The sequence below is a fragment of the Xenorhabdus stockiae genome, from assembly GCF_002632825.1.
GTDB lineage: Bacteria > Pseudomonadota > Gammaproteobacteria > Enterobacterales > Enterobacteriaceae > Xenorhabdus > Xenorhabdus stockiae.
The window spans coordinates 57,672-115,342 of sequence record NZ_NJAJ01000002.1 but is presented as its reverse complement, the minus strand read 5'-3'; the positions used below and the strand labels follow the sequence as shown (position 1 = coordinate 115,342).

General features: G+C 43.0%; 34 protein-coding genes and 1 pseudogene (2 of these 35 cut by a window edge). 16 read left to right on the top strand and 19 right to left on the bottom strand.

What is annotated here, in order from left to right; translation table 11 throughout:
• From Xsto_RS00985 to Xsto_RS00950, 7 genes are all read left to right on the top strand, one after another.
• A protein-coding gene (locus Xsto_RS00985; RefSeq protein WP_099123829.1) for a C-type lectin-like domain-containing protein crosses the window boundary here: on the top strand, positions 1-2,667 show its 3' portion. Its footprint begins 1,788 nt before the window's first position; 2,667 of the gene's 4,455 nt are visible here — the last part of the coding sequence; its start codon lies off the left edge, out of view; its stop codon occupies positions 2,665-2,667.
• Positions 2,660-3,919: a hypothetical protein gene (locus Xsto_RS00980; RefSeq protein WP_099123828.1), complete on the top strand. Its 1,260-nt coding sequence runs from the start codon at positions 2,660-2,662 to the stop codon at positions 3,917-3,919. Before Xsto_RS00985 ends, Xsto_RS00980 begins: the two co-directional genes overlap by 8 nt.
• A gap of 15 nt (positions 3,920-3,934) precedes the next feature.
• Positions 3,935-4,606: a collagen-like protein gene (locus tag Xsto_RS00975; RefSeq protein WP_099123827.1), complete on the top strand. Its 672-nt coding sequence runs from the start codon at positions 3,935-3,937 to the stop codon at positions 4,604-4,606.
• 4 nt (positions 4,607-4,610) lie between these two features.
• A complete protein-coding gene (locus tag Xsto_RS00970) occupies positions 4,611-7,085 on the top strand; it encodes a pentapeptide repeat-containing protein (RefSeq protein ID WP_099123826.1) in 2,475 nt (824 codons plus the stop codon).
• Between the two features lie 64 nt (positions 7,086-7,149).
• A complete protein-coding gene (locus Xsto_RS00965; protein ID WP_169926570.1) occupies positions 7,150-12,276 on the top strand; it encodes a type I polyketide synthase in 5,127 nt (1,708 codons plus the stop codon).
• A 671-nt stretch (positions 12,277-12,947) separates the two neighbouring features.
• The gene (locus tag Xsto_RS00960; protein WP_422646196.1) at positions 12,948-13,865 is read left to right on the top strand and encodes a tyrosine-type recombinase/integrase; all 918 of its coding nucleotides are present in this window, start codon (positions 12,948-12,950) and stop codon (positions 13,863-13,865) included.
• A 124-nt stretch (positions 13,866-13,989) separates the two neighbouring features.
• On the top strand, positions 13,990-15,198 hold the full coding sequence (locus Xsto_RS00950; protein WP_099123822.1) for an IS256 family transposase: 1,209 nt from the start codon (positions 13,990-13,992) through the stop codon (positions 15,196-15,198).
• Between the two features lie 63 nt (positions 15,199-15,261).
• Here the strand turns inward: Xsto_RS00950 and uspE are convergent, their stop codons facing one another.
• Positions 15,262-16,206, bottom strand: a complete 945-nt coding sequence (gene uspE, locus Xsto_RS00945; RefSeq protein ID WP_099111632.1) for a universal stress protein UspE — start codon at positions 16,204-16,206, stop codon at positions 15,262-15,264.
• A gap of 124 nt (positions 16,207-16,330) precedes the next feature.
• Positions 16,331-17,086, bottom strand: a complete 756-nt coding sequence (locus Xsto_RS00940; RefSeq protein WP_099111633.1) for a fumarate/nitrate reduction transcriptional regulator Fnr — start codon at positions 17,084-17,086, stop codon at positions 16,331-16,333.
• Positions 17,087-17,452: 366 nt separating this feature from the next.
• Here Xsto_RS00940 and Xsto_RS00930 point away from each other — a divergent pair, with 366 nt between their 5' ends.
• The 4 genes from Xsto_RS00930 (at position 17,453) to Xsto_RS00915 (ending at position 23,457) form a co-directional block, all read left to right on the top strand.
• A complete protein-coding gene (locus Xsto_RS00930) occupies positions 17,453-18,349 on the top strand; it encodes a dimethyl sulfoxide reductase anchor subunit family protein (protein WP_099123820.1) in 897 nt (298 codons plus the stop codon).
• Positions 18,350-18,656: 307 nt separating this feature from the next.
• Complete coding sequence (locus Xsto_RS00925; RefSeq protein WP_099123819.1) at positions 18,657-20,621, top strand: pyridoxal phosphate-dependent decarboxylase family protein; 1,965 nt, start codon at positions 18,657-18,659, stop codon at positions 20,619-20,621.
• A gap of 990 nt (positions 20,622-21,611) precedes the next feature.
• Positions 21,612-22,469, top strand: a complete 858-nt coding sequence (locus tag Xsto_RS00920; RefSeq protein ID WP_099111637.1) for a TauD/TfdA dioxygenase family protein — start codon at positions 21,612-21,614, stop codon at positions 22,467-22,469.
• Positions 22,459-23,457: a hypothetical protein gene (locus Xsto_RS00915; protein ID WP_099123818.1), complete on the top strand. Its 999-nt coding sequence runs from the start codon at positions 22,459-22,461 to the stop codon at positions 23,455-23,457. Before Xsto_RS00920 ends, Xsto_RS00915 begins: the two co-directional genes overlap by 11 nt.
• A gap of 102 nt (positions 23,458-23,559) precedes the next feature.
• On the opposite strand, the gene Xsto_RS00910 is transcribed toward Xsto_RS00915, so the two are convergent.
• The 7 genes from Xsto_RS00910 to Xsto_RS00880 all read right to left on the bottom strand — a co-directional run bounded on the left by Xsto_RS00910 (position 23,560) and on the right by Xsto_RS00880 (position 40,630).
• Positions 23,560-24,339, bottom strand: coding sequence for a class I SAM-dependent methyltransferase (locus tag Xsto_RS00910; RefSeq protein ID WP_169926569.1), 780 nt, complete (start codon positions 24,337-24,339; stop codon positions 23,560-23,562).
• Positions 24,340-24,389: 50 nt separating this feature from the next.
• Positions 24,390-25,595 (bottom strand): MFS transporter, encoded by a 1,206-nt coding sequence (locus tag Xsto_RS00905; protein ID WP_099123817.1) that lies wholly within the window; start codon positions 25,593-25,595, stop codon positions 24,390-24,392.
• A 192-nt stretch (positions 25,596-25,787) separates the two neighbouring features.
• Complete coding sequence (locus tag Xsto_RS00900; RefSeq protein ID WP_099123816.1) at positions 25,788-27,269, bottom strand: trypsin-like serine peptidase; 1,482 nt, start codon at positions 27,267-27,269, stop codon at positions 25,788-25,790.
• Positions 27,270-27,462: 193 nt separating this feature from the next.
• Positions 27,463-30,477 (bottom strand): autotransporter serine protease, encoded by a 3,015-nt coding sequence (locus Xsto_RS00895; RefSeq protein ID WP_099123815.1) that lies wholly within the window; start codon positions 30,475-30,477, stop codon positions 27,463-27,465.
• Between the two features lie 722 nt (positions 30,478-31,199).
• Positions 31,200-34,280 carry an autotransporter serine protease gene (locus tag Xsto_RS00890; protein WP_099123814.1) on the bottom strand — a complete coding sequence of 1,027 codons (3,081 nt, stop codon included), beginning with the start codon at positions 34,278-34,280 and terminating at the stop codon, positions 31,200-31,202.
• Positions 34,281-34,365: 85 nt separating this feature from the next.
• Complete coding sequence (locus Xsto_RS00885) at positions 34,366-37,443, bottom strand: autotransporter domain-containing protein (protein ID WP_099123866.1); 3,078 nt, start codon at positions 37,441-37,443, stop codon at positions 34,366-34,368.
• 88 nt (positions 37,444-37,531) lie between these two features.
• The gene (locus tag Xsto_RS00880) at positions 37,532-40,630 is read right to left on the bottom strand and encodes an autotransporter serine protease (RefSeq protein ID WP_099123813.1); all 3,099 of its coding nucleotides are present in this window, start codon (positions 40,628-40,630) and stop codon (positions 37,532-37,534) included.
• Positions 40,631-41,509: 879 nt separating this feature from the next.
• Between Xsto_RS00880 and Xsto_RS00875 the strand changes: the two genes are divergently transcribed.
• A complete protein-coding gene (locus tag Xsto_RS00875; protein ID WP_099123812.1) occupies positions 41,510-41,935 on the top strand; it encodes an N-acetyltransferase in 426 nt (141 codons plus the stop codon).
• A 58-nt stretch (positions 41,936-41,993) separates the two neighbouring features.
• Positions 41,994-42,609: pseudogene (locus Xsto_RS00870) on the top strand (pyridoxamine 5'-phosphate oxidase family protein).
• A gap of 54 nt (positions 42,610-42,663) precedes the next feature.
• On the opposite strand, the gene Xsto_RS00865 reads toward Xsto_RS00870, so the two are convergent.
• Together Xsto_RS00865 and Xsto_RS00860 are read right to left on the bottom strand one after the other, a co-directional pair.
• The gene (locus tag Xsto_RS00865; RefSeq protein WP_244590312.1) at positions 42,664-43,092 is read right to left on the bottom strand and encodes a DUF3574 domain-containing protein; all 429 of its coding nucleotides are present in this window, start codon (positions 43,090-43,092) and stop codon (positions 42,664-42,666) included.
• A gap of 151 nt (positions 43,093-43,243) precedes the next feature.
• Positions 43,244-44,038, bottom strand: coding sequence for a helix-turn-helix transcriptional regulator (locus Xsto_RS00860; protein WP_099123811.1), 795 nt, complete (start codon positions 44,036-44,038; stop codon positions 43,244-43,246).
• A gap of 107 nt (positions 44,039-44,145) precedes the next feature.
• On the opposite strand from Xsto_RS00860, the gene Xsto_RS00855 reads away from it, so the two are divergent.
• Complete coding sequence (locus Xsto_RS00855; protein ID WP_099123810.1) at positions 44,146-45,546, top strand: MFS transporter; 1,401 nt, start codon at positions 44,146-44,148, stop codon at positions 45,544-45,546.
• 128 nt (positions 45,547-45,674) lie between these two features.
• On the opposite strand, the gene Xsto_RS00850 is transcribed toward Xsto_RS00855, so the two are convergent.
• The 4 genes from Xsto_RS00850 to Xsto_RS00835 form a co-directional block, all read right to left on the bottom strand.
• The gene (locus Xsto_RS00850) at positions 45,675-47,327 is read right to left on the bottom strand and encodes a bifunctional aspartate transaminase/aspartate 4-decarboxylase (RefSeq protein ID WP_099123809.1); all 1,653 of its coding nucleotides are present in this window, start codon (positions 47,325-47,327) and stop codon (positions 45,675-45,677) included.
• A 33-nt stretch (positions 47,328-47,360) separates the two neighbouring features.
• Positions 47,361-49,052 (bottom strand): aspartate-alanine antiporter, encoded by a 1,692-nt coding sequence (aspT, locus tag Xsto_RS00845; RefSeq protein ID WP_099123808.1) that lies wholly within the window; start codon positions 49,050-49,052, stop codon positions 47,361-47,363.
• A gap of 299 nt (positions 49,053-49,351) precedes the next feature.
• A complete protein-coding gene (locus tag Xsto_RS00840) occupies positions 49,352-49,948 on the bottom strand; it encodes an NADPH-dependent FMN reductase (RefSeq protein ID WP_099111700.1) in 597 nt (198 codons plus the stop codon).
• Between the two features lie 21 nt (positions 49,949-49,969).
• Positions 49,970-50,857: an EamA family transporter gene (locus tag Xsto_RS00835; RefSeq protein ID WP_099123807.1), complete on the bottom strand. Its 888-nt coding sequence runs from the start codon at positions 50,855-50,857 to the stop codon at positions 49,970-49,972.
• A gap of 222 nt (positions 50,858-51,079) precedes the next feature.
• Here Xsto_RS00835 and Xsto_RS00830 point away from each other — a divergent pair, with 222 nt between their 5' ends.
• Positions 51,080-51,571: a MarR family winged helix-turn-helix transcriptional regulator gene (locus Xsto_RS00830; RefSeq protein WP_099123806.1), complete on the top strand. Its 492-nt coding sequence runs from the start codon at positions 51,080-51,082 to the stop codon at positions 51,569-51,571.
• Between the two features lie 159 nt (positions 51,572-51,730).
• Here Xsto_RS00830 and Xsto_RS00825 read toward each other — a convergent pair whose 3' ends face one another.
• The 4 genes from Xsto_RS00825 to Xsto_RS00810 all read right to left on the bottom strand — a co-directional run bounded on the left by Xsto_RS00825 (position 51,731) and on the right by Xsto_RS00810 (position 56,330).
• Positions 51,731-53,842: a TonB-dependent receptor domain-containing protein gene (locus tag Xsto_RS00825; RefSeq protein ID WP_099123805.1), complete on the bottom strand. Its 2,112-nt coding sequence runs from the start codon at positions 53,840-53,842 to the stop codon at positions 51,731-51,733.
• A gap of 248 nt (positions 53,843-54,090) precedes the next feature.
• Positions 54,091-54,504, bottom strand: a complete 414-nt coding sequence (locus Xsto_RS00820; RefSeq protein ID WP_228860611.1) for a DUF2946 domain-containing protein — start codon at positions 54,502-54,504, stop codon at positions 54,091-54,093.
• 82 nt (positions 54,505-54,586) lie between these two features.
• Entirely contained in the window at positions 54,587-55,243 is a 657-nt protein-coding gene (locus Xsto_RS00815) for an ankyrin repeat domain-containing protein (protein WP_099111704.1), read from the bottom strand.
• 223 nt (positions 55,244-55,466) lie between these two features.
• The gene (locus Xsto_RS00810; protein ID WP_280176237.1) at positions 55,467-56,330 is read right to left on the bottom strand and encodes a LysR family transcriptional regulator; all 864 of its coding nucleotides are present in this window, start codon (positions 56,328-56,330) and stop codon (positions 55,467-55,469) included.
• A gap of 155 nt (positions 56,331-56,485) precedes the next feature.
• Here Xsto_RS00810 and aptA point away from each other — a divergent pair, with 155 nt between their 5' ends.
• On the top strand, positions 56,486-57,671 hold the 5' portion of the coding sequence (gene aptA / locus Xsto_RS00805) for an omega-aminotransferase AptA (protein ID WP_099123804.1). It continues 176 nt past the right edge of the window; the window shows 1,186 of its 1,362 coding nt (coding positions 1-1,186); it begins with the start codon at positions 56,486-56,488; its stop codon lies off the right edge, out of view.

The window sequence follows — 57,671 nt, the reverse complement described above, 5'->3', positions numbered from 1 at the left end:
CCCGCCACATTGGAAGTGGATATCAAGCGTCAGATGACACTTGTTTTTACTCTGCATCCTGATCCTGCTCATGGTGAAGTGGGCCGTCCGGAAACCGCAATCTGGCCGCCGGTGGCAGTACAGTGTCAGGTGACCGTTGAATATACCAACGGCACCTACTATACCCAGACTATTCCATTACCCGCGACAGGTTCCAATACACCACTATCTTTTAATTTCAATTCGATTGGCTGGGGTGGAACACTCAAAATCAAGGCTAATGTCTATTCAGCCACTGGCTGGTTAGCGGGGAGCTATACCAGTGAGCTGCTGAATGCGCAGCCAGATGACCCTAATGAAGGCATCATGCGCGTCAGGGGTAATATAAAAGAGATGTTGGTGCCGCTGACTCAGGTGACTCAATACGAATATTGGCAACAGCTGTCTTACGATAGCGGTAAAAAAGAGTACCAGTGGATTGAAGGCAGCGTGCCGTTGGAAACCCAGTCTTCAACCAATTGTAGCAATGTAGGCAATAACATCTGCAAGCTGGTCAATATGACAATCCTGAATTCAGATTATCAGGTTGGTTATTGTTATCAGGCTTCTGGTCAGGATATTCCACTGGAAGATCCATTAAGCCCACCCAATAGCGGCCAGATGTACGTGTTGCAAAACATTTCCACTTTGAGCAACGAGTCGTTGAATGAGCGTCTGAAATTATCTGCGTTAGGTTTCAAAGTACAACCACTGATCAGTTATAACAGTTTTGGCGAAGGACCGGACAAAAAAACCATCACGCCTTATAACTTTATTATTGATTCACGGTTTGGTGAATATCACTTACGTCGGGTGGACCTGCGTGATGGCAGCCATAATTTTGGTTTGACGGATAATCCGCTTTCGTGGGGGACTTTCACCATTCCACATCTTGATGCGATGGTGGTTCACCCGAGCGGCTATGTCATTGCTGTCAGTTGGCAATATAGCAAGATGCAGATCTTGGCATTGGGTGATCAGGGCTATCCGGATGATCAGGCTCCAGCGGCACAGATTGTCTCTGGAGAAGGGAATCGGCAAGGGCTAACCCATGGGCCAATTGCCCTAACCGTAGCACCAGATGGCCGCATACTATTATTGGAGACAATCAATACCCGTATTCAGGCGTTTGATACTAAAGGGAACCCATTCCCGAGTTTTGCGGGTGCAACACTGTTTCAACTTGCTACCGCTGATTATCAGGCAACACTGGATGCTCAGGAGTTTTCCCCGGCATTACAACAAGCATTTCGTGAGCAGGGGTTGACATTCCTGTTCAGTAACAGTTATCCAAACTTTATACGTTCGCTGAATGCTGGAGTACTGGACGAGCAGATTATTGCCACCTTTGCGCAAGATGGGATCTATCTAAGTTATAACCAGACCGCAGACGGTAATATTGACCCAGTTGGCAGCACAACAGTTGACGTGATACAGCAAGGGCAGAGCTGGTTCGTAAATGATCCGCAGAAACCCGCGACTTACACGTTGACCGCTCAGGGACAAACGGTATCTGTATATAACGATTTGAGTAATGTACGGGTTATCGCTATCGGTCAAGGTGTCAAATGGCAAATTGATGATCTTAGCAGCGCTCGATCCTGGCTGTTAACTCTTAATGCAACGAATCCTGCTCAGATTACGCTAGCGGATTATCTGTCCTATATGCCACTGAATAAGCCAGCCGGGATTAGGTATCTGGATATTGCGGTTGAGGCGAAGGGATATATTTATGTCTTGTCATACCGTAACGAAGGGCGGGATCCAACGGATTATATCCTTGATATCTATAATCCTGACGGTACTTTCCTGGTAACTGTCCCTGATTCGACATTAGTGCCTGATCCAGCTAAACGCCAGCATATTGTTGCTGGACATCTGGCGATAGATTCGTTCCGTACTCTGGTGGCGATGAATTACGGCAAATTCTTGGGTGAAAATCAACGTACCCAACCACAGATCAGCCAGTGGACGCCAACTACACCCATATTCGATCTGGGTATCGAACAATTACCGATATTCCAGCAACACGATATGGATAAAATCCGCGCAGTTTTTGCTGACAACAAACACCCTCTTAGTAACAAGGCAACGATCGAAACTATCAATGAAAATGGTTATTTCATCATTAATGATGTTAGTACCTGTTACCCAGTTATTTGCACCGTGGATGGCGATAATCAGCAGATTATTTCTGCTTACAGTTTTCCGGAGACAATTATGCCATTAAAAAATTATAGCTCAGGATTTAAAGCGGTTTTGCAATTATTAGGTATCCCAGAGAGCGATGTAACGGAGAAAGTCGTTGTTGCATCTTCGTCGCAAGGCTCTTTACGGCCTGACGACCCACAGTCACTGGCTCCTTCTTATACGGCAGAAGTGTCGTCAGCATCTGAGCTATTGACCCTTTCTGGTATCCCCTCTGTTGAAGCGCCGATATCCTTTCCGGCAACTGTTGATGTTTTTGCGATTGCTGAACTGGAGATTGCTGATGACGGGGTTCTGAACATAAGCAATCCAACTTCAAGACCGATAGTGGTGGTGGTTGACACTTTGGCGCTTAAGCAAGGTGGACAACTGATATGTGACGCCTCTGTGATTCTAAACGTACAAATTTATACCAAAACTCAGGAGAATTCCCATGAATAAAATGAAAACGGTTAACGAAACTTTGGCTGAATTGCGTGAGCATTATCATTTGACCGGTACCGGGCGACAGCCAAAGCAATTGAACACTTCGGACTTTGACGGGCCGGTGATATTTTCTAACGACCCGATAATTGCCACTGTGCCACCCGCGTTTTTTACCGTACAAACCATACAAGAATTGAAGGAACTTGGGGGTGTGCCTGACAGTGAGTATGGACCAGGCGGAATGGAACCCCACCATCCGCTACCTGAACCCTATTCTGCTGAACGGTTGGCAAATGTCACCGGTAATCATGCTGATATATGTAAAGCTTTCCGCGCTTATATCTATGGTTATTCTCCTTTGGTCAAAGATTATGAAGATATTCTGAACGCTAAACGTTTCCCGATGAAAATCGCGTTATACAGTGGTGAAGATATCGTTATTACTGCCAGTAATCCATTGATTATTAAAAGTAAAGAGAGTCACGGAGAACCTGTTGGCATAAATTTTAATAAGATAACAATTCAACCTGGCGGTCGTATTATTTCTTTCACCAATTGCAGGATTCAGGCGAACGAAATAATCATAGTTGATACCTGGCATAAAAATAATAATAACTCGAACTTTGTAGATATTGGAGGGAACGGAGGCAATGGCGGGAGCGGAAACAATGGCTCCAATGGGAAAGACGGCAGTAATGGTAACCCCGGTAAAGATAATAAATACTCCTGTGCAATGGAGGCTACGTCAGGTACTGCGGGTAGCAGTGGTACTGATGGCGCCAGTGGAAGTGACGGCGAGAAAGGAGAGGATGCAGGGGATGTCAATATTACAACCGGTATCATCAAAGGCTTTGTAAAGTTGTGGACACAAGGCGGTAACGGTGGTAGCGGTGGTGATGGTGGTAACGGTGGTAACGGCGGTAACGGTGGTAACGGCGGTGGCTCTACCCGCGAATGCAGGGCTGGATACGGCGGTAGTGGCGGTAATGGTGGCAATGGTGGTGCCGGCGGCAATGCTGGTGCCGGCGGTAATGGTGGTAACATCTATTTTACTTACGTCAAAGAAGAGGACGCAGACTTTAAAGCCTATGTACTTGGCGGCGAAGGTGGTAATGGTGGCAATGGTGGTATCGGTGGTGTCGGCGGCGTCGGCGGTAGTGGTTATTCCAGTGGTAACACAGGTAAAAATGGTACACCGGGGAGCGCAGGAACTGCCGGAAAAGCAGGTGCCGTAGGCACAATTTATGTCAACGGCAAAAAACAATAACCGCAAGGGGGAGTCATGGTCGTAGATATTCAAATTTTGGGTACTAATGGCGTGAATGGTACCGATGGAGCCAATGGCGCTGATGGTCAACGGGGGGTTGATGGTCTGAATGGCTCTCGAGGCAAGCCACCCACTGCCGGTGGCAATGGTAGTGATGGTCAACCCGGTCTGAATGGCCTGGATGGTCAAGCAGGTTCTGGCTGGTGGTTTGCCCTGCGTTGTCATCGTTTTGACGTGCAGAGCGAGGTGCGTATTAGTAATAGTGGTGGTAAAGGTGGTAATGGTGGTAAAGCGGGTGATGGCGGTAATGGTGGTGATGGCGGTAATGGTGGTGATGGCGGTAATGGTGGCCGTGGTAGTTCATTATCGTCAGGGAAGCCGGGTGGTATCGGCGGTAACGGTGGCAATGGTGGAAATGGCGGCAATGGTGGGGCTGGCTGCGATGGCGGTAATGTTTGGGTCAGCTACATCCAGACTAGCTTACCGAAACCAATATCTGCCACCTCTGATGGCGGGGATGGCGGCGTCGGACAGCCAGGTGGCGCAGGGGGGATTGCTGGGCGCGGGGGGGTAAATGGTGATGGTTCACATGCACCCAATGGGGGAGTTGGCACTGGCGGTATTAGCGCCAAGGGTGGTCAGGCCGGTAGAGCTGGAAAGACTTATATAGTTAAATCAATAGGATAATGACATGAATGAATCCAGATCTTTTGCCGGTAAATGGCAATTTGCAGCGGCTTCTGGCCAACTGATTACTGTTCAGGAGGATGGTACGCTTAGGCTGTCAGCCAAGCAATCAGGGGCGATAAATCAAATGATTAATGCTTATGGCATAACTAGCTTTTGGTTACAGGCTGGCAATGGTCAATACCTGGCCGCGAGCGGAAATACTCCTCAAGCTAATCAACCGCGCACTGGTACGGTTGCTGAGATCCAGTTGGAAGAGGTTGGAGGATCTGGATTTCGCCTGCGTCGTATCAGTAGCAGTGGTGACAGTTATTTGGTGGCACAACAATCTGGGCTGATTTGGCAGGCAGTCACTGGCAGTCCGCCTCTGTCAGCCCAATTTACTCGTACTACCGTGACAAAGGACCTGGAATTCCTCAAAGAATGGGGAGCAATGGGAGCCGATCTGCGTTTTGCTTATCTCGCTAAAGAGAATTTGAATGAAATGGTGATGATGGCCGTCGATTTGTCCAATGCTGACCTGCATGGTTCGACATTGCTTGATGCTGATTTAACTAATATCAAAGTTGATGATTGTAATTTTAATGGTTGTGACTTAAGCAAGACTGATCTAACGCATATTCATGGTAAAAATGCGCTTTTTGAAAAGTGTATCGTCGGTAGTGATACCAATATGCCTGACGCTGAGCTACCGAACGCCATTTTCCGTGGCTGTAAGAGCAGTGGTGGTAAGCCGATATTGAATCGTCTAAAAGCGCCCGGTGCGGATTTCTCTGGAGCGTTGCTACCTTCTGTAATAATGGAGAATGCTGATTTATCTCAGGCGAATCTGGTTAATGTTGATCTCAGCGGAGCTAGTCTGGCTTCCTGCAATTTTACCGCGGCGATCATGACGTTGGTGAATTTGCAGAATACCACTTTGCAGACCTCGAATTTTAGTCAAGCCACGTTAGTGGGGACGGATTTTACCGGGGCGAATATCAATCATGTTAATTTCAGTGGCGCAAATCTGACCAACGCACGGTTATCGTTAACCACCGGTTATAGCCAGCTTAACCTCAGCGACAGTACCTTATTAGCGACGGTGCTGACAAAGATGAACTTGGTTGATGCCACGATTACCGCTAAAACAGATTTTACTCAGGCGCAGATGGATGGCGTTAATCTGAGCCGCCAGAAGCTGGATCAAGTCATATTCCTGATGGCGTCGATGAAAAAGGCAAATCTGGATTTTACGTCACTGAATGGCGCAGTTCTGGTCGGTGCTAATCTGGCCGGTGCTACTGTTCTGGGGAATGTCTCTTTAGTTGGCGCGAATTTATCTAATGCGAGTCTGGAGAATGTTAATTTAACTGGTGCTCAATTTGGTGCTTTATCCACAGTGACACATTTGGATAAAGCCGATGCTCAGACACTGGATAATCAGCAACTGCCTGAACGGTTACGTCAAATGTTGTATCAGGGAAAGATATTGGTTAATGGTCAGGCAGAGGTGTTGGTTCGTCAGCCGGGCCAGAACTGGCTGGTGGAACATGATGGTAAACCGTTATTTATTCACTATCAGGATGGGCAATTAAACGTTGCGCAAGATAATGGCGGTAATGCGGCAATTCTTGCCAACACATTTATGCCTAATGCTATCCTGACTGGCGCTAATCTGTACGCAGTTGATATGTCTGGCGCTCATTGGTACGGCAGTAACGCCAGAGCCGATAACGCCAATTTGGAACAGGTCAATTTGTCGAATGCTAACTTAGCGACAATGAATTTCACTCAGGCTCGATTGTTTGGTGCGAATTTGTCCTATGCTAGTCTGGTGAATACTGATTTCAGCAAGGCAATGTTAGAACCCACCGAAGGTCTGAAGCCGGCATCTCTGGCCTTTGCTTCAATTCAAGGCACTATCTTTACGGAAGCTAAATTGACCGGCGCTAATCTGACCAATGGCGCGGTGGCTTTACCGTTTGAGGAAACAGGCAATAAGTTAACAGGTGTACCTTTATTCAGTGCGGCGCTTGAGCTGATGAGTTCATTAAATAGTGGCACCGTCTCAAAAGAGTTGCGTCAGGTATTCACTGATAACGGCTACAGCCTGTTATCTAATGCCAAAATCATTGAAAAGCAAAGTGATCAATATTGGATTATCTCCAACCAGCCGCCAGACACCGATCTGAATTATCGAGGATATTGTAATTTTATGGTGATTCGGGTGAGTGAAGTCGGTAATAACCATCTGCAAGTTTGTGGTGGATCGCCATTACGTATCATCCGTACTGCGGCTGACAATACATTGCAACCGGTTAATGTCGCTTTTGGGGTGACAATTGATATCACTCAGGCAATGGATGGAGCCACCACCTGCCCAAGTGGTTTGCGTTATCAGTTACTCAATACGGGCATCAGCTATCAGTCATTGATGACACCGGGGTTACCACCTCATCCGCCAAAATGTATTCCCAGTCCGACGACTTGGTGTTGATAAGTAAACACGATGATCTGGCAAACAACTAATCGGAGCAAAGAATACCATTATGGATATTAATATGATGAGAAGCGATAATATGCCGATTGCCATTATCGGTATGAGTTGCCGTTTCCCGGGAGGTGTTAGCTCTCCAGAAGAATACTGGCAGCTGTTGTGTAGTTCAAGTGACGCAATTACTCCAGTCCCCCCTGAACGCTGGTCAACTCAGGCTTATAGTTCCCGAGATCGCAATTTTCCGGGGAAAATGGTGGCGCGAGAAGGCGGATTTATCACTGATGTTACCGGTTTCGATGCGGCGGTGTTTGATATCAGTAATACAGAAGCGCCTTTTATCGATCCACAGCATCGTTTGATGTTGCAGGTGACATGGGAAACGCTGGAACGGGCGAGAATAGCGCCAAAATCGTTGGCGGGTCAGGCGGTTGGTGTCTATATCGGTGCTTTCACTCATGATTATATGCACCTGCAATTTACTGATTTGCGTCAGGCTACCGGTTATACCTCAACCGGTGCAATGGGAACCATGTTGTCAAACCGGATATCCCATGCGTTTGATTTTCAAGGACCATCCTTGACTATTGATAGCGCCTGTTCATCGTCCCTGTTAGCGGTCCATTTGGCTTGTGAAAGTTTGCGGCGCGGAGAATCACAACTGGCGCTAGCGGGTGGCAGCCAGTTAATGTTGATGCCTGATTTTTCGATAGTAGAAAGCCGTACTGGTTTTCTATCATTAACCAACCGCTGTCATAGCTTTTCAGCTAACGCTGATGGTTATGTGCGTAGTGAAGGAGTCGGTGCTGTTTTGCTGAAACCTTTGAATGCAGCTTTACAGGATGGCGATCCCGTTTTGGCGGTGATCCACGGTTCAGCTGCCAATCAAGATGGTCGCACTCCCACGATTACTCAGCCGAGTAGCACCGCACAACAACGAGTGATTCGGATGGCCTGTGCTCAGGCGGGGATTTCCCCGGAAGAGATTGATTATATTGAGGCTCATGGTACTGGGACTGGGGTGGGTGATCCGATAGAAGCAGAAGCACTGGGGCTGGTCTGTCGGCCCGAACCAACAGACCGCCCATTGTTGATTGGTGCGTGTAAATCCGTAATTGGTCATACGGAAGCTGCGGCGGGCATTGCTGGATTAATTAAAGCGGTATTGTGTTTACAACGAGGACAGGTACCGGGCAATTTACATGCCGAGCCGCCTAACCGCCACATTCGTTTTACTGAGTTGGGATTGCAAGTTCCACAGCAGTTAACTCCATTGCCTGAAAGAAAAGTAATAGCAGGGGTGAATTCCTTTGGTTTTGGCGGAACGAATGTCCATGTGGTGTTAAGTAATAATGCAGAATCTTCCGTACAACTTCGAACGACGCAAGGGCAAGCTTTCATGCTGCCATTGTCTGCGCAGTCTGAGTTTTCTCTGAAGCAACAAGCTCAGAGCATTTCTGATTTGCTGCAACAGCAGCCAGATATCGCCCTTGATGATTTGTGCTATAGCTTGGCGACGACTCGCCACTGTTTTCCGTTACGTAAGGGGATCGCATTCAGTAACCGAGAACAGTTGCGACAGCGGTTGACTAATCTGAATGTGTCGTCGGAGCATAACAATAAAAAAGTTGATCGTCTGGCTTGGATATTTGCGGGTATTGGCAGTGAAGATTGGCAAGACTCTATCGCTTGGTTTCAGCGATTTCCCGAATTTACTGAACAATTCGAGCGTTGTGAGGCAATTTGGACGGGATTTTCTGCACCTTCCTTATATGCGGCATTGAGCTCTGCCGATGAACTGATAGAGCCGCCAATGCAGTTTGCTGTACAAATCTCAATGGCTGCGCAGTTGCAGAAGTGGGGGTTCAAACCAGCGGCGTTACTTGGTCATAGTTCCGGTGAAATGGCGGCTTGTTATCTGGCGGGAATTTATGATCTGACGCAGGCACTGACACTGTTACATCAGCGTTATCATTATCTGGAACGTGTGTTGAATAAAGGCGGCGGATTATTAATCGTGGCGGCAACAGTTGAGCAGATATTGCCTCATTTGTCTGCCCCCGGTGCCGAGCCTGCCGTGGTGATAGCAGGGCGTAATAGTATCAATCGTTGCTTACTGTCTGGGCCTATAAGTGAATTAACCGCTGTTGCTGAGCGCTTAAAGCAGCAGCGTATTGCCAGTAGTTGGCTCAATTATAGAATTGCTTCTCATTCCCATTATATAGAGTCAATCAGGGCTGGGTTGACTGCGGATGCGGCAACCGTTCCCGCGGCAGAACCTTTGTTGCCAGTGTTTTCATCAGTCACCGGGGAGTTGATTAATGGAAAGTTGAGTCCCGAGCATTGGGCTGACAATGTCGTCTCGTCACTCCGTTTTGACGATGCGGTAGAAAACATGCTCAAAGCGGGTTTCCACCATTTTCTGGAAGTTTCACCTAAATCACTACTGAGTGCAGGATTAAAGGATTGGAGCCAGCCTTATCGAGGACAGGTGTTTGCTTGTCGCTCAGGGCAGAACTGGCCACAACTGTTAGGGCAGCTGTTTGAAGCTGGGATTGAACCGGACTGGCGGACTCTGATGCCTACCGCTTGCCCAATTGATCTACCCACTTACTCCTGGCATCAGCAATCTTATTGGCATGAACCAGAGATTAGCCGTCGCCGCCGATTACGTATATTGAGCGGTATATTATTGGGCGAAGCTCAGCCGGGCAGCGAGAGTTGGCAAGCTGAGTTGGCTGTAGAACAAGTGCCTTGGTTACTCGATCATGTTGTCATGGGAAATGCAATGTTTCCGGCTGCGGGCTATATTGAAATCATGTTGGCTGCGGCTCGTATCTGTTTTCCTGACGTTGGATTAGCGCTTGATAATATTGTGTTGCAATCGGCTTTACTGCTAGAGCCAGGCATAGAATTCAGGTTAAAGACACAGCTAGATCGCCAGCGAATGGAAGTGCAAGTACACATTACCCGTAATCTGGATGAGAGTGTACATTACCAACTTGCAGCCAGTGCACAGGTGAACATTGTTGTACCAGGTGCTACTGCTTGTGCTATTCCTCCATTAGCGGTAAGTGATCGCTATCCTTGCATGTGGAACCAAGAGATGTTGTATCAGGCATTTCAACATCTACATTTCAGTTATAGTGGTATTTTTTGTACTCTGCGCCATGCGTTTGTTGGTAAAGAAGAAACAATCTGTGAGATTGAATTACCACCTGCACCGGAGGGAATGAATTTTCACCCAGCGGCTTTGGATGGCATCTTCCAATCATTGTTGGCGATTCAGTCTGCTGATGTTCACGCGCCAATTCCTGCCAACGAGTTCCGTATCCCGGTCAGTATTCAGCATTTGCGTATCAATGGTAAATTGTCAGGTCGGGTTCATGCCCATGCCCGAAATACTAAGCAGACGCAACAACAATGGATTGGTGATATTGACGTCTATACTGATAGCGGTATGTTGCTTTGTCAGATCAGCGGGTTTTGCGTTCAGCTTGTTGGTAATAGAAAAAACAGCTTGTCTGCCAAACTGCACAATCTGGTTGTCGGCCAACCACAGTGGCGTAAACTGCCCGCTCAGCCATCAACAGAGTCTGTGACGCAATGGGCTATCCTTGGGGGTGAAAACGCTCTGGCAGAAGAGTTAGTTGATGCGTTGCAACGCCGTGGTGGATGTGCCTCGTTGTATTCTGGTCTGCCTGACAGTTATCAGAAAATTCAAGAATTAGTTGATACTCTTCCTGTTGAAACCGAAAGGCTCCTGATCCTCTGGCCGTTGCAGGCTCCGCGGATGGCTTATCATTCGTTGATACATTTGTGTGCAGCGCTGGCCGAACGGTCGATAAAACCACGTTTGTGGATAGTGACTCAATGTGCTCATCAAATTACCGAGCAGGATCAGCCCGATCCATTTGCCGCTGCATTATGGGGAATGATGCGAGTTATTGGTCAACAAGAAGCAACCGCATTATGGGGTGGATTACTGGATATTGACAGTATCACGGCTCCAGCCAAATGGTGGGACGCGCTATTGATAGGTGATGGCGAGGATCAATTAGCTCTGCGCCATGACCAGCGTTATGTGCTACGCCTTGTGCCATTACCTGAAATACCCGCGCTACCATCAGTGCGTTTTCGTCCAGATGGCTGCTATCTGCTGACTGGTGCTTTTGGTGATATTGGGCGTCAATTGATTCCCTGGATGGTACAACATGGTGCTCAACATTTGTTATTGATTGGGCGTCGCCTTGCCCTTGATGCGGCTGATCAAAAGTTATTGGAAATGCTACATCAACAAGGGATAGAGGCTAATTATCTGCCGGTTGATCTCGGTGATGTGGAAAGGACCCGCATTTGTTTGGCTGAGTATCGACAACAAGCCAGCCAGCCGCTGCGTGGGGTGATTCATTGCGCTGCGCATGTTGAAGATCAGGGATATCGTGAACTCAGCCCCGAGGCGTTTGATAGAGTATTTGCCACTAAAGCATTAGCTGCCTGGACATTGCATCAAGCGTTGGCTGATGCACCTTTAGAGCATTTTGTTATGTTTTCCTCGTTGGGGGCATTATTGGCTTTACCGGGTATGGCATCTTACGCAGCGGCTAACGCTATGTTGGATAGTCTGGCCTGTTTACGGCGTCAGCAAGGTTTACCTGCGTTAAGCCTTAATTGGGGGCCATGGGAAGCGGGGATCGCTTTGCAGGATAGCCGAACGCTGCCAATATTGGAAAATAGTGGCTTACAGCCATTTGGCTCAGAGGAGGGATTAGCTGTTTTAGAGCGCTTGTTTGCACGGATTGAGCCGCAACTGGTGCCATTCTTGACGAATTGGTCAAATTTACTGTCCAGCCAGATGCGTCACCTACCGTTATTGCGTGATGTTCAGCAAGAAAATGTGGTTCAGACTTTACCCATAGAAGCGGCGCTTGCAGTGAGTGATCTGGATGATGTCGTTAGCTTGCTACAAACCTTTTGTGGTGAGATTGTTGGGACGTCAACAGAAGTATTCCATCCCGACCTACCTTTGACTAACAACGGTATTGATTCATTGAATGGTTTAATGTTGGCACAAAAAATCAACAATCAATTACGTTTGGATATTCCGCTGGAATTGTTGTTAAGTGATAAGCCGCTGGCTGAACTTGCATCATTGATTACATATCGATTGCAAGTTAAGGCAATTACGAAGTAGGAAAACCTTTCGAATTGTTTAAGAATAGCTAACTCAGAGACACGTAGTTGCGATTTGGTTTCAATAGGAAACTTATCGGACTACAGTGTCTCGAATGTTCTATTCGGGAAGATTTTTTAATCTAATTGAATATAAATCCCATTTTTATCTTGACTACAATTATTGAATGAAACACGGAAGGGAACCAGCCAGAGTGGCCTCCGCCTTAAGATTATGGGAGTACTCAATTTGCAAGGAATTGAAGCTATCCAGATGGAGTTGGTTACTCGGATGACCGATAATTTCCAGACTCTAATTCCAAGCATCTTAAAGTTAGTTGCTATAGTAGGCATTTCATTCAAACATTGATTTAGCAGTTTTTGATAATTTTATATCAATAATATCAAAATGTTATGTGTAATAAGCTATTCCTTATGTACAAACTTTATTGTTCCTGCACAACAATCTTACATTAATTCCTGCTTCTTTATTCTTCTACTTATTAAAATATACATTTGAAAAAGTAAGGTTTGAGCAATAAAATGATGTGGGTCATTAACCCCACTTTTTACGTAGAGCAATCAATAAATATTGGGATCAGGGAACAGTTTATGCACAATGAAGATGAAAAAAATACAGAGAAACAATCATTGATTGTGCTTTCCGGCGAGCAAAAAAATCAGGGAATGGTCATGTCAATATCGGTATCTGGTAATCAGGTATATGACAATCCGGCTATTGCCTATCTTGTCAGTTTGGGATCAAAACGAAGCCGACAGACAATGAAATCATTCCTTAATATTGTGGCAAAAATGTTGGGGTATCAGAATGTGCGGGATTGTTCATGGGGTGATTTGCGGCGACATCATATACAGGCTGTAATGGAAATGCTCTCTGATTCCGGAAAAGCTCCGGCAACAATTAATACTTATCTTTCAGCTCTGAAAGGTGTTGCTTTAGAAGCATGGACGATGAAACAACTTGATACCGATAGTTTTCAGCACATCAAACAAGTACGGTCTGTCAGGGGAAATCGTTTACCGAAAGGGCGGGCACTTGAGCGACATGAGATTAAAAATTTATTTTATGCCTGTGAAGATGATATCAGTACAAAAGGTTTACGTGATGCAGCTATTATTGGCGTTTTGGTGGGGTGTGGTCTGCGCCGATCAGAAATTGTTTCATTAGATATGAAAAGTATTATTTATCGTGAGCAGGCATTAAGGGTAATGGGAAAAGGTAATAAAGAACGTTTATCTTATATGCCGGAAGGAACATGGAGACGATTAAATCGTTGGATAGATGAAGTCCGCGGTGATCATGCCGGCCCATTATTTACTCGTATCCGGCGTCATGATGATGTGACAGATAGTCGTCTTTCAGATCAGGCTATTTATCATATATTAGAAAATCGCAGAATTGAAAGCGGGATAGAAAAATTTGCTCCGCATGATCTACGCAGAACTTTTGCTTCAGCCATGCTGGATAATGGTGAAGATATTGTCACAGTCAAAGATGCGATGGGGCACTCAAGCATCACAACAACTCAAAAATATGATCGACGTGGAGATGAACGTTTGAGAAATGCAGCCAGAAATTTGAATTTCTGACGAGTTATATCAGCCAGACGAGCATAATATTTCACAGGAACTCATTTCCCGCGACCCTGTTTCTAAATTTGTGTAATTGCCTGTTTTTGATATGTTTAATTTATCAACTAAAACAGGTGAAAAGATGGACGAGAAACAGTTACAAGCCCTGGCTACTGAGCTGGCTAAAAATCTCAAAACGCCCGAAGATTTAAGTCAGCTCTCCCGTTTCCTCAAAAAACTGACCGTGGAAACGGCCCTTCAAGCCGAACTGGCCGCACATCTGGGCCATGAAAAACACCAACCCAAAACGGGTTCTAATACCCGAAATGGCTACTCTGCTAAAACGCTAATGACTGAAGAAGGCGAACTGGCGCTGCAAATTCCCCGCGATCGTGAAAGTACCTTTGAACCCCAAATCATCAGGAAAAATCAAACGCGGATTACGGGCATGGACAGCCAGATACTGGCCCTGTACGCCAGAGGAATGACCACTCGCGATATCGCCAGCGCGTTCAAAGAACTCTATGATGCTGAAGTTTCACCGTCACTGATTGCCAAAGTGACCGATGCGGTCAAAGAGCAGGTCATTGAGTGGCAAAGCCGCCCCCTGGACAGCTTGTATCCGATTGTTTATCTGGACTGCCTGGTGGTTAAAGTGCGTCAGGATAACCGGATTATCAATAAATCGGTCTTCATCGCGTTAGGCATTAATACCGAAGGTCACAAGGAACTGCTGGGCTTATGGCTGGCCGAGAATGAAGGAGCGAAGTTCTGGCTTGGCGTACTGACAGACCTCTATAACCGGGGACTGAAAGATATTTTTATCGCGTGTGTGGACGGGTTAAAAGGGTTTCCGGAAGCGATTAATACCGTTTATCCACAGACTCGGGTGCAGTTGTGTATTGTCCACATGATACGTAATAACCTGCGCTATGTATCCTGGAAAGATGCCAAAGCGGTTGTCAAAGATCTCAAGCAGATTTATCAGGCCCCAACAGAAGAAATAGCGTTACAAGCTTTGGACGCTTTTGCTGAACAATGGGATGGGCGTTATCCACAAATTAGCCGTAGCTGGCGAGAAAACTGGGATAATTTGTCCACGTTTTTTGCCTATCCAACTGAAATCCGGAAGGTGATTTACACGACGAATGCCATCGAATCGCTAAACAGTGTCATTCGGCATGCTATCAAGAAACGCAAAATCTTCCCGTCGGATGATTCGGTGAAAAAGGTGGTCTGGTTGGCGATTCAAGCGGCGTCTAAAAAATGGACTATGCCTATCCAAGATTGGCGTCTTGCGATGAGTCGTTTTATGATTGAATTTGGTGACCGTTTAGACGGTCATGTTTAATTGGAAATGGCGATTACACAAAATACTAAACAAGGTCTTTCCCGCCGCAAGCGGCGGGGTTGTCTATTCTTCATCCACATTAATCGGGCAAACAAAGCCGTCTGGTTTAATTGCCAACAAATCACATTTCAATCGGCCAATCACATGTTCGGCAGTATTACCAAGAAATGCGGCAGATAAACCAGTACGGCCAAGAATACCTAAAACGACCACTCCTGCATTGAGTTCATCACAAATTTCAGGAATGACGTTTTCCGGTAAACCTTCCTGAACGTGAGTTTGCTCTTCACGAATACAAAATTTTTGTCTTAGCTCTTTCATTGCGACCAAATGCTGACCACGTAATGCTCGGTTATATACATTAGGATCAAAGTCAGGGAGTTCTGTTGCGATGTTTAAAGGGGCCGCAGGGTAGGCGCTGACCAGATGAATCAAAGGTTCTTTCACAATTTTGTTGGCAAGATCCTGTGTTTCATCAACTAACTTCAGATTAAGTTCATTATGATAGGATTCTTCATTTGATAAATTGACGGCAACAACAGCAGAACCTTTCTCCGGCCATATCTGATCTTTTACCATCCAGACAGGGCAAGGGCATTTACGCAACAAATGCCAGTCAAGTGGCGTAAAGATTATCGATTCCAGCAGGGAATGTTGATGTGCCATCTTTAATAACAAATCATGCTTACCGGAGATAACTTCTTGAATAATCGCTTCATAAAAACGATTATGCCAGACTACCTTGATTTCAATATCAATCCCGGATTCAAGATAGTAATGCGCCTGTTGTTTTATCCAAGCGATTCGTTGACCAATAACACCTTTACGCATAGCGTTTCTTTCTTCAGGAGAAAGTAGCGTGGTCATATCGTATGAAAGATCATAAATAGGTAAGAAAGCTTTAATCCGGCCACCATTACGTTGCACGATATATACCGCGCGTCTTAACGCTGGCTGATCATCCTGATTCGGATCAATTGCAACTAAGAGGTTTTGATAGTTTGCCATATTAATCCCTCGCAGAGGCTGGATGTAATTTTTGTACGGAAGATAAACTATAGACAACTATAACAGGGGATAGGGCAGCCAGATCAGTAAAATATAGTGATCTGGCTTAAATTTTAAAACAACGCTACGTTACATTTGTATGGGCTTTGCCTGCAAGTTCAGTCAATTTTTCCATATTTTCGACAGCGATATACTTACCTTTAACGCTTAAAATACCATTTTTCTGGAATCGTCCAAGCAGACGGCTGATTGTTTCAACGGTCAAACCGAGATAATTACCAATATCACCGCGGGTCATGGTCAGACGGAATTCGCGGGGAGAAAAACCGCGTTGAGCAAAACGACGGGATAAATTATAAACAAATGCAGCCAGTCTTTCTTCTGCGTTCTTTTTGGATAGCAACAGGATCATTTCCTGATCACCTTTGATTTCACCACTCATCAAACGCATCATCTGTTGGCGAAGATTTGGCATTTTTCCAGAAAGATCATCCAGTGTCTCAAACGGGATTTCACATACCATTGAAGTTTCCAGAGCCTGAGCAAAGCTGGGGTGTTCTGTATTTATAATGGCATCGAACCCGACTAAATCACCAGCAAGATGAAACCCTGTGATCTGTTCGTCACCTTCTTCGGTGATAGTGTAGCTTTTAATAGTCCCAGAACGGATAGCGTAAAGCGATTTTAGTGCATCACCAGCTTTAAAAAGTGTTTGCCCTTTTTGGATTGGTTTTTTACGCTCAATAATATTATCAAGCTGATCGAGTTCATGTTCGTTTAAAGTGAAAGGAATGCATAGTTGGTTAATACTGCAATCCTGACAGTGGATTGCACAACCACCTGATTGAATTCGCCTGATAATACGTTTTTCCGGGACCATAGGAAGCGCTCGTTAGAAATTATTGATGCCTGTCAATTTAACATATTTCGGTTGCTCTGATAAGAGCTTGCTTTTTATGTTAATCACTCACAGTTATTATCGAAGAAGAAAAAAATGAAATTTTGCTGCGATTCATGCATAACTTGCGTAAAATCTTGCATACTCGATATAACATTTCAATTAAACGTAAATTACATTAATAATATATACCATTGGTCTTTCAAGTTGCTATTTTGTTGGCTGAACTCAATCAAATTGTTGACTATGCCCCCGGAACACTCTTTTTTAGCCGCGATGCATCTTGAAATCCATTAGATATAATACGTTGTAATAACGGTGGTTTTACAAATAAATGGATGGATTAGCATGAGTGAATGGCTGTTGATTGCATTTACAATGATAGTGCAAAGTTCTATTGGTCTGGTATTGATGAGTGCACTTTATACTCATTTTTTTAATCGCAAAGCAGGGACGGGGCAGAAACCAGAAGCTGTACCTGTTCGCAGAATTTTAGTCATCAGCAGTATTCTAGCCGGAATAGGGCTGATCTCTTCTTTGGATATCATAGGATACCCATTCAGCGTATATCAGTTATTACAATTACATAACATAATGCAGGAGTGGATAAATACAGAAACAGCACTGGCTGCTATCTATTTTATTACTCTGAGTTTATATACGTTCTTTGTCCTGCTTACCAAGCAGAGCCATGCATATATTATGGCGGGAATTAGCGTTATTGGATTAGTTGATATTCACTACATGGTCAATATTTATTCTAATAGTGACATAATTACCTGGACAAATGTTAATACTTATTTTCTGTTTTATGGTGCAGTCTTTACTCTGGGGCCGGCACTGTCACTATCACTTATTGGTCAGTCTGGCAGGCAGTTCATGCGGGAAAAAATTCCGACTAAATTGCTCATGGCAGCACTAATCATTGTCTTTATCAGTGTGACGACGCGCTTAATTGAACAGCCGGCATACATGGGGTGGCTAGTAGAGGCAGTCACTGATGGTGAAACTGAAAATATCATTTTTCCTCACCAACCCGAAATTAACCTGAAAAGCGCATTTGGATTCAGGATGATAACTTGGTGTTTATATATTCTTGCCATGACAATATGGGCCTATACATTGTGGAAAAGCAGAAATAAAACACTCATTCGCACAAGTTGTCCCATCTTATCAGGAACAATGATCATGCTGGTGGCTGAAATAATTAACCAATATATCTTCTTTGCAATGAGTAACGTCTAATTATTACTCAATTAATGAGTGCATACCCTCCATTTATTCCATTCTGCACAATAAAAAATGTAACACCAATACTTATTTTTATGTGCAGAAATACACCTTTTATCCATAAAGTCATATAAGTAGATAATTTCAGCTACTGATCTCTTTTTTCATTCATTTCTTTGTTCCCGTGCACAAATTCAAAGTATTTGTTAATTTCTTATTAAAGTTTTCGCTCGTATGTTTTATATCTGTATCCATAGTTTGATTCATATAATGAATGTTTAATAAATAACAAAAAATAATAATCAGTGAGGATATTGTAATTATGCCTAAGCTATTTAATCCTAACTTAAATATTGATGCTCTGTTTTTAGGCCCAAAGTCAGAGAATGCTGTGTTCTTCAAAGAAATGATAGATTATGCAGTCAGTGAACACATGCACTGGCGTTCGGGGTTTCACCCTGAAGACGCGGCATTAGTAACATCTGTTGATCGCTATGAGCATAACTACAGAGAAACACTGTATCGAACTGAAGGGATACTTAATCAGTTGTCAGCAAAACTAAAAAATTCCTCTATCCCTTTCTTTTCTCCCCGTTACCTTGGTCATATCAACGCTGATACTCTGATGGTTTCTAACCTCGCTTATGTCATGGCGATGATGTACAACCCGAATAATTGTTCTTATGAAGTATCACCAACAACCACTGAACTTGAGATCGAATCAGGTTTAGATCTCTGCCGCATGTTTGGCTACGATCCACAACGAGCCTGGGGGCATATTACTTCAGGCGGTACAGTCGCAAACTACGAAGGACTTTGGGTTGCCAGAAATTTGAAAACACTACCTTTTGCTATTTCTCAACATCCTGAAACTAAAAATTTGCTCAGTCACAAATCTCCAAAACAGTTAATGAATATGCCCACGACAGAAGTGCTTGATTTGATCAGTGAGTTAAAAGAACAGGGGATATTTAATGAAGTCCGTGATCTGACGTGCCGTGGTTCAGGAGTTAAACCGGAAGTTATAGGTAAGCTACTTGTTCCACAATCGAAACATTATTCCTGGGTCAAAGCAGCGGATATCTTTGGTATCGGTCAGGAGAATATTATTCCTCTACCTGTGAATGCAGAGTATCAGACTGATGTTGCCAAAATGCGCGAAATTACACTTTCCCTTATTGAGAAAGGAGAAGCCATTTTAGCTATGATTGCAATGGTAGGGACAACAGAAGTCGGTGCTATTGATTGTATTGATGAAGTCATTACGTTAAGAAAAGAGTGTGAAGAACGTTATGGCGCATCATTTTATATTCATGTTGATGCTGCCTATGCCGGATATGCCTGCTCTTTGCTGCTGGATGAGCAGGGGAAATTTATGGAATATGATGAGTTGGTTAAGAAGCATCAGGAACTTGGTCTGACGCCTGAAAATATTATTTGGCCTAAACCGGCAGTCTACCGGAGTTTCAAAGCATTGAGACATGTTGATTCAATTACCATTGATCCCCATAAAATAGGTTTCATCCAATATTCTGCAGGGGCTATCTGTATGAAGGACAAGCGAATTCTTGACTTGATTTCCTCTCGTGCAGCTTATGTTTTTCAGGATGGTTCCCCTCAAAGCGATCCATCAGTCAATAACTTATCAAACAATAATAGGAATATATTAGGTTCTTCCATTATGGAAGGCTCAAAATCAGGGGCGACGGCCGCTGCATTATGGGCAGCTCATAGGCTATTGCCTCTGAATATCAGTGGATATGGCAAAGTCATCGCAGCAGGGATCGTCACAGCAAATTGGCTATTAAATAACATAAAGAGTATGCAACCGATAAAGGTTGGAAAATACCAATTTGAAACACATATCATGCCATCTCCTGATTTTCATATGATTAACTTTTCTTTTAAGGAAATCGGAAATAATAGCCTGATGAATCACAATGCTCTCAACAAACGGATCTATGAACTCTGTTCATATTCCACCGAGCGTGCTTATACCAACGATTTCATCACATCATCGACAATGTTGGGTTATAAAGATTACGGAGATACTCCCCAGCATTATGCTGAACAATGTGGTTTTAGCCAGAGCGAATGGGAAAAAATACATCATATATATGTATTACGGGCAGCAGTAATGACACATTGTTTACGTGATCAGGAACACTTCGAAGAATATTGGGAGCAATTAAAATCCATTTTTGTGAAAAAATTAATTCAGCTTGTTGATGAACAAGAAAAATCATTATATCAAAAATCAGATTTCAACATTTCATTTCTTAGCTGATACGCGAAGAGAATATACCCAGTAAAATTTCAAGTTGTATCTCAGAAGTGAGGACACTGCAAACTCAGTTGGCCCGGTCAAAGTCGGGTCTTCTATGACAGGATATGTGAGCAGAGCCAACAAAGGGGCAACTTGAAATCCATTGTGTATATATCCTTTGTCAGTTAGAAATAGTTCGATAGATTTGTTATATCACTGAAATATACTGCTATTTCACTATTAAAACCTTACTTTTTCATAATTTAATATATTGATTTTTAATCATAAAAATCAAAAAAAAACCAGTATTGAGTCTTTGGTACAAAATAACCACTAATTCTGGTTTTTATTTATTGTGCTAAATTATTGTGATCCAGATAGCTGTTCTTGTTAAATATTTTTTAACACGATATTGACAGGGTAATAATGATTATTACTTTATGCTAATAAATTTTTATATATTAATAACAAAAAAATTAAGTATATAAATCATATAACTACATCCAATTTATGTATATTAATTAAATTTAATCACTTAATTTTATTAGAATTTATTTCAAAAATTAATTTTCTGTTATTTAACAAAATGTTAACAAATAAGATTGGTTTTTTCATAAAAAAACAAAATTAAGAAAAATAATAATAACCATTTAAAAGCAATAAGTTAACTTAGAAAGATGCAATATGTGTATTAAAAAAGCCGAAAACTTAGCGTGTTGAGTAATATTTCATATAAAAATTAATATTTAATCTTTTCATTCAATTACCTAATTATTTGTTTTTATTAAAGATTATTTTTTATTTTTTGTGACGAACATCAAAAAAATAAATTGTTTTTATTGAACGTTAAATTTGAAGGCTTAAATTAAAAGCACGTTATCTGAATTGTTAGAATAGGGGTTATTGTCATAAACTGGGTTATTGTTATTTAACCTTGGTTTTTTTTAATTAATGTGATTATCTAATTGGTTATCTGATTTTATATTCACTAATATAGCATGAGATTATTATATGACATTAGGAATAAAGCCCATTAAAAAGCATTATGGTGCGTATGTTTATTGTGATGATATTTCTAAATTATCTTCCAGAGATTATAGAAAAATAAAAGAATACCTTTCTATTTTTGGTTTGCTAATTTTTAATAATCAAAGGATGGATGATGAATCACTTGTTAATTTAGCTCGCGAAATAGGAAATGGGAAATTAGAACAGCCAGCCAGAAAAATTTCTTTATCTGATCATAGAAAACATATTGCTTATCTAACAAACCTGAATGATAAGAGTGGAAGTCCATTAGGTTTCTCAGGTAGTGATACTGATTACTGGCATTCTGATCAAGAATTTCGGGTTAATCCTGCTTCTGTCAGCATTCTTTATGGTGTTGTTACAAAATGTAATGGTGGTAATACCTCTTTTGCATCAACATCTATTGATTATCTGGGTTTTTCTACTGATGAAGTTTCAGTATTAAATAAACTTTGGTCAACCAGACAACCCGCAGCTTCTCATGATAATGCTCCTCATATTACAGTAGCGCATCCTGTAATAATTAAAAACGAGAAGACAGAAAGGGAGTATATATACGTAAGTGAAAATACCATTGAATTTATTGATAATAGTGAAAAATTACCTCAATCGGGAAAAATAAAACAAACTGTTCTAGAAAGGATTTTATCTGCTGAAAATATTTATTCACATATATGGTCAGAGGGAGACCTTATTTTATATGACAACAGCCAACTATTACATCGCCGTGAATGTTTTAATGGTGATAGGTTTATTAAGGCATTAAAAATTTATCCCGATGAGTGCTACCAGCCCAAAATACCTGGTAGAAAAATCGAGGAAAATAGTTATGTATATTAAGAAAGAAAATGAAAGTTTCATTAAGCAGCTGGTTAAAGATAGCAACAGAGGGTACACTCAAAATGCTGTTCTTAAACCTGCAAAAGCAATGCTGATTAGGGCTGGTATTACAGGAGGTTTACCGTTCGATAGTTTAACTTCTGATGTTGTAACTGGTTGTTTACCAGAAAATATGGCTTGTTATGGAATGTGTTTTGCTGCTATCTCCAGTTGGAGAAATGGCATTGATTTTGGTAAGAGAGTAGATAACTATTTAGACGAAGATATTTTTAATTCTGATTTACGTTCACTTCCTGATACACAGAAATATATCCGCTGTGGATGGAATAGCGATCCTTCGTGGAACTGGTCCCTTTCAACCCGCATTGCTGAACTGGCTAGAGATGCTAATTTACTGATGATTTTTATTACTAAGGCTTTCAGGAGTATTCACGATAATATTATGCAGCGCTTAGTCGCTGTCAGAGCAGAAATGAGAGTTTCGGTGAGTGCACTGGATACAAATGAGCAATTAAAGAAACGGCTTGAATTTATTGAACAGTATCGAAATGCTGGAGGTATTACTGTTCCTATTGTGCTAACTGGTTTTTTTAAAGATATTACTTTAATGGAACGTCAGGAAAATATTGTCAACTGGATGGTGAAACATGATTATCCAGCAGCCGAAAATAGCCTGCGGTTTCCATATGATGCAAAGATTTCTGAGTTAATAGATCAGAGAATGACTAGGCCATTAGAAAAAGGTGATGAATTTTGGAGCGGTCGTTTATATCCTGATAAACTTATTTTTCCCACAACAACAACAATCCCAGAAAACTACCAAGGAATTAATAACAGTCACCTATCTAATTTAAAACTAGATGATATTAATAAATTATTTATCGATCCGGTTAAAACCAATCAAGAAGTCATTTCTTCATCCTCACCTTTAGCCAGTCCCAAAATGTGTGGTGTATCTGATACACGCCGTTGTGCCAAAACCACTTAATTAATAAAACTTACCTCAGTCTCGCTTTATCTTTTTGATTAGTGACGAAATCGTTTAATTGACAAAGTCGAGACTGAGTTTTTAGTAACATATATATGTTATTTATTTAATTCCGGTCCAAATAGTCCAATAATCATTTTCAACAATATTGGTTAAAGAGGGAAGGGAGTTCTCTATATAATCAATAAGGTAAGCTATTTCTTTATCACTCAGTTCATGCAAAATAGAACGTCCTTTTCGTAATCGAAAATCGTTCGCTAATTGTGAAAAATTATTATACGTAGTGCGTTTTTCTAAAAAAGAAAGCGTGTTTACATGCCTAAATCCGACTTCCTTAAACCCATTAATCACATTGTCGGTATCAGGTCTCCGCTGGTTTTCAAAGTCGCGTAAATGTGGATAAACTTCAAAAATATAACCACGAATGTGTTCAGGTGAGCCGGGCAGGTTAATATCCTGAACAGTTCGATCCTGTAAAATATACATACCCCCTGATCGCAATAAACGATTGGCTTCGCCAAAACAAATTACTCTGTCTTCTTCGCTGATATGATGAATAAGTGCACGCTCGAATATAATATCCTGACTGTTTGCGGGAAGGCCGGTATGGAGAGCATTTCCTTTTTTGAGGGTGATATTTTTCAACTCCTGAGTATTCTCAGCCGCATCAGCCAACATTTGATCTGAAAAATCAACACAAGTGACGCTCTTTGCTCCTAAATTAGCCCATGCCCGAGAGTAAATCCCGCCGCCACAGCCAATATCTGCGATATCTTTACCTTTAGGCTCAGTCAAACTATGAATTATATCGTACCATTCCTGTTGTGCATCGCGTCCAAGATAAGTATGCCGGTTCTCTTTTGCATTAAAATCAATTGCCATTTGAGTTTCCTTCATTAATGGATTTACTAAATGAATTTCAAACTTCGGCCTCAATTAAGTGACGGTGTCACTAATAAATCTTTTAATGTCAGTCCAATTCCCGCAATCAGACAACTTCCCAATGTGATCATCGTAGCGACAATACTATGTTGAGTTAACTGCACAGTCGCAATAGGGAGTAAGAATAAAATTGTCAGGTTATTGAAGCTTTCTGATACTGCTAATATCTGGCCTTTATTCTGTTTGGCCCGATTCGCCAGAATAGAGGTACTAACAGGGGCTGCAAGCCCTTGCGCATAACCCCATAACATTAGACAACTCAGGCTGAAAAACAGGGATAATGGAATTAGCATAAATACCGTACAAGATGTGAAAAGTAAGGTTATTGCCAACAGTAGTATGTATTCATCCCGTATACCTCTACGCTTCACAAAAGTTATGGATAAATTGCCAATGCCAAGTCCGATACCAAATACGGATACAGATATACCAATAGTGTCTGTTGCTAAATCATAATAACGCCGCAATACTTCCCCAGATAAGATAAAAGCAGATACTGCCGTGCCATTCCAAAGTCCTTTTGCGATAAGAGGGCGGATTAAATAGCCCTGAAATATCCATTGAAACTTTACCGACTGGAGTTTTATTTTTTCTTTTTCTGAAGGTTGGTGTGAATTGTACTTTAGGTGTAATACTTGTTTTTGGCTTAAAATGCAGAGCAAAAAACATCCTATCGCACTTATTAAAAATGGCATCTGCCAATTAAATATCTCAGTTAAAACACCAGCAAAGACAGGGCCAGTAACAATTCCTATCGTCATGCCGAGCATAACAATCCCCATTGCTGAAGTTTGTTTGTGAAGGGGAAAAATCTCTGCAATCAAAGCAAAAATTGTTGGAATCAATGCAGCCGCTGCGATACCACCAAAGATACGCAGTCCAATAGCAACGCCTAAATTGGGCGCTATAGTTAATAGCAGCCCATCCAGTGAAAGAAATAATAAAGATGCCAGCAACAATTTAGGCCGGTTTATCCTATCTGACAACCAACCAAAAATGGGTGCCATAAGTGAATAAGAGAAAGCATAACCAGATACCAACCAAGCAGCTTTATCGGTTGTTGTGTTAAATGCCTCAGCTAATGGTTGGAGTATAGGAGCTAACATAAATTCTGTTGTACCGATGAAAAATACAGCGCATGAAAATATCAGTAAAATAAATGGTGAAACGACAGGCGATACCATACGTGGTGACATATTAAAGTCTCCTTAGTAAAAAATAGATTGTGTAGGGAAAGGTGAACGAGTGATGAATTTTTAAGCTAATGTGCTTCGTATGGAAAAATAGATACGGATGGATAGGGGAGAGTTTAGGTAACGCAGATATTCAGATGAGTGAGTTCAGATTCACTGCCAGCGATTGCCGGCAGTGAGGTTGGTTATTATTACTTATTTAGCAGAGGCTGCTTCAAGATCAAGTACGCTAATCGGACTTTCATTTTTTGCTACATCGTGGCTGAATGCACAAACACGCCATGGTGCTTCAGATTTAGCCAGATTGACAGGTCTCCATAAAGGAGCATAACCTGATTTATCTTCACAATCCGTTGTTGCTTTAGGGCCGTATTTCACTTGTGCCATCCCTGAAAGTTCATATGGCTGAGCTTCAATCGTTACAAACCAATTACCAGTCCCGTGGTCATCATAACGAATAGTTGGCTTAGTGGTTGGTGGAGTATCATCAATTTCCCGCAACATCACAGATGCATCTTTTGCGTTCTGCCACTTACCAGCGCTATTCTGATGAATAGCACAGAGTTTATAGATACCTTCACCTTCAGGTACCAGCAGGTTTTCCAGTGGTTTCTGGCTGGCAGAAATTGGAGCGCCATATCCGGTTGCATCTTTACAGTCAGTTTCACTGATTAATCCGACTTTATAGCGGATATTTTTGACATCAGCACCTTCTTTAATCACCACATCCCATTTCGCTTTCTCACCATCAACAACACTTTGAGTAATCCAAGGTGACCAAAACTGGCTTCTTTCTAAGAAATTACCGCTATTATTTTCAAGTTTAGACAGATCCAGTTTATTATCTTTGGTTATTGCATTAGCAATAGAATCGACAGGAATAAAATAGCTGGCGCCTTCTGCCGAAACACCTTTATTGTCTTCAATCGTACACGGTCTGCCACTTCCGCAACCATTCATTCCCGGCTCGGTAGTCGTGTTTAGGATACCGATAACATCTGTTTTTCCTTTTTCAAAAACAGGAGAACCAGACGTTCCGCCAACGACACCCGCACAGTTAACAGAGAAAACCGGGGACCACAGCCATGGAATAGAGCTTTCATAGAGTACAGGCGCTTTTCCGGTAATATCACATTCAGATTTCCTAAGATAAGTGGAATCATAGTCAACATTATTGACAGGAATGTGGGTTAACACGATAGGCTGATGTTCCATCGCAAGGTTTTTCTTCAGCTTCAGTGGATGATAGCCTTTTTGAGCTAAATCACCATAAGTTGCTTTCAATTGTAAGACAGCGATATCTTCATATTTCATAGTTGAGTATAAAATACGGTCAACCTTTATTGGTGAGAGGCTGTCTTTTTTATCAATGAAATAATCTGGTGTAAACTCCCAGTATTCAGATGCTGTTTGATCAACAATGACCTCATTTGTATTGCTGCTATTTTCAACACAGTGACCTGCGGTTACGATTAGCGCTGGTGTATCTTTAGCCGGTGTATTTTCGCCAGCAATCAGGGTTGCGGTACAATGCGAACCACCCATAAATTTACCGACGGTTTTGAATTTATCAGCACCAGGATCAGTAGATTTCATTAATGGTGCTTCATTAGCCAAAGCATTTGAGCACGCTGCGATAGAAATTAAACTAGCCAATAGAGCTTTACGATAAGTCATAATTTTCCTCCTTTAGGTTATGTCGATGACTCGGAGGCTATTATCAGGATTAACATTAATAAGTTCTATTTAACTGTCTTGTGTCCTTGCGTATACAAATCCGGTAAATGAGAAATAAATAAGAAATAAAAGAAAAACTCACCGCCAGCTGGCGCTAACAGTGAGTTTGTTGATTTTTAATAATTTTTATTGACTAGAATTTCCAGTTGGCATTTAAGAACATACCATTGTCCTTATGGCTGCTTGATAAGACGCCGTTATACCCAAGAGATAATTGAGTATTTTCATTAATGCTCATGGAAGTACCGGCTTTAATGATTGCCGCATCACGCTCAGCGGAGACGCTGTTAATGGTAAATGACACATCGCTGTTGCTGAAACTCAATTGACTGTCGCGTGCGACATTACCGAACTGATGTTGCCAGCCTAATTCACCATACATACCGACAGTCAGTTGATCCTGCGTCTGCCAGTTCTGGTTCACACGTAAACCTAATGTCGAGAGGGTGGCATTCTTCGATTGTTTTTTACCGGTCAGGGCAGCGGCACCACCGTGTTCATTGATGCCATCATTGCGGAAATTAACATGGGACAGGTTGGCGAAAGGCTCCAGATTCAGCCAATCTGAATTAACCCCGTAAGCGGCTTCCGCAAATAACTGACCGGTTTGCGCACCGTATTTGGCTTTCAGGTTGTCCGATTGATGACCGAAGGCCACTGAACGCTCGGTATCAAACCGGTGCCAGCTGTAAGCGATACCTGAGCGCAAGGCCAGCGCATCCAGTTGTTTGCTGCCATAAAATGCCAGATGGACGTTATCACTGCCCGCAGAAGTATTATCACCGCCACGCAGGGAAGAGCGGGTGAAACCGGTAGCCATACCGAAACGCAGGTCATTGGCTACTTCTCGGTCTGCGCCCAGAAATACGCCGTAGTTAGACATGCGATAACCGTTGGCTTCACTGCTATTATTAGCACGTTGCCAGTTACTGCTGATCTGCGCCCAGACCCCGTTTTGGTCAGCCTTGATATCCTGACTGGCTAATCCGGTGTCAGCCTGACGTAAACGGGTATTCAGGGTATCGCGCAGATAACGGCTGCCATTGATTTGTGCAGACGCGATATCAGCGTGGATTTGGCCGGAAGACAGTTGTTGGAATGCTTTGCTTGCCTGTGCCGCCGTATCCGACATCAGGATACTTTCATAAACCGGATGCCCCTGATGTAATTTATCCGCCGCATTGGCGATGGCACGCTCATTGGCGGTTTTCGCCACACGGGCAAATGGGGTGGCGTTACGGTTGATATTCAGCATGACACGATCAGGAAGGTAACTAAGCTTCAGCTGATTATCAATGAACACATAGTTCGGTGCTATGGTTACAGTCGAAAATTTACCAGTGACTTCGTCGCTTGTCTGTAAGATATTATGTGGTTCAAGCAGACTGCCAACTTCTTTTTTTGCGAGTAGATTGCTATTATTTTCTAACCAGACTTGTACCGAGCCACCTCTTAACTTCGCTGAACCACGGCTTGAAATTCGATCAATTAACACTTGGGTATTTCTGGCAATATTAACCAGATAGTGTGAGTTTTCCTCGAACGTGAGTGAACCAGTAGTACCGTTTCCGCTTAGTGAAGCCCCATTCTGTACAGTAACCTCAGAAGTGATGCCACCACTAATCTTTAACTGACCTTGTTCTACTATTGTCGGGCCTTTATAGGTGCTATTTTTACCGGTCAGTTCAAGCATACCTTTGCCGGTTTTGGTTAACCCGCCGTGACCGGAAATATCATTACTCCAGTAGTCATAGTCACATTCGATGCTGTCACATGTGCGTTCTACCGTCGTACCTTTTTCTACTACACCGCCAATACCGACGATATTCGCGACAAACTGCGTATCCTCATAGGACCCCGGAATATAAAATTCAGCCGGAATATCGTCCTTAGTGATAAACATTTTCGGGCCATTAATGGCATCTTTCAGATTCAATAATCCCCAGCCATAGCGTGCGTCGATTCCTTTTTCACCCAAGTCTGTTGCTGTGGTTTTGAGAACATCAGAAATTTGAGCTGCAGTCATATAAGGGAAGCGTTGCATCAGAACAGCTGCAGCACCAGCGACATGCGGTGCTGCCATTGATGTGCCATCATAGCTATCATAGGAAGGGGCGATTTCAACTTTAAGCTCGTCTTTATTTAGAACATCTTTGTTGATTTCATCAACGAACTTACCTGTGCTACTATAAATGCCTGTGCCCGGTGCGGATAAACAATAACTGGCAGTATATCCACAAATGGTTGATGACAGAGCCAGTTCCTTTTCCTGAGTTAGGTTGGTAACATTAAGATAATTTTTTAATACGTCAGGGAAGAAGTATGGCATACCCGCATCTAACCAAGTGACATTATAGTTGTTGGTATTTCCCGCAGCAAAAACAACTAATTTTCCATGACGTGCAGCACGTAATAAACCTGCTGTAGCAGGTATATTAGCAGTTATATCGTCTAATGTTTCTGGGCGTGTTTCTGGGATTGGTGAACGACTTAAACGATCCAGTTCTTCTTTAATCTTATATTTATTAACATGATTAATGACATCGTTTATTCTAACTTCATCATATTTTACTGTTCCATTCGGCCAGAGTATGGGGTTACCCCATTTATCCTTTTCATGCTCTGGAGGAACTGTCCAGCTATTATTGATAATCCGAGCATTACTTTGGATCATCGCTTCTGTACGGTTATATTGACTATCTAAAAATTTTGCAGTAATCAAGCCAGCATCAAATGCGACTCCATGCATATGTTTACCGTCTCGGTTTGCCGCAATAATACCTGAGACATGATTTCCATGAGCGCCGAAAGTGATATTGCCAGAATTTTTGTCTACATCATAGTTCAAGGTATCTTCCGGGCTTAATCTTCTCAGTTTATTTGCAAATTCTGGATGAGGAGTTACCATTTCATCCAGAACGCCCACATTAATCCCTTTACCCGTATAACCACGAGCATAAGCATAATGCGCCCCAATAGCCGTTAATCCCCACTGGTGTTTAAACTCATTCGATAACCAACTATCTGGTGAATTTAGCTGACCCTGTTCCTGATATCTGTTATCAGCCATTGTTGCGGTAGTAGGTAAAAGTCCACATAAAAATGATATCCACAAAACAATAGGTTTTACGGAATTGTTTTTTTTCATAGCAATAAGCCTGTTTCTCATATAGTGAATTATTTTGAATGACTGGTTGATAAATAATCACTCAAAAATATTTATAATAAAATCTGATTTAAAACTATATGTTTCTGGCGACATCAGTTTGTCATAGAAATGAGCTATCATTTCGGGAGTAGTTCTGATAATGGTGATTAATACTCTGTGAGTAATATTAATTTCCTGCCAGTGGCCTATTATAAAATAATAAGTAAAAGCTAAAAGCAAGGAATAATTTAACTTAAAGCCTATGATCTTAATGGTTTTTTCATTTTGACCATATGGAATTAGTTTAATTTAATCAGTATGTTGCATTGTCATGTAAACTTTTCTTATTAAAATAAAAAAATACTTCAAACTGATTTAATTTCTATTTTTTTTGTTTATGCGGTTAATGTTTCCATGAGTTATCAAATAGAAATTATTTTCACAAATAAAAATGGATAAAACATTATCCGATATTTTATCCATATTATTTATATTAGACCTAGAATTGATAAGGTCAGTTTATTTTTCAGGAATTGAGAATGTTCTTAAACGATAAATATTTTAGCTAATTTTCACAATCAGCTTACCGAAATTCACTCCCTCTAAAATGCATTCTTCTTAAATGTATGTACTGCTGTGAAAGAAGATATGAAAGAAAAAATAAAAACTCACTGCCAGCCATCACCAGCAGTGAGTTTGTTGATTTAAATAATTTTTATTGGCTAGAATTTCCAGTTGGCATTTAAGAATACGCCGTTATCTTTGTGACCACGTGATAAGACACCGTTATATCCCACTGATAATTGAGTATTTTCATTAATGCTCAGAGAAGTCCCGGCTTTAATGACTGCCGCATCTCGCGCAGCGGAGACGCTGTTAACCGTAAATGATACATCGCTGTTGCTGAAACTCAATTGACTGTCACGTGCGACATTACCGAACTGATGTTGCCAGCCTAATTCGCCATACATGCCGACAGTCAGTTGATCCTGCGTCTGCCAGTTCTGGTTCACACGCAAACCTAATGTCGAGAGTGTGGCATTCTTCGATTGTTTTTTACCGGTCAGGGCAGCGGCACCGCCTTTTTCATTGATGCCATCGTTGCGGAAATTAACATGGGACAGATTGGCGAAAGGCTCCAGATTCAGCCAGTCCGGGTTGACCCCGTAAGCGGCTTCGGCAAATAACTGCCCGGTTTGCGCACCGTATTTGGCTTTCAGATTGTCCGATTGACGACCGAAGGCCACTGAACGCTCGGTATCAAACCGGTGCCAGCTATAAGCTACGCCGGTACGCAAGGCCAGCGCATCCAGCTGTTTGCTGCCATAAAATGCCAGATGGAAGTTATCACTGCCTGCGGAAGTATTATCACCGCCACGCAGGGAAGAGCGGGTGAAACCGGTAGCCATACCTAGTCGCAGGTCATTGGCTACTACCCGATCTGCACCCAGAAATACGCCGTAGTTGGACATGCGATAACCGTTGGCTTCACTGTTACTGTTAGTCCGTTGCCAGTTACTGGTGATCTGTGCCCAGACCCCGTTTTGGTCAGCCTTGATATCCTGACTGGCCAATCCGCTGTCTGCCTGACGTAAACGGGTATTCAGGGTATCACGCAGATAACGGCTGCCATTGATTTGTGCAGACGCGATATCAGCGTGGATTTGGCCTGAAGACAATTGCTGGAAGGCTTTGCCCGCCTGCGGCGCCGTATCCGACATCAGAATGCTTTCATAAACCGGATGTCCCAGATGCAATTTCTCCGCCGCATTAGCGATGGCGCGCTCATTGGCGGTTTTTGTCACACTGGCAAATGGGGTAGCATTACGATTGATATCTAACATGACTCGATCAGGCTGGTAGTCCAGTTGAGTGCCAATGAACAGGTAGTCAGGTGAAGCGGCAGTAAACTGACCATTGATGCCTTTGTTGGCCTGTAGGATATTGTATTGCTGACCCAGCAGGCTGCGGACTTCGGGTTTTGAAAGCAAATTGCTGCTGTTTTCTAACCTAACTTCAACCTCGCCACCTTTTAATGTAGCTAAACCGTCAGCATAAAGACGGTCACTCAACCCAGCGGTATTTCTGGCGACTTCAACAAGGTAATTTGAGTCTGCTTCGAAAGTCACATCGTTGTTAACTTTCAGTGTGCCGATTAAATCCGTATTCATGGGACCCACATTACCGGGGGCAATATAAGAGCCGCTCTTAGCGATGAGCGAGCCAACCGTACCATTTCCGCTGAATGCGGCACCCTTATGTACCGTCACATCAGAAGCGATGCCGCCACTGACCTGTAACTGGCCCTGTTCAACTAGGGTAGGGCCTTGATAGGTGCTATTTTTACCGGTCAGTTCCAGCATCCCTTTACCGGTTTTGGTTAACCCACCGTGACCGGAAATATCATGACTCCAGTAGTCGTAGGTACATTCAATGCTGTCGCAGACGCGTTCTACCGTTGTGCCTGCTTCTACTTTTTCCCCGATTCCGACGATATTGGCGACAAACTGCGTATCGGTATAGGAATTTTCAATATAAAATTCAGCGGGAATATCGTCCTTCGTGATAAACATTTTCGGGCCATCAATGGCATCTTTCAGGTTAAGCATGCCCCAGCCGGAAAATTCATGGATCCTTTTGCCTTCTTTATTAATGATGGTTGCGGTAGTTTTGAGGACATCAGAAATTTGTCCCGCCGTCATATAAGGGAAACGTTGCATCAGGACAGCGGCGGCTCCGACGACATGAGGCGCTGCCATAGATGTCCCCGTCTTGAGACCATAGGAAGAGTCAATTTCAAGCTCCCCTCTATTCAGCGCACCTTCGTTTATTGCACCACCTGATTTTGGAACGAATTCACCGGTGCTACTGTAAACTAGGGTGCCCGGTGCAGATAAACAATAGCTGGCGGTATATCCACAACGGGTTGATGACAGAGCCAGCTCCTTGTCCTGTGTTATGTTGGCGACACTGAGATAGTTTTTCAAAACGTCAGGGAAGAAAAAGGGTATGCCTGCATCTATCCAGGTAACGTTATAGTTGTTGGCATTTCCGGCAGAACGAACAACTAATTTATGATGGCGTGCTGCACGTAATAAACCCGCTGTACCAGAGAGATCATCGTATATCTCAGGAATTGGTGAATGGCTTAAATGATCCAATATTCCTTTAATCGGTTCCATTTCGTTAATAACATGAGCTAATGTCACCTGCTTATATTTTACTGTCCCGTTCGGCCAGCGTTTGGGTTTGCCCCGTTCATCTACTTCATAACCAGGCCTAACGCCCCAACTATTATTGATGACCCGAACATTACTTTGGATCATCGCTTCTGTGCGATTATGATAATTACCCAAAAATTTTGCAGTAACCAAGTCGGCATCAAATGCGACTCCATGCATCTCCTTGCCGTCCCGGCTTGCGACAATAGTACCGGCGACATGATTACCATGATTGCCGAAAGAGATATTGCCAGATTTATCTTCATCATATTTATAGCTCACAATATCTTTCGGGCTTAATATCTTAAGCTTATTTGCGAACTCAGCATGAGGCGTTACGGCTTGATCCAGCACCCCGACAGTGATCCCTTTTCCGGTATAACCACGGGCATAGGCGTAATGTGCACCAATGGCCGTTAATCCCCATTGGCGTTTAAACTCTTCTGATAACCAGCTATCCGGCGAATTCAGCCGCCCCTTTTCTTGATACCCGTTATCCGCGATGGTGACGGTAGCAGGTAAAAGCCCACACAATAATGTTATCCACAAAACAATAGGTTTTACTGAGTTGTTTTTTTTCATAGTGATAAGCCTGTTTTTCATGTAATGGATTTATACACAAAGAAAAACTCACTGCCTGCCAGCAGTGAGTGGGATTGTTTATTGACTAGAATTTCCAGTTGGCATTGAAGAATACGCCGTTATCTTTGTGACCACGTGATAAGACACCGTTGTATCCCACTGATAATTTGGTATTTTCATTAATGCTCAGAGAAGTCCCGGCTTTGATGACCGCCGCATCACGCGCAGCGGAGACACTGTTGACGGTAAATGACACATCGCTGTTGCTGAAACTCAATTGACTGTCACGTGCGACATTACCGAACTGATGTTGCCAGCCTAATTCACCATACATGCCGACAGTCAGTTGATCCTGCGTCTGCCAGTTCTGGTTCACACGCAAACCTAATGTCGAGAGGGTGGCATTCTTCGATTGTTTTTTCCCGGTCAGGGCAGCGGCACCGCCTTTTTCATTGATGCCATCGTTGCGGAAATTAACATGGGACAGATTGGCGAAAGGCTCCAGATTCAGCCAGTCCGGGTTGATCCCGTAAGCCGCTTCCGCAAATAACTGCCCGGTTTGCGCACCGTATTTGGCTTTCAGGTTGTCAGATTGGCTACCGAAGGCCACTGAACGCTCGGTATCAAACCGGTGCCAGCTATAGGCTACGCCGGTACGCAAGGCCAGCGCATCCAGCTGTTTGCTGCCATAAAATGCCAGATGGAAGTTGTCACTGCCTGCGGAAGTATTATCACCGCCACGCAGGGAAGAGCGGGTGAAACCGGTAGCCATACCGAGTCGCAGGTCATTGGCTACTTCCCGATCTGCCCCCAGAAATACGCCGTAGTTGGACATGCGATAACCGTTGGCTTCACTGTTACTGTTAGTCCGTTGCCAGTTACTGGTGATCTGTGCCCAGACCCCGTTTTGGTCAGTTTTGATATCCTGACTTGCCAATCCGGTATCAGCCTGACGTAGACGGGTATTCAGGGTGTCACGCAGATAACGGCTGCCATTGATTTGTGCAGACGCGATATCAGCGTGGATCTGGCCGGAAGACAATTGCTGGAAGGCTTTGCCCGCCTGTGGTGCCGTATCCGACATCAGGATACTTTCATAAACCGGATGGCCCAGATGCAATTTCTCCGCCGCATTAGCGATGGCGCGCTCATTGGCGGTGTTAGTTACACTGGCGAACGCTTTGGCGTTACGGTTGATATTCAGTGTGACGCGATCAGGCTGGTAACTCAACTTAGTCCCAATGAACAGGTAGTCAGGTGAAGCGGCAGTAAACTGACCATCGATGCCTTTTTTGGCCTGTAGGATATTGTATTGCTGACCCAGCAGGCTGCGGACTTCGGGTTTAGAGAGCAGGTTTTTGTTGTTTTCTAATGAAACCTGTACCGTTCCACCGTTTAACTTGGCTAAACCGTCAGCATAAATACGGTCACTCAACCCAGCGGTATTTCTGGCGACTTCAACAAGGTAATTTGAGCCTGGTTCGAAAGTCACATCGTTGTTAACTTTCAGTGTGCCGATTAAATCAGTATTCATGGGGCCCACATTACCGGGGGCAATGTAAGAGCCGCTTTTAGCGATGAGTGAACCAACAGTCCCGTTTCCGCTCAGTGTGGCCCCCTTATGTACTGCCGCCTCAGAAGTGATACCGCCACTGATCTGTAACTGACCCTGGTCAACGATTGTCGGGCCTTGATAGGTGCTGTTTTTTCCGGTCAGTTCCAACATCCCTTTACCGGTTTTGGTTAACCCGCCGTGACCAGAAATATCATGACTCCAGTAGTCGTAGGTACATTCAATGCTGTCGCAGACGCGTTCTACCGTTGTGCCTGCTTCTACTTTTTCCCCGATGCCGACGATATTGGCGACAAACTGCGTATCGGTATAGGAATCCTTAATGTAAAATTCAGCGGGAATATCGTCCTTTGTAATAAACATTTTCGGGCCTTCAATGGCATCTTTCAGGTTGAGCATGCCCCAGCCGGAAAGTTCATGGATCCTTTTGCCTTCTTTATTAATAACGGTTGCGGTAGTTTTAAGCACATCAGAAATTTGTCCCGCCGTCATATAAGGGAAGCGTTGCATCAGGACAGCGGCGGCTCCGGCAACGTGCGGTGCTGCCATAGATGTACCCGTCTTGAGACCATAAGAAGAGTCAATGTCAAAATTCCCTTCATTCAGATACTTTTCATTTATGAGAGTACCTGTTTTTGAAATAAATTCACCGGTACTACTGTATATGCCTGTACCGGGTGCAGATAAGCAATAGCTGGCGGTATATCCACAGCTGGTTGATGACAGAGCCAGCTCCTTGTCTTGCGTTATGTTGGCGACACTGAGATAGTTTTTCAGAACGTCAGGAAAGAAAAGCGGCATACCCGCATCTATCCAGGTAATGTTATAGTTATTGGAATTTCCTGCCGCAAAAACCACGAGTTTTCCGTGGCGTGCTGCACGTAATAAACCTGCTGTAGCGGAGTTATCGTCGAATGTTTCAGGGATTGGTGAACGGCTTAACTGATCCAGTGTATTTCGAATTGAGCTTCCATGTTTTCTGACTTCGTCCATAGTAACTTGCACATAATCCCACGTACCATCTGGTCGCCTTATCGGTCTACCGTTTTCATCCCGATTACGTTCAGGAGGGACTCCCCAACTATTGTTAATAATCCGGGCGTTACTCTGGATCATCGCTTCTGTGCGATTCTGATAGCTGCCTAAAAATTTTGCAGTAACCAAGTCGGCATCAAATGCGACTCCATGCATCTCTTTGCCGTCCCGGTTTGCCGCAATAGTGCCGGCGACATGGTTACCATGATTGCCGAACAGAATTAAAAGCCCATTAAAAAGCTCGTCAAAATTGACCTGATCTTCCGGGCTTAATCTTTTCAGTTTGTTTGCGAACTCATCATGAGGCGTTACGGCTTGATCCAACACCCCGACAGTGATCCCTTTACCGGTATAACCACGGGCATAAGCATAATGCGCACCAATAGCCGATAATCCCCATTGGCGTTTAAACTCTTCTGATAACCAGCTATTCGGTGAATTTAACTGCCCCTGTTCTTGATACCCGTTATCCGCGATGGTGACAGTAGCAGGTAAAAGTCCACACAATAATGTTATCCACAAAACAATAGGTTTTACTGAGTTGTTTTTTTTCATAGCGGTAAGTCCGTTTTTCATATAATGGATTTATACATAAAGAAAAACTCACTGCCTGCCAGCAGTGAGTGGGATTTTTTTTTACTGACTAGAATTTCCAGTTGGCATTTAAGAAAACGCCGTTATCTTTGTGACCACGTGATAAGACCCCGTTGTAGCCCACTGATAACTGGGTATTTTCATTAATACTCAGGGAAGTGCCGGCTTTGATGATTGCCGCATCACGCGCAGCGGAGACGCTGTTAACCGTAAATGACACATCGCTGTTGCTGAAACTCAATTGACTGTCGCGTGCGACATTACCGAACTGATGTTGCCAGCCTAATTCGCCATACATGCCGACCGTCAGCTGATCCTGCGTTTGCCAGTTCTGGTTCACACGCAAACCTAATGTCGAGAGTGTGGCATTCTTCGATTGTTTTTTACCGGTCAGGGCAGCGGCACCGCCTTTTTCATTGATGCCATCGTTGCGGAAATTAACATGGGATAGGTTGGCGAAAGGCTCCAGATTGAGCCAGTCCGGGTTGATCCCGTAAGCGGCTTCGGCAAATAACTGCCCGGTTTGCGCACCATATTTAGCTTTCAGATTGTCAGATTGACGACCGAAGGCCACTGAACGCTCGGTATCAAACCGGTGCCAGCTATAGGCTACGCCGGTACGCAAGGCCAGCGCATCCAGCTGTTTGCTGCCATAAAAGGCCAGATGGAAGTTATCACTGCCTGCGGAAGTATTATCACCGCCACGCAGGGAAGAGCGGGTGAAACCGGTAGCCATACCGAAACGCAGGTCATTGGCTACTTCCCGATCTGCGCCCAAAAATACGCCGTAGTTAGACATGCGATAACCGTTGGCTTCACCGTTACTGTTGGTGCGTTGCCAGTTACTGGTGATCTGCGCCCAGACCCCGTTTTGGTCAGCCTTGATATCCTGACTGGCTAATCCACCCTCTGCCTGACGCAGACGGGTATTCAAAGTATCGCGAAGGTAACGGCTGCCATTAATTTGTGCAGACGCAATATCAGCGTGGATCTGGCCGGAGGACAATTGCTGGAAGGCTTTGCCTGCCTGTGGCTTCGTATCCGACATCAGAATGCTTTCATAAACCGGATGGCCCAGATGCAATTTCTCCGCCGCATTGGCAATGGCGCGCTCATTGGCGGTTTTTGCCACACTGGCAAATGGGGTGGCGTTACGATTGATATCTAACATGACGCTATTCGGCTGATAGTTCAATTGAGCGCCAATGAACAGATACTCAGGTAACTCAAGTGAATAATTAGGTAAAACAGCAGTAAACTGACCCTTGATGCCTTTTTTGGCCTGTAGGATATTGTATTGCTGACCCAGCAGGCTGCGGACTTCGGGTTTTGAAAGCAGGTTGCTGCTGTTTTCTAACCTAACTTCAACCTCGCCACCTTTTAATGTAGCTAAACCGTCGGCATAAATATGGTCACTCAACCCAGAAGTATTTCTGGCGACTTCAACCAGATAATGTGAGTCTTTCTCGAAAGTCACATCGTTGTTAACTTTCAGTGTGCCGATTAAATCCGTATTCATAGGGCCCACATTACCGGGGGCAATGTAAGAGCCGCTTTTAGCGATGAGTGAACCGACAGTCCCGTTTCCACTCAGTGTGGCACCCTTATGTACTGCCACCTCAGAAGTGATACCACCACTGATCTGTAACTGACCCTGGTCAACGATTGTCGGGCCTTTATAGGTGCTGTTTTTACCGGTCAGTTCCAGCATCCCTTTACCGGTTTTGGTTAACCCACCGTGACCGGAAATATCATGACTCCAGTAGTCATAGGTACATTCGATGCTGTCGCAGACACGTTCTACTGTTGTGCCTGCTTCTACTTTTTCCCCCATGCCGACGATATTGGCGACAAACTGCGTATCGGTATAGGAATCCTCAATATAAAATTCAGCGGGAATATCGTCCTTCGTGATAAACATTTTCGGGCCATCAATGGCATCTTTCAGGTTGAGCATGCCCCAGCCATAGAGCTTGTCGATGCCTTTTTCACCCAAGTCTGTTGCTGTGGTTTTGAGAACATCAGAAATTTGAGCGGCTGTCATATAAGGGAAGCGTTGCATCAGGACAGCTGCAGCTCCGACGACATGTGGTGCCGCCATGGATGTACCAGTGTAGGTATCATAGGAAGAGTCAATCTCAAGCTCTCCTCTATTCAGGGCACCTTCGTCTATTTTCTTTCCTGTTTTTGAAACAAACTTACCGGTACTACTGTAAATTTTGGTGCCCGGTGCAGATAAGCAATAGCTGGCGGTATACCCACAACTGGTTGATGACAGAGCCAGCTCCTTGTCCTGCGTTATGTTGGCGACACTGAGATAGTTTTTCAGGACGTCAGGAAAGAAATATGGCATACCCGCATGCAACCAGGTAACGTTATAGTTGTTGGCATTTCCTGCTGCAAAAACAACTAATTTGTCATGTCGCGCAGCACGTAATAAGCCCGCTGTTCTGGTTGTATAATCATCTAATTCAGGAATTTCTGATCGGCTTAAACGATCCAATTTCTCTCTAAGATTATTATCCCTAACATATTTACGGACATCCTCCAGAGTGGTTTTAACATAGTCCCATGTACCATCTGGTCGCCTTATCGGATTGCCGTTTATATCCCGTCTTATCTGAGGTCGAACCCCCCAACTGTTATTGATAACCCGGGCATTACTTTGGATCATCGCTTCTGTTCGGTTGTAGTCATTCTGTAAATATTTACCGGTGATCAAGCCAGCATCAAATGCAACTCCATGCATCCCTGTACCGTCCCGGTTTGCCGCAATAGTGCCGGCGACATGGTTACCATGAGCGCCGAACTCAATGATATCTGTCCAAATATCTTCGTCAAAATTGACCGGATCTTCCGGGCTTAATCTTCTCAGTTTATTTGCAAATTCAGCATGAGGGGTTACTGCTTCATCCAGCACTCCGACATTGATCCCTTTCCCGGTATATCCACGGGCATAGGCATAATGTGCGCCAATAGTAGTTAACCCCCACTGGCGTTTAAACTCTTCTGATAACCAGCTATCAGGTGAATTTAACTGCCCCTGTTCTTGATACCCGCTATCAGCGATGGCAGCAGTAGCAGGTAAAAGTCCACACAATAATGTCACCCACAAAACAATAGGTTTTACGGAATTGTTTTTTCTCATAGAAATAGGCCTATTTTCCATATAGTGGGGCATTCCAATTTATTTTTAATAAATAATCAGAAGCCTCTTATAATAAAAAGGTTATTTTTGTTTATATAACTGGCAGCCAAACCCCATCCCACAATAAATGATTATTGTAGAAATAAATCTGATAATAGAAATTAATATACAAGAAATTAATATCAGCAGAATGCCAGCGAGTTTCTATGAAATAATATTTTCATCGCAAAGGCAAGATTTAAATTAACTTAAAATAAACATCTTGTTTACATATTATTAATTTTATTTTTTATTTAAAATCAATAGCATAATTTTAATTTTCTTTATTTTACATTTATATACAAATAAAATTTATTATTTTAATAATAAAAAAAATACTTCAAGCTGATTTAATTAGATTGTTTTTTGTTTGTCTTGTTTATTTTTTAAATTCCATTATTAATTTAATTTCCTTATCTGCAATCATAATGAGATTTTATTTTTATGACTAAACTCATTTTCATTAATACACATAAAAAAGGCTATTTAAAAACGTGATAATAGATAATTAATCTGGATTCGGGTTTAGCTCATAGTTTTATAAAACTAACAAGAGGTTAATATGTGAGCAAGTAGGCTGAAAAAGAGTTATCTGATTTTTTTTTACAATATAGCAATAGTATTGAAATAAAATATGGCTTCACAACTATCTGTAACTTTATTAAATAATATAATTCCAAAAAATTTTTTTTGGATCTAGGGTTTACTTCTGAAAAGAGTGTCGTGCGCAGTAGTGGGGAATTTTTTACTCTACTAAAAAATAATTCCTTATACTTCAAATTTCATTAAACCTTCATTTATCATATCTGTACTCAAAAAAGAGAAAACATTGGAATAATAATGATCAGAAAATTTTTAAGCGAAGATATGGACACGGTTCTGGCAATCTGGCTGGAGGCATCCATTAAAGCACACCATTTCGTCGCGGCTGATTTCTGGCAATCCCAGATTGAAAATATGAGGAATATCTATATTCCGGCATCTGAAGTGTATGTCTATACTCAAAATCAAAAGGTCATCGGTTTTTATGCGTTACATAATGATATATTAGCTGCAATTTTTGTATCACCTGATAGCCAGAGGCAGGGAGTGGGTAAGAAATTGATCATGGATGCTAAAAGTCGCAGAACTGAACTCACTCTGTCCGTCTATCAGGAAAATAAAAGCAGTTATGATTTTTACCTGTCACAAGATTTTTATGTAGCGGAAGAGGGTAAAGATGAGGTGACAGGGCATTCTGAATATGTGATGCATTTTCGCAATTAAATACGCCTACCCTATAAAACAGAGCCGATTACGGGTTGATATGAGGATAGATTCCATAATGGATAAAATTGTTACTGATATTACTGAACTTGAGCAAATTTACGGAAAGCCAGTAGGGGCTTCTGTATTTAAAGAAACTGACCATATTCATCCGGCTTATCGGCCATTTATTGAAGCAGCACCATTTGCCATGTTGGCGACTTCGGGTGAAGACGGGCTGGATGCTTCACCTCGGGGAGATCAGCCGGGATTTATTCACATCGAGGATAAAAAGACGCTAATCTTGCCTGATCGAAGGGGAAATAATCGTATTGATAGACTGCGTAATATTCTTCATGACAATCGTGTTGCATTGTTACTATTAATTCCGGGTATTGGCGAGACACTGCGTATTAATGGTCGGGCAGAAATTCTGGTTACGCCGTCAATATTAGAACGTTTTGCCCATCGTAATATTTTACCGCAATCTGTATTGCGGAATTACGGTTGATGCAGTTTTCTTCCAATGTAGTCGTGCCATTATGCGTTCAGGTTTATGGGATGCGTCAACTCAGATAGATCGTAGTGCCTTACCCAGCCCGGGTTATATTCTCAAAGCATTGAGCAAAAGTGAGTTTGATGATGTTGAATACGATACTCACTTAGATCAGCGACTGAAAGACAATTTGTACTAATTTATTCAGGCTTCGCTAAGAATCTCTTATCCCGGTTCATCGCCGGGATATCTCTCAGAACGCTACGCATACCGGTGCATCTACCCGCATTACTGAATCTTGCGCAAACTGCTGTTTATAGATGCTGCGTAGGGCCTCGATGTTTGTTTCGCTCTCTTTGCCCGGAGTATGGATTAACAGTAACGCTTTGCTGCTTTCGCGCGCCAGTTTGCCATCGTTGCCTAACCACTGTCCCTTAGCATCAAACACCGACAGCCCGTCTTTAAAGCGTGGCGTGACCTGTTGGTCGATGAATGTTTGCCACTCGGCAGTGGTAATCACCGTCCCTGACGGACGGTTCAGGCCAAAGTAGAGCGTAGTCTGAATCATGGGATCACCTGTATGGCAAACCTGCGAGGGTGTTGGTGAAATAGTGTTACGATTTGGTGTTGCACAGCCGCTTAACAGCAAGGCGGTGACAACCAGTACTGGAATCTTTTTCATTGACTGTTTTTGTTCCTCAAATATTGAATTTATTAAACGCTGGGTCATACGCAAAAACAATGCCAGTGACATTAATGTCATTGCAGTGCCACTGGTTCGTCCTGCCCATCTTACTCAGAGTAAGTCTGAGCACTGGATATTAATGATGACGCTACGAGGAGGGTATTTGTTTCGCATAAACAATTAAACGTAGATATTTTTCTAAATCAATGGTCATTGAGGTGTACTCAAAAGAAGTAATCTGCTGATTAATACTCAACGACCGCACTCCATTACAGGGTTCATAGATTTCATGCCGATGCCACATTTCATAAAAATCAGGGGAAATTTTAAGTAATTTATTCACTAGATCCTGAACATAACTATCTTTTGAGGCTATTGCGTAATCACGTCTGAAACTGGCTAACATTTTATAAGCATCCTGTTGCCAATTTGGTAATAATTCACGGTAATGATTATTGGTAAATAACAGCCATAATAAATTGCGTTGCTCATCTTTTATCTGGCTGAAATGAAAATACTCATCGGCCTGCTGGTTAAATTCCAGCACTTCCCAATATAGATTTAATACATACGTTAAATGAGGGGATAAATCTCCCATCAATCGTTTGATCAGGGGAGAAATAAAACTTCTCGTCTGGCTGGTGGTAATAGGTTCACGCATATGAGCCAGTAAATAGAGATGTCGCCGCTCTGCTGAATTGAGTTTAAAAACGCTGGCGATATTATCCAAAAAAGTTGCTGATACTCCAATTTCCCGACCTTGTTCTAACCATGTGTACCATGTCAGGCCAACACCAGCCAAAGCCGCGACTTCTTCACGTCTTAACCCCGATGTTCTCCGTCGGCCAATGTGTGGTAGTCCGACAGATTCAGGGCTGATACTTTCTCTTTTAGTACGCAAAAAATTGGCCAATTCAGTACGAGTTCTTTTTAACTTTGACATTGAGCTCAATCCCATTGCTTTTAGTAATAGTATAATTGGTTAAATTGTAACAGGATAATATGAGAACTAAAATCCTCTTCATTTCAAATAGCGAGAGGGTTTTGATTATGACTAAAAGGGATTATTTAGCCCTGTCCGTATTATTACTGGCTGGATTTGTGACTATTTTTGATTTGTTTGTTGTCAATATTGCCGTTACCAATATTCAGACCCACTTACAGGCAAGTATATTTCAGGTTACGCTGGTCATTGTGACCTATGAGATTGGGTTCGGTTTATTACTGATCACCGGTGGTCGTTTAGGCGATTTGTTTGGCAGACGGCGGTTATTTCAGTTTGGTATTCTTACCTTTACATTCACATCATTACTCTGTGGTTTAGCGCCAACCGCAAATACTTTAATTATCGCCCGTTTCTTACAAGGCCTTTCTGCTGCTCTTTTATTTCCACAGGTATATGCTTGTATTCGTGTTAATTTCGAGGGAGACAATGCACGCAAGGCATTTGGATTGCTGGGTATGACTTTAGGATTTGCTGCCATCGCAGGGCAAATCTTAGGTGGATGGATGATATCGGCTAATTTCTGGGATTTACAATGGCGATCTATTTTCCTCGTTAATATCCCTGTCGGGATACTGGCACTGATTTTTTCTGGTTATATTCCTGAAAGTAAGGCGAAGGAAAAAACAGGGTTAGACTGGGGAGGAGTCGCACTTTCCGGTATTGGTATTTTTGCTTTATTGTCGCCACTTTTAGTCGGCCCTGTTTTGGGATGGCCAGTATGGTGTTGGTTACTACTCTTGTTATCACTAGTGGCGTTGTCACAATTTGTGCGACATGAAAGGCGTTATGTCTATCAGGGAAAAACGCCATTATTTAATTTCGAGTTACTGAAAAACAGACAGTTCCGCTTAGGCTGCTTATTGGTTTTGTGTATCTATTCCACGTCCAGTTCATTCTTTCTTATTTTTGCATTATTTTTACAAAGTGGTCTGGGTCTTGCTGCCATAGATGCCGGATTAATTTTTGCACCCGCCAGTATTGGATTTGTTTTATCTTCACTCACTGCGCCTTACTGGGTTAAACGATTCGGGAATCGGGCTATTGTGGCAGGAGCACTGCTATATTTTGCCTCATTTATTGTTTTGGCTGTTGTTATCGCTCAATTACAGGTTAACTCTGATTTACTATTAATCATTCCGGTTGTGACAATTTTGGGGTACGGGCAGGGTTTTGTGATGACACCATTACTTAATATTGTGCTGGCTTTTGTTCAGACCAAATTTGCCGGAATGGCTTCGGGTGTTGTTTCTACGCTACAGCAAGTTGGTGCTGCTTTTGGAGTTGCTATTGTCAGTATTCTGGTTCAATGGAAATTAGATATTGCAGGTGTCTCTGCTTTTATGGGGTATCAAAATGCATTAGTCAGCGGTATGTTTTATAACATCGCCGCCGCTTTTGTGGCATTTTGTTTGTTGAGAGCGTTGAACCGAGCTTCTTCACGATGACTAAGTTCATTGAACGATAGAGTGCAAAGTTTTGCACTCTATCGTCGTTAGCAGGCGAGTGGCGTATCAGCCTGTCCGCCAAGATCCGTCTTTTGATAGAAATCGAACTTAATAGCTACCTATTAAATTTAATAACTATCTATCTTAGAACGATCTTTTTTATTCACTTTACTCGAAGAGATATTTGATTTGTGTTTTCCCTCTTTTGTGAAAACAACAAAGTATTCCTCAAGCAATCTCTTCAATGCCTTGCCGATAGTGGCATATTCATACTCATTGAGGTTGGCAAGCGATATTCTGCCTGCGGGGTTCAGGGTGCCGAAACCCGAACCTGGCAACATCACAATGCCGGTGTCTTCAGCGATTTTAAACAAGAACTGAGTTGAATCAACCGTACCCTTCACCCATGTTGCGAACGAATTGCCATAAATACGGCGGGATATCTCCTCCAGATCAAGCAGCGTATAGTAATCAACGGATTCTTCATCATCGGGCTGAACAATTCCCAGTTCACGGTAGAGCACCGCCTGACGCCGACGAATGATCTTGGTTACAGAGGATTTATAACCATTATCACTATCCATCAGGGAAAACAGAGCAAACAGTACCATCTGAATCTGCTGTGGGGTGGATAATCCGGCAGTATGATTCAGCGCCACGCTGCGGCTATCTGCAACAACCCGGTCAAGGAAGCGCAGGGCACTGACATCAGGAGTGAGGGACTCATAACGCTTATTCAGGCGTTTTTTCTCACTGGCAGGTAAAGCAGCCAGTTTTTGCTCGAGAATATTGTTACGGTGTAACGCAATTACACCGAGACGCCACCCGGTTGCGCCAAAATATTTGGAGAATGAGTAAACCAGAATTGTGTTCCGTGGGCAGGTCGCGAAAAGGGATTTAAAATCATTAGCGAAGGTGCCATAAACATCATCGGTAAGAATAATCAAATCAGGGCGTTGACGGATAATGTCTGCCAGTTTTTCCAAACCATGCTCATCGATTTTAACGGAAGCCGGGTTACTGGGGTTTACGCAGAAAAATATTTTTACCGAAGGATCTAACAACTTCTCCAGCTCGCTGTCGGGATACTGCCAGCGGTTTTTGGGTGACGCCTGTACCATCACCGTCTTAAGCTGAAAATCTTCAAGCTGAGGGATCTCAATATAAGGCGTAAAGATGGGGGAGCCTATTGCCACTTTATCACCGACTTTCACCAGACCATTATTGCGTAGACTATTGAACAAATAAGTCATTGCTGCTGTGCCGCCTTCAACAGCAAAAAGTTCCACATCTTGTGCTGAAACCAGACCGCCTACCATTTCTTTTACAATGTACTCCCGGGTAATCTGCTCACTAATCCGCTGCATACGCGGAGGTTCTGGGTAGTTGGCTCCGAGAATTCCCTCAACCATTTCATGCAGAAATTGAGATGCTGACAGGCCAAGTTGATCACGAACGTAGCTGACGGCTCTGGCGAGAAAAGAGATACCGGGTTGGTTATGATTTGCTGACAGAAACTCATCAAAGCGCGCCTCAATACCCTCAATCCGGGGTAATCCACCGATATCATGCGGCAAATAAGAATAGGAGAGCTCAGCTTCTGCAGTGGCAAATAGACCTAAACGCCAAAACGCCCGGCGCGGTAAGGTTGCCAGAAAGTTCGGATTTCCCCGACCTGCATTGAGCATCGTGCGCCCGGATTTGCTTGACGCTAATTGGATCAACGCATCTTTAAGTTCAAAAGGACTGAGAGCAGCATACTTATCCTGTTGTTTAGACATGTAGTTTACTCCACTTGTAAAGGTTACATTGGCTTACGCAATAGCAACGATGAGTGGGCCTAATAAAGTCAGGAACACGTTGGCTAAACCATACGTCACAGCAAAAGGTGCTGTTGGTATAGCATTGCCGGCTTTATTGAGAACTTCACCAAAAGCGGGATTGGCGCTTCGGGTTCCCGACAAGGCTCCGGCAAAAATGGCGGCATTGTCATAGCGTAGGAGATAACGTCCGATAAACAGCGTAATCATCAACGGCACAACGGTGACCACCACACCAATAAGAAAAATCGAAATACCGCTTGAGCGAATAGTTTCAACCGCTTGCAGGCCTGATTGCAGTCCTACTACGGCCACAAAACCGGCCAGCCCCAAATCACGAAGGATTGAAGAGGCACCGCTGGGTATATTACCGCTCAGTGGCTTACGCGACTGATACCAGCCAAAAAGCAGACCGGATAGAAGTGCGCCACCGCCACTTCCCAGCGTAAGAGGTACTGAGCCAATACGTACTATTAGCAGGCCGATTAACAGGCCAACGGCAATACCGAGACAGTGAAAAAGCAAATCTGTCTTGATGCTTTTCACCAGAGAAGCGCCGACCAGTGATATCGCTCGCTGAATATCCTGTTCGCTGCCGTACAGCGTTATCACGTCGTTATGCTTGATGACCGTATCATCAGAAAGGGTCAGCATATTTTCTCCACGTTTTATGCTGATGACATAGATACCATGACGTACATCGGGGGCCACCTGAGTGCGGAGTTCTGCAAGCCGCTTATTAATAAAGGCCGGGTTTACCACCAACGCTTCGCTGGTTGTCATTACCATTGATGGCCCGTGCTCGGTCAGCACTTCCTTACCCAGATGCTTAGCCAGAGCGACAATACCTTGTCGGCGCCCGACCAGAAGTAAAACATCATTCTCCATAAGGAGAAGATCCGGCGTAACATGAACTTCTTCTCCTCCACGCTTGAGCCTTTCCAGCGTAACGGGGAATTGTGGGGAAGCTAACGCTTCCAGTTCTGAGACGTGTATATTTTTTGCCGGTCCGGCCTCATAGAGACGGCCCACAATACCCGGTAGAGCAGGCGTCTGGTCTGCAGCTAATAAAGGTGCTCCTTTGAGTAAATCCAGCTCGGCTTTCATCGCATCATCCCGAATGGATCGCCTCATTATTTTGGGCAGGACATTAACGCAGATAATGATGGTACCAAGGGAACCGAAGATGTAAGTCACTGCGTAGCCGACTGCAACGTTGCCTTGCAACTGCTGTATCTGTGCCGGAGCCAGATCAAGCTTAGCAATGGCTGCACCAGCGGTGCCGATGATCGCGGATTGTGTTAATGCACCTGCGGCGATACCCGCAGCGGTACCTTGATCAAGGGAGAAAAGTTTTGCCATGACGACGAGTGTCAACAGCCCACTCACTGCCAGTACCAAAGAAAGTGCGACTTCACGTAGCGTTTGCCGCCCCAGCGAGGAAAAGAATTTAGGCCCGCTATCAAAGCCGACAGCATAAATAAACAGGGCAAATAGGACATTTTTAATTCCGTCGCCGATACTGACACCAACCTGGCTAATCAACACGGCTACAACCAGTGCGCCGGCTACACCACCCAGTTGGAATGCTCCTAGTTTGAACCTCCCCAACCATGTGCCACCAGCCAAAGCGAGAAAAAGTGCAATTTCAGGAGAAAGGCTAAAAAGTTCATGTAACCAGGCCATTAAATTAGCTCCTTTGTTTTCTTAGATAGAAATTAGCAATGGATTACAGAATGACTGGCTTTTAATGTGATAAGCGAAATAATCTAAGCCGCTCCACTAAATTTAGCACATTTGATGCAGTATGAATTTTGATCGCCCGATACGACAAATACAGGGATAAAATAAGAGACAGGGAGCCGGTATTTCATGCCTAAGAATGCGGAGATATAAAACCGGTACTTGGGATGAATAATTGCAGCCAGTAAGGCTGCAACCTGAAAGACGGAAAATATATTTTTAAAACTTATAATACAACTTCCTTACATACCGTACGGATACTGTTGCATTTCATCACCAACAGCGTCGCGCACATGTTTCAAAGCTTCGGCATAAGATTTAAGTAGCTTCAATGTATAGTGAACCCGATTTTCAAAAGCTGTATCACTGCAAACCAATTCAGGAGAAATTAAATTACCAGCCTGACGGAAAATTAAATGATCAGGCAGGAAACAGACATGGTTATTTTTAAAACCAGTCATACGTAGCTCGGAGATAGGATAAACTCCATTTGGACCACTAGAAACACTGGTTAATAATGCGGGCTTATGTCCTAATTCGGTCACAGAGCAATATAACAATAAATTTTTCAGTGCTGGTGGTACCATTCCATGCCATTCAGGAGAGACAAAAATAAAAGCGTCACTGTCTCTTAAATGATGAGCAACTGCCTGCCACGGATGTGATTCTGCTGATATATCGGTTGTATAACCATCATGAAGAGGAAGGTCTACATTACATAATTCAAGAAATTTGATATCAGTAAATCCATATTCACTACTCAATTTCTGTAAATAACGGGCTATACGCTGACTATTAGAATTCTGACGCTGACTACCAGAGATTAAGGTTAACTTCATACGGTACTGCTCCTTTTATTTTTAATTTGCCTTTTTAAGGTTGTAGGATTGTGGAGCTGTCTGGATCTTATTTCTGGGTATAGAAAACCAAACCGCAGTAATAATGATGCAGGCTCCTATAAATTGGAAGAAAGAAAATGTTTGTTTTAAAAAAACAAAGCCAAGTATGCACGCCGATAATGCACTCATAAAACCTAAAAAAGATATTGTGACAACCGGTAGTTTTTCAATTCCCCTAAACCAAATAATGTAAGAAAAGACTGCACCGATAAGACATAAGTAACCATAGCCGAAGATATTAGTTAATGTAATCTGGTGAGGTATTCCCTCAGTTAAAATAGCCACGGGTAGTAACATCATTCCACCTAACATTAATTGCCAGCCAGTGAAGCTTAGTAACGATAAGTTAGTAGGACGGTTCCAATATTTGGTTAAAACAACACCCAATGCCATACAGCCACAACCGGCAAAACCAGCAATAATTCCCTGCCAGTTTAAACGAGTGTTTGCATTGGTTACGAGAAGTGCAATACCTATAATTCCGAGAATTGCTGAAGCGATATACATTTTCGTCAGCGGGGTTTTGAGTAGAAAAGTACTTAGCAGAATAACAAAAATAGGCTGGCATGACATAATCAAAGCGGCTGTTCCACCGGGAAGATACCATGCAGCCATAAAAAGGAAATAAAAAAAGGCACCGATGTTTAATAACCCGAGAATAGCCAGACGGAGCCACCATATTCCCTTCGGAAATGTACGGCAAATTAACAGTAATAAAATTCCGGCAGGTAGTGCTCTGAGAGTTGCGGCAAGTAAAGGGGTATTAGGTGGCAACATTTCAGTAGTAATAACATAAGTACTTCCCCATACAATTGGTGCTAATGCAGTAAGCATAAGATTACGGAGCATTGTAGTTTCCTGTGTTATTTTTCCTTTGTTTACAGTTTCATCTATCGTTTTTCAAGTTGTCGTTTTGTTAGCTTCGCCTTGAAATTCATAGGGTATAGATGCTAAAAATTAACCGCAAACTTCATTTTAAAAAGTATCTTTATGTAAAGATACATTAAAGTGATAGCCTATACAAATTTTATCAAGTATCTTTTCACAAAAATAAATGAATAGGGAAAAAACATGAAGTACGATCACGTTGACCGTTTACTCATACAGTGGGAACAACAACGTCCAGATCTTGACCCGTCACCGATGGGTGTTATCGGACGTTTATGCCGGGCGAATAAAATTATTGAACAGCGACTACAGACTACATTCAAAACCTTTGACCTGAGTGCTATTGAGTTTGATATTCTTGCGACACTACGTCGTCATAATACACCAATCACACCAACCGAAATGTATCAGTCAGTGATGTTAACTTCAGGCGCAATGAGTACCCGTATTGAACATATGGTACAGCGTGGGTTAGTTGAACGTGCGGCTAATGATAAAGATCGACGCAGTTGCAAAGTCTCTTTAACTTCAGAGGGAAGAGCGCTGATTGATAAAGCGGTTGAAAGTCATTTAGAAAACTTAAGAGAGACGCTGAGTGCATTATCGAATGAACAACAAGAGCAATTGGCTATGCTTTTGCGTCATTGGTTGCTAATGAATGAGTCAGATATTTAGGATTAGTCTGATAATTTTCTTTTTTTTAAAAGAATCTTTTTAAAAAAATATTTCTTAATGTGATGTAAAGATAACTTTAGTAAAAAAGTTCATTAAGAAATGAAAAATAAACTTTGCCCCGAATTAATTCAGGGCAAAGTCCGGGAGGTCAGTCAGAGATTAGAATTTCACGTTAAATCTGGCCCAATAAGTGCGGCCCGCTTCGTTAACAGGCGTATTGGCTGAATAACCAAAGCCATCATTTCCTGCACGATTGAGGTGTTCGCTATAGGTTTTATTAAAAATATTGTCAACACCGGCAGTGACCTGCATATTTTTAGTCACCTTATAAGCGGCATTAGCAGAAAAAACGGCAAAACCGGCACTACGCTCAAAATCTCTTCCAGCCACACTACCTTCATTCATCGCAATCTGGTTTTGTTTGCTGACCAGACGCAATAAACCGTTGCTACTCCAGTCGCCATACTCCCAGTTCAGACCAAAGCGGGCTTCCAATGGTGGAGTTTGTGGCAATGGACGATGGTTGGAATTATTTCTCGCCCAGGAATAAGCAAGACTTGCATTGGTTTTCCAATTTTCATTCAGATGATAGCCAACGCCCATTTCTCCACCCAGTATGATGGCATCAATGTTACGAACGTTATCGGCTTTTTGATCGGCATAATGGAACAGAATAAAGTCATCGATTTTACCTGCATAGGTGGAAATCCAGCCTTGCAAATGCTGATCGTTATAATGAGCACCGATATCTAACTGTGTTGTTTTCTCTGTTTTCAGTTGATTGAAAACACGGCCTTTTGACCAGAACAACTCCCAAAAATCAGGGAAGCGCTCAGTATAACCAACACCGGCATAGAACATCACCGGAGCTTCTTTCAGGTTATGTTCATATCGGACAAAACCGGCGGGTAAAGTATCGGTTCGTTCTTCCTGTTTTTCCTCGATTTTTTGAGGATATCTATCCACCAGAACGCGATCTAAACGAGCACCGCCGATTACCTTACTTTGTTCGTCAGCATCCCAGCTCAGTTCGCCAAAAACACCATAATCACGGAAGCGGGCATTTTTTTGTGATGGGTTACGATGCGTATTTGTCTGCATATCCACACCGCTTTGTAATGTGAAATCTTCCCAAAGCCATGTACCCATCATGCGTCCGCCCAGAGTTTTGCGATCGACCTGATGAGACATTTTCATACCATTACCATGCCCACTGTGACTGCCGTGTCCTCCATGACTACCATGATTCATGTGGCTACTTTTCATATGGTCATTTCCGTGTCCCATATGGCTGTCACCATGTCCCATTTTCATTGCTGTAAGGGAAGGGCGGGATAAGTTATCCATTACATGAGTGGTGGCGTTGTAATAAAAATTAGTCTCAAATTTGTCAAATACATCGCCGATATTGGATTTTTCAAAGCGCATTCCCAAACTTTCGCGTTTGAATTTCGAACCATCCATTGCTCGACCAGCATAGCGAGCCTTTCCATCTCCTTGTCCGGCATTTAACTCCAGCAGGGTATTATCATCCGGTGTCCAACCCAATGCTACATCCGTATTCCACTTGTTCCAATGGGAAGGAATGCGATACCCATCACCGTCTTTGTAGTCATTAGAGCGGGATTTATTACCGATAAAGCGCATATAACCATATTGATTGCCGAAACTCAGGTCTGCATTACCATCCCAGCGTCCGTTAGAACCAGCGACTGTGCTGATATTACCTTTAGCATCCGGTTCTGAAAATTGTGGGCGGGAGCGTTCAAAACGAATAGTTCCTGCGGAGTTCCCCGGTCCCCAAAGCACAGTCTGTGGCCCTTTAACCAAACTCAAAACATCATAACTTTCTGGTGAAATATATGAACTTGGGGCGTCCATCCGTGACGGGCAAGAGCCCATAACTTCGCCGTCATCAATCAACATCCGTAAGCGAGAACCAAACATCCCACGGAATACCGGATCTCCGTTAGTTCCACCACTACGCACCTGAGAGAATCCCGGAATGGTTTTCAGGTAATCTGAGCCATCACTAGCGGGAACAGGTTGACGGGGAGTTTTAAGTGAGGAAAAAATATTCAAAGGCGAAACAGCCGGAGCAGTTACGGTAATGACTGATTCACTTTCATAGGCTACATTTCCACGAACTGAGTTTAAATTTTTTGTCTCTTCAGCACTTTCTTTTGTGGCAGCCATACCATTTGGAATAAAGAGTGCGATAGCTAAAGCCGTAGCCAAAGGCGATGCGCGAAACAATTGTGTAGCAGACATGAAAAATATTCCTTAATTAATCACAAATCCTGTTTTTGAATTTGTTTAAAACAATACCGACTTGCCCTGTAAAAATAATTTCAGGCAAGGAAAATAGATGATTTATTTATTCATACACAATGGATTTCAAGATGCATCGCGGCGGCAAGGGAGATCATCCCAGGGAGCATAGATAACTATGTGACTGGGGTGAGCTAGTGCAGCCAACAAAGAGGCAACTTGAAAGACGAAGTGTACAGATAAGCTAATTAATTAAGGGGTGGTGCGCGTGGTTGTGACTCACCATAGAACAGCCGGATAGCCGGGCCAGAAAAGCGGGGTGCTGGTGGTGCCCGGGAAATCGTTAGCGTCAGCAAGATAAAAGGAATAAACGAACCTGACAATAACGGCAGGTTAATCAATAGCTGGCAATAACCACAGGCAATATCATCCATCAGCCCCATATGAACATGATCAACACCATGATGATTCATGCTGTCTGATTGATGGTGACTATTTTGCATATCAGGCATTGGCATACCATGACATGCTTCATTTTTCATACCACCGCGATGATGTTCCAGTGTTTTTGATACCACTGGAGCAATGAACAGCATCAGAATTGCCAATAAGGCAATCCAGGCAGGTGTTCGGCGCTGTGATAGATGAAAAAGTGATAACAAACTATTGATCCGGATCAATACTAACGATTGGGCGCCAATCTTACTGTATTTTTACTGATTTTGTTAAAGAATTTTTCTCTGATTATTTGGCGTTAGCACTTTCCAATAGTTTAATGATGTCTTTATATCCACGTTGACGAGCATGAGTAAGCGCAGTAACCCCGTTTTTATCCGGTATGTTAACATCAGCACCGCCCTTAATTAGCCGATCAATAATGTCGACATAAACTGAAGAGCCATTGCCTAATACGACTGCTTCCATTAACGCCGTCCATCCTAATTTGTTAATGTGATTAGGGTTAACACCAGCATCCAGCAGGATCTGTACAGTTTCAGGATGCCCTTTTTCGGCGGCGGGGATCAGGGCAGTTCCTCCATAACGGTTGGTATCTTTCAGGTTCGCGCCATGATGTAAAGTTGCAATGAGTATTTTATTGTAGCCCTGTGCTCCGGCCAGCAAATAAGGAGTATCGAGCTGTCTATCTTTAGCATTGACATCTGCACCGCTTTGGATAAGGAAAATAGCAATCGCAGCATAATTATGCTGTGTAGCCAGCATGAGAGGAGTGCGCTGTTGCCCGTCACGCTCATCAAGTAAAGTTTGATCATCATTCAATAGGGATTTGACGGTTTCTATATCGTTCCGATTGACAGCATCATGCAAAGGATTTGCATACACGTTGATATTTAACAAACAAAAAAGAAAAGTGAAATAAATTGGAATATATTTAAATTTCATCTTGATATACCTAATTAATGTGAATATGTAGGATTCAGAATTCGAAATCATCATTTGATCGAGAAATGAATATTTTCGTTTTTTAATTGTGCTATATCAGTTCTATATTTAATTTATTCAGAAGTATAAGGATAAGATATTTTACATCAATATAACCCTATCATATTTACATGATATTTTTGATATGTATTTTTAAACCGGCAATATCAATTTTATTAAATGCCTAATATCCTAACTCCTCCAAAAACAACCCAAGAATAGCATTAGTTCGTTTGCCTTTGCGTGTCACGATTGAGATTTTAGAATCATAATAAATTTGCTCAGGCAATAGTGCCTTCATAAAACCTTTCTCTACCCAGATGCGAGCGTAGTGATCCGGAAGAAATCCCACGAACTTACCGGTAAGAATTAAAAATGCGATACCTTCGCGATCAGATGCTGTTGCCGCGTTGTTCAGCAACTTATAGTGATTCATGGCTTCAGTACTTATACGATAGCCGGGAATAACGGCATCCAGTTGATTTAACTGTTCAGTATCAAAGTTATCCGCAAGCAGAAATGCTTCATGTGTATTACTACAATAAAGATATGACCGTTCATTGTAGAGTGGTAAGTAATTTAATCCTGACAATGGTGTGATAAAAGGTAGGGCGCCCACCTGTAATCTTCCATCCAATATACCTCGTTCGATTTCTGTTGGAGTACTCATACTAATATTAATTAGAATATTGTCACTTGCTGAACGCAGGCGTTCCAGCGCGTTAGTAATCCGCATCATTGGTTGTGTGACAAGGTTATTAATAATGCCGATATTAAATTCTCCCCGTAACTGCTTATGTATTTGATTGACATACTGACGAAATTCTTCAATTGACGCCATCATGGTTTCACTGGCTTGCAGAATTTCCCGCCCTTCATCCGTCAGAGAAAAACCAGCGCGACCACGTTGGCATAAGCGCATGCCCAAACGCTTTTCCAAATCCCCCATATGAAGGCTGATTGCTGAACGAGTAATGCCGAGCAGGCTTTCAGCCGCTGAAAAACTGCCACATTCTGCAACGATCTTAAATATACGTAATAATTTCAAATCAAAATCAGTTACTTGCCTAAAGTTTGCAGGTTTCATTTACGTGAGTAAACTCATAACTAATGATTCAATAAATAAGATTTAACTTGAATATCGTTTTATTGCAAACTCACTGTGATGACTTTTTGTTACATTTTCGTGCGAGGAGTTAAAAAATGTCAGATAGCAATACCGTTCAAACCCGTTCCTTCCATGTTAATCCATCCCAAGATCTGAATTTAAAAGCACACTGGATGCCGTTTAGTGCCAATCGTCATTTTCAGCAAGACCCACGCATGATCGTCTCTGCGGATGGCCACTGGCTGACGGATGATAAAGGTCGCCGCATCTACGACAGTTTGTCTGGTTTATGGACTTGCGGAGCCGGGCACTCACGCTCAGAAATTCGCCAGGCCGTTTCTGAACAATTAGGTACATTAGATTACTCACCCGGTTTCCAGCACGCTCATCCACTGTCATTTCGGTTAGCAGATAAAATCACCAGTCTGATGCCCGGTGATTTAAACCATGTATTCTTTACCAATTCAGGTTCTGAATCTGTTGATACAGCAGTAAAAATAGCACGCGCATACTGGCGGATAAAAGGGCAGCCGACTAAAACCAGAATGATTGGCAGAATGCGCGCTTATCACGGTGTTAACATCGGGGGAACAAGTCTTGGCGGTATTGGCGGAAATCGCAAGATGTTCGGTCAGTTGATGGAAGTTGACCATCTGTCACACACCTTACAAAGCAATATGGCATTTACTAAAGGCGTTCCGGCAACTGGCGGCATTGAACTGGCTGATGAACTACTGAAACTGATAGAACTTCATGACGCCAGTAATATCGCCGCAGTTATTGTCGAGCCTATTGCCGGATCTGCCGGTGCGATTGTTCCGCCACAGGGTTATCTGCAACGTTTAAGGGAAATATGTACTCAACATAATATCCTGCTTATTTTTGACGAAGTTATTACCGGATTAGGCCGTTTAGGGCGCTGGACAGGGGCTGAATATTTTGGTGTCACTCCGGATATTCTTACTTTTGCCAAGCAAGTCACAAATGGTGCAATCCCTCTTGGTGGTGCTGTTGTCTCCAGTGAGATCTACGACACATTCATGTCACAACCTCTTCCTGAGCATATGATTGAATTCAGTCATGGCTATACTTATTCTGCTCATCCTGTTGCCTGTGCCGCAGGTCTGGCAACATTAACATTGCTGGAAAAAGACAATCTGATCCAACAATCTGCTGAATTAGCGCCTCATTTTGAAAAAATCCTGCACGAACTCAGGCATTGCCCTAACGTTGTTGATATTCGTAACTGTGGGTTGATTGGCACCATCCAAATTGCACCAC

Excerpts from the sequence above, each read along its gene's own strand:
- Xsto_RS00865 (WP_244590312.1), bottom strand. The coding sequence starts at position 43,092 with ATGAAAAAGATTCCAGTACTGGTTGTCACCGCCTTGCTGTTAAGCGGC.
- Xsto_RS00975 (WP_099123827.1), top strand. The coding sequence starts at position 3,935 with ATGGTCGTAGATATTCAAATTTTGGGTACTAATGGCGTGAATGGTACC.
- aspT (WP_099123808.1), bottom strand. The coding sequence starts at position 49,052 with ATGGCCTGGTTACATGAACTTTTTAGCCTTTCTCCTGAAATTGCACTT.
- Xsto_RS00815 (WP_099111704.1), bottom strand. The coding sequence starts at position 55,243 with ATGAAATTTAAATATATTCCAATTTATTTCACTTTTCTTTTTTGTTTG.
- Xsto_RS00875 (WP_099123812.1), top strand. The coding sequence starts at position 41,510 with ATGATCAGAAAATTTTTAAGCGAAGATATGGACACGGTTCTGGCAATC.
- Xsto_RS00910 (WP_169926569.1), bottom strand. The coding sequence starts at position 24,339 with ATGGCAATTGATTTTAATGCAAAAGAGAACCGGCATACTTATCTTGGA.
- Xsto_RS00980 (WP_099123828.1), top strand. The coding sequence starts at position 2,660 with ATGAATAAAATGAAAACGGTTAACGAAACTTTGGCTGAATTGCGTGAG.
- Xsto_RS00890 (WP_099123814.1), bottom strand. The coding sequence starts at position 34,280 with ATGAAAAAAAACAACTCAGTAAAACCTATTGTTTTGTGGATAACATTA.
- Xsto_RS00915 (WP_099123818.1), top strand. The coding sequence starts at position 22,459 with ATGTATATTAAGAAAGAAAATGAAAGTTTCATTAAGCAGCTGGTTAAA.
- Xsto_RS00895 (WP_099123815.1), bottom strand. The coding sequence starts at position 30,477 with ATGAAAAAAAACAATTCCGTAAAACCTATTGTTTTGTGGATATCATTT.
- Xsto_RS00940 (WP_099111633.1), bottom strand. The coding sequence starts at position 17,086 with ATGGTCCCGGAAAAACGTATTATCAGGCGAATTCAATCAGGTGGTTGT.
- Xsto_RS00880 (WP_099123813.1), bottom strand. The coding sequence starts at position 40,630 with ATGAGAAAAAACAATTCCGTAAAACCTATTGTTTTGTGGGTGACATTA.
- Xsto_RS00905 (WP_099123817.1), bottom strand. The coding sequence starts at position 25,595 with ATGTCACCACGTATGGTATCGCCTGTCGTTTCACCATTTATTTTACTG.
- Xsto_RS00860 (WP_099123811.1), bottom strand. The coding sequence starts at position 44,038 with ATGTCAAAGTTAAAAAGAACTCGTACTGAATTGGCCAATTTTTTGCGT.
- Xsto_RS00855 (WP_099123810.1), top strand. The coding sequence starts at position 44,146 with ATGACTAAAAGGGATTATTTAGCCCTGTCCGTATTATTACTGGCTGGA.
- Xsto_RS00830 (WP_099123806.1), top strand. The coding sequence starts at position 51,080 with ATGAAGTACGATCACGTTGACCGTTTACTCATACAGTGGGAACAACAA.
- Xsto_RS00840 (WP_099111700.1), bottom strand. The coding sequence starts at position 49,948 with ATGAAGTTAACCTTAATCTCTGGTAGTCAGCGTCAGAATTCTAATAGT.
- Xsto_RS00825 (WP_099123805.1), bottom strand. The coding sequence starts at position 53,842 with ATGTCTGCTACACAATTGTTTCGCGCATCGCCTTTGGCTACGGCTTTA.
- Xsto_RS00965 (WP_169926570.1), top strand. The coding sequence starts at position 7,150 with ATGATGAGAAGCGATAATATGCCGATTGCCATTATCGGTATGAGTTGC.
- Xsto_RS00930 (WP_099123820.1), top strand. The coding sequence starts at position 17,453 with ATGAGTGAATGGCTGTTGATTGCATTTACAATGATAGTGCAAAGTTCT.
- Xsto_RS00950 (WP_099123822.1), top strand. The coding sequence starts at position 13,990 with ATGGACGAGAAACAGTTACAAGCCCTGGCTACTGAGCTGGCTAAAAAT.
- Xsto_RS00835 (WP_099123807.1), bottom strand. The coding sequence starts at position 50,857 with ATGCTCCGTAATCTTATGCTTACTGCATTAGCACCAATTGTATGGGGA.
- Xsto_RS00970 (WP_099123826.1), top strand. The coding sequence starts at position 4,611 with ATGAATGAATCCAGATCTTTTGCCGGTAAATGGCAATTTGCAGCGGCT.
- Xsto_RS00960 (WP_422646196.1), top strand. The coding sequence starts at position 12,948 with ATGTCAATATCGGTATCTGGTAATCAGGTATATGACAATCCGGCTATT.
- Xsto_RS00885 (WP_099123866.1), bottom strand. The coding sequence starts at position 37,443 with ATGAAAAAAAACAACTCAGTAAAACCTATTGTTTTGTGGATAACATTA.
- Xsto_RS00900 (WP_099123816.1), bottom strand. The coding sequence starts at position 27,269 with ATGACTTATCGTAAAGCTCTATTGGCTAGTTTAATTTCTATCGCAGCG.
- Xsto_RS00920 (WP_099111637.1), top strand. The coding sequence starts at position 21,612 with ATGACATTAGGAATAAAGCCCATTAAAAAGCATTATGGTGCGTATGTT.
- uspE (WP_099111632.1), bottom strand. The coding sequence starts at position 16,206 with ATGGCAAACTATCAAAACCTCTTAGTTGCAATTGATCCGAATCAGGAT.
- Xsto_RS00850 (WP_099123809.1), bottom strand. The coding sequence starts at position 47,327 with ATGTCTAAACAACAGGATAAGTATGCTGCTCTCAGTCCTTTTGAACTT.
- Xsto_RS00925 (WP_099123819.1), top strand. The coding sequence starts at position 18,657 with ATGCCTAAGCTATTTAATCCTAACTTAAATATTGATGCTCTGTTTTTA.